The 55,450-nt window shown below is 71.4% G+C and carries 53 protein-coding genes (2 of these 53 running past the window's edge); 35 read left to right on the plus strand and 18 right to left on the minus strand.

The features are described from left to right. The 9 genes from ACT80S_RS04455 to ACT80S_RS04495 form a co-directional block, all read left to right on the plus strand. A protein-coding gene (locus ACT80S_RS04455) for an acyl-CoA dehydrogenase (RefSeq protein ID WP_377413147.1) crosses the window boundary here: on the plus strand, nt 1-1,357 show its 3' portion. The gene continues 437 nt to the left of window position 1, outside the view; 1,357 of the gene's 1,794 nt are visible here — the last part of the coding sequence; the start codon falls outside the window, past its left edge; it ends in the stop codon at nt 1,355-1,357. Between the two features lie 76 nt (nt 1,358-1,433). Then, a complete protein-coding gene (gene bktB, locus ACT80S_RS04460; RefSeq protein ID WP_377413149.1) occupies nt 1,434-2,618 on the plus strand; it encodes a beta-ketothiolase BktB in 1,185 nt (394 codons plus the stop codon). A gap of 5 nt (nt 2,619-2,623) precedes the next feature. Next, nucleotides 2,624-3,550 carry an SDR family oxidoreductase gene (locus tag ACT80S_RS04465; RefSeq protein ID WP_377413151.1) on the plus strand — a complete coding sequence of 309 codons (927 nt, stop codon included), beginning with the start codon at nt 2,624-2,626 and terminating at the stop codon, nt 3,548-3,550. A gap of 18 nt (nt 3,551-3,568) precedes the next feature. Continuing rightward, the gene (locus tag ACT80S_RS04470; protein ID WP_377413153.1) at nt 3,569-4,780 is read left to right on the plus strand and encodes an acyl-CoA dehydrogenase family protein; all 1,212 of its coding nucleotides are present in this window, start codon (nt 3,569-3,571) and stop codon (nt 4,778-4,780) included. A 20-nt stretch (nt 4,781-4,800) separates the two neighbouring features. Then, complete coding sequence (locus ACT80S_RS04475) at nt 4,801-5,829, plus strand: phosphotransferase (protein WP_377413155.1); 1,029 nt, start codon at nt 4,801-4,803, stop codon at nt 5,827-5,829. 29 nt (nt 5,830-5,858) lie between these two features. Next, nucleotides 5,859-6,653 (plus strand): SDR family NAD(P)-dependent oxidoreductase, encoded by a 795-nt coding sequence (locus ACT80S_RS04480; protein WP_377413157.1) that lies wholly within the window; start codon nt 5,859-5,861, stop codon nt 6,651-6,653. A 27-nt stretch (nt 6,654-6,680) separates the two neighbouring features. After that, complete coding sequence (locus ACT80S_RS04485) at nt 6,681-8,801, plus strand: 3-hydroxyacyl-CoA dehydrogenase NAD-binding domain-containing protein (RefSeq protein WP_377413159.1); 2,121 nt, start codon at nt 6,681-6,683, stop codon at nt 8,799-8,801. A gap of 171 nt (nt 8,802-8,972) precedes the next feature. Then, on the plus strand, nt 8,973-10,760 hold the full coding sequence (locus ACT80S_RS04490; RefSeq protein ID WP_377413163.1) for a DUF1302 domain-containing protein: 1,788 nt from the start codon (nt 8,973-8,975) through the stop codon (nt 10,758-10,760). A gap of 31 nt (nt 10,761-10,791) precedes the next feature. Continuing rightward, on the plus strand, nt 10,792-11,772 hold the full coding sequence (locus tag ACT80S_RS04495; protein ID WP_377413165.1) for a Bug family tripartite tricarboxylate transporter substrate binding protein: 981 nt from the start codon (nt 10,792-10,794) through the stop codon (nt 11,770-11,772). 25 nt (nt 11,773-11,797) lie between these two features. Here ACT80S_RS04495 and ACT80S_RS04500 read toward each other — a convergent pair whose 3' ends face one another. Beyond that, nucleotides 11,798-12,904 (minus strand): AraC family transcriptional regulator, encoded by a 1,107-nt coding sequence (locus ACT80S_RS04500; RefSeq protein ID WP_377413167.1) that lies wholly within the window; start codon nt 12,902-12,904, stop codon nt 11,798-11,800. Nucleotides 12,905-13,022: 118 nt separating this feature from the next. Here ACT80S_RS04500 and ACT80S_RS04505 point away from each other — a divergent pair, with 118 nt between their 5' ends. The 15 genes from ACT80S_RS04505 to ACT80S_RS04575 all read left to right on the plus strand — a co-directional run bounded on the left by ACT80S_RS04505 (nt 13,023) and on the right by ACT80S_RS04575 (nt 28,009). Beyond that, the gene (locus ACT80S_RS04505; protein WP_377413169.1) at nt 13,023-14,003 is read left to right on the plus strand and encodes a quinone oxidoreductase family protein; all 981 of its coding nucleotides are present in this window, start codon (nt 13,023-13,025) and stop codon (nt 14,001-14,003) included. A 36-nt stretch (nt 14,004-14,039) separates the two neighbouring features. Then, nucleotides 14,040-14,888: a TauD/TfdA dioxygenase family protein gene (locus ACT80S_RS04510; protein ID WP_377413171.1), complete on the plus strand. Its 849-nt coding sequence runs from the start codon at nt 14,040-14,042 to the stop codon at nt 14,886-14,888. Nucleotides 14,889-14,918: 30 nt separating this feature from the next. Continuing rightward, entirely contained in the window at nt 14,919-15,989 is a 1,071-nt protein-coding gene (locus tag ACT80S_RS04515; RefSeq protein ID WP_377413173.1) for a BKACE family enzyme, read from the plus strand. Nucleotides 15,990-16,147: 158 nt separating this feature from the next. After that, a complete protein-coding gene (locus ACT80S_RS04520; protein ID WP_377413175.1) occupies nt 16,148-16,951 on the plus strand; it encodes a GntR family transcriptional regulator in 804 nt (267 codons plus the stop codon). 10 nt (nt 16,952-16,961) lie between these two features. Further along, entirely contained in the window at nt 16,962-18,164 is a 1,203-nt protein-coding gene (locus ACT80S_RS04525) for an ABC transporter substrate-binding protein (RefSeq protein WP_377413178.1), read from the plus strand. A 22-nt stretch (nt 18,165-18,186) separates the two neighbouring features. Next, a complete protein-coding gene (locus ACT80S_RS04530; RefSeq protein WP_377413180.1) occupies nt 18,187-19,059 on the plus strand; it encodes a branched-chain amino acid ABC transporter permease in 873 nt (290 codons plus the stop codon). Next, nucleotides 19,056-20,030 (plus strand): branched-chain amino acid ABC transporter permease, encoded by a 975-nt coding sequence (locus tag ACT80S_RS04535; protein ID WP_377413182.1) that lies wholly within the window; start codon nt 19,056-19,058, stop codon nt 20,028-20,030. Before ACT80S_RS04530 ends, ACT80S_RS04535 begins: the two co-directional genes overlap by 4 nt. Next, nucleotides 20,027-20,782: an ABC transporter ATP-binding protein gene (locus ACT80S_RS04540; protein ID WP_377413184.1), complete on the plus strand. Its 756-nt coding sequence runs from the start codon at nt 20,027-20,029 to the stop codon at nt 20,780-20,782. The genes ACT80S_RS04535 and ACT80S_RS04540 overlap by 4 nt, the downstream gene beginning before the upstream one ends. Continuing rightward, on the plus strand, nt 20,779-21,489 hold the full coding sequence (locus ACT80S_RS04545; RefSeq protein ID WP_377413186.1) for an ABC transporter ATP-binding protein: 711 nt from the start codon (nt 20,779-20,781) through the stop codon (nt 21,487-21,489). The genes ACT80S_RS04540 and ACT80S_RS04545 overlap by 4 nt, the downstream gene beginning before the upstream one ends. A gap of 16 nt (nt 21,490-21,505) precedes the next feature. Further along, on the plus strand, nt 21,506-22,480 hold the full coding sequence (locus ACT80S_RS04550; RefSeq protein WP_377413188.1) for a tripartite tricarboxylate transporter substrate binding protein: 975 nt from the start codon (nt 21,506-21,508) through the stop codon (nt 22,478-22,480). A 34-nt stretch (nt 22,481-22,514) separates the two neighbouring features. Next, the gene (locus tag ACT80S_RS04555) at nt 22,515-23,807 is read left to right on the plus strand and encodes a 3-isopropylmalate dehydratase large subunit (protein WP_377413191.1); all 1,293 of its coding nucleotides are present in this window, start codon (nt 22,515-22,517) and stop codon (nt 23,805-23,807) included. Further along, a complete protein-coding gene (locus ACT80S_RS04560; RefSeq protein WP_377413193.1) occupies nt 23,804-24,310 on the plus strand; it encodes a LeuD/DmdB family oxidoreductase small subunit in 507 nt (168 codons plus the stop codon). The genes ACT80S_RS04555 and ACT80S_RS04560 overlap by 4 nt, the downstream gene beginning before the upstream one ends. Further along, nucleotides 24,307-25,779, plus strand: coding sequence for a dihydroorotase (locus ACT80S_RS04565; protein WP_377413195.1), 1,473 nt, complete (start codon nt 24,307-24,309; stop codon nt 25,777-25,779). The genes ACT80S_RS04560 and ACT80S_RS04565 overlap by 4 nt, the downstream gene beginning before the upstream one ends. Before the next feature lie 5 nt (nt 25,780-25,784). After that, nucleotides 25,785-27,137 (plus strand): FAD-dependent oxidoreductase, encoded by a 1,353-nt coding sequence (locus tag ACT80S_RS04570; protein WP_377413891.1) that lies wholly within the window; start codon nt 25,785-25,787, stop codon nt 27,135-27,137. Continuing rightward, the gene (locus ACT80S_RS04575; RefSeq protein ID WP_377413197.1) at nt 27,134-28,009 is read left to right on the plus strand and encodes an isocitrate lyase/PEP mutase family protein; all 876 of its coding nucleotides are present in this window, start codon (nt 27,134-27,136) and stop codon (nt 28,007-28,009) included. The genes ACT80S_RS04570 and ACT80S_RS04575 overlap by 4 nt, the downstream gene beginning before the upstream one ends. A 21-nt stretch (nt 28,010-28,030) precedes the next feature. Here ACT80S_RS04575 and ACT80S_RS04580 read toward each other — a convergent pair whose 3' ends face one another. From ACT80S_RS04580 to ACT80S_RS04600, 5 genes are all read right to left on the minus strand, one after another. Then, nucleotides 28,031-28,615, minus strand: a complete 585-nt coding sequence (locus ACT80S_RS04580; RefSeq protein ID WP_377413200.1) for a hemerythrin domain-containing protein — start codon at nt 28,613-28,615, stop codon at nt 28,031-28,033. Between the two features lie 80 nt (nt 28,616-28,695). Next, a complete protein-coding gene (locus tag ACT80S_RS04585; protein ID WP_377413202.1) occupies nt 28,696-29,505 on the minus strand; it encodes a sugar phosphate isomerase/epimerase family protein in 810 nt (269 codons plus the stop codon). A 10-nt stretch (nt 29,506-29,515) separates the two neighbouring features. After that, nucleotides 29,516-30,142: an NIPSNAP family protein gene (locus ACT80S_RS04590; protein WP_377413204.1), complete on the minus strand. Its 627-nt coding sequence runs from the start codon at nt 30,140-30,142 to the stop codon at nt 29,516-29,518. A 34-nt stretch (nt 30,143-30,176) separates the two neighbouring features. Further along, complete coding sequence (locus ACT80S_RS04595) at nt 30,177-31,916, minus strand: FAD-dependent oxidoreductase (protein WP_377413206.1); 1,740 nt, start codon at nt 31,914-31,916, stop codon at nt 30,177-30,179. Continuing rightward, nucleotides 31,916-32,746, minus strand: a complete 831-nt coding sequence (locus tag ACT80S_RS04600) for an IclR family transcriptional regulator (RefSeq protein ID WP_377413208.1) — start codon at nt 32,744-32,746, stop codon at nt 31,916-31,918. The genes ACT80S_RS04595 and ACT80S_RS04600 overlap by 1 nt, the downstream gene beginning before the upstream one ends. A 120-nt stretch (nt 32,747-32,866) precedes the next feature. Between ACT80S_RS04600 and ACT80S_RS04605 the strand changes: the two genes are divergently transcribed. The 7 genes from ACT80S_RS04605 (at nt 32,867) to ACT80S_RS04635 (ending at nt 40,178) form a co-directional block, all read left to right on the plus strand. Next, nucleotides 32,867-33,682: a shikimate dehydrogenase family protein gene (locus tag ACT80S_RS04605; RefSeq protein WP_377413210.1), complete on the plus strand. Its 816-nt coding sequence runs from the start codon at nt 32,867-32,869 to the stop codon at nt 33,680-33,682. Between the two features lie 2 nt (nt 33,683-33,684). Beyond that, complete coding sequence (locus tag ACT80S_RS04610; RefSeq protein ID WP_377413213.1) at nt 33,685-35,508, plus strand: FAD-dependent oxidoreductase; 1,824 nt, start codon at nt 33,685-33,687, stop codon at nt 35,506-35,508. A gap of 66 nt (nt 35,509-35,574) precedes the next feature. Next, the gene (locus ACT80S_RS04615) at nt 35,575-36,705 is read left to right on the plus strand and encodes an ABC transporter substrate-binding protein (RefSeq protein ID WP_377413216.1); all 1,131 of its coding nucleotides are present in this window, start codon (nt 35,575-35,577) and stop codon (nt 36,703-36,705) included. A gap of 81 nt (nt 36,706-36,786) precedes the next feature. Beyond that, nucleotides 36,787-37,662: a branched-chain amino acid ABC transporter permease gene (locus ACT80S_RS04620; protein WP_377413219.1), complete on the plus strand. Its 876-nt coding sequence runs from the start codon at nt 36,787-36,789 to the stop codon at nt 37,660-37,662. Next, nucleotides 37,659-38,651, plus strand: a complete 993-nt coding sequence (locus ACT80S_RS04625; RefSeq protein WP_377413223.1) for a branched-chain amino acid ABC transporter permease — start codon at nt 37,659-37,661, stop codon at nt 38,649-38,651. The genes ACT80S_RS04620 and ACT80S_RS04625 overlap by 4 nt, the downstream gene beginning before the upstream one ends. Beyond that, nucleotides 38,648-39,424: an ABC transporter ATP-binding protein gene (locus ACT80S_RS04630; RefSeq protein ID WP_377413226.1), complete on the plus strand. Its 777-nt coding sequence runs from the start codon at nt 38,648-38,650 to the stop codon at nt 39,422-39,424. Before ACT80S_RS04625 ends, ACT80S_RS04630 begins: the two co-directional genes overlap by 4 nt. Before the next feature lies 1 nt (nt 39,425). Further along, complete coding sequence (locus ACT80S_RS04635) at nt 39,426-40,178, plus strand: ABC transporter ATP-binding protein (RefSeq protein WP_377413229.1); 753 nt, start codon at nt 39,426-39,428, stop codon at nt 40,176-40,178. A 48-nt stretch (nt 40,179-40,226) separates the two neighbouring features. Here the strand turns inward: ACT80S_RS04635 and ACT80S_RS04640 are convergent, their stop codons facing one another. Next, nucleotides 40,227-40,985 (minus strand): IclR family transcriptional regulator domain-containing protein, encoded by a 759-nt coding sequence (locus ACT80S_RS04640; RefSeq protein ID WP_377413232.1) that lies wholly within the window; start codon nt 40,983-40,985, stop codon nt 40,227-40,229. A gap of 13 nt (nt 40,986-40,998) precedes the next feature. Then, nucleotides 40,999-41,424, minus strand: coding sequence for a DUF1345 domain-containing protein (locus tag ACT80S_RS04645; RefSeq protein ID WP_377413234.1), 426 nt, complete (start codon nt 41,422-41,424; stop codon nt 40,999-41,001). A 157-nt stretch (nt 41,425-41,581) separates the two neighbouring features. On the opposite strand from ACT80S_RS04645, the gene ACT80S_RS04650 reads away from it, so the two are divergent. Next, a complete protein-coding gene (locus tag ACT80S_RS04650) occupies nt 41,582-41,902 on the plus strand; it encodes an XRE family transcriptional regulator (RefSeq protein WP_377413236.1) in 321 nt (106 codons plus the stop codon). Continuing rightward, nucleotides 41,895-43,112, plus strand: coding sequence for a type II toxin-antitoxin system HipA family toxin (locus ACT80S_RS04655; RefSeq protein WP_377413239.1), 1,218 nt, complete (start codon nt 41,895-41,897; stop codon nt 43,110-43,112). The genes ACT80S_RS04650 and ACT80S_RS04655 overlap by 8 nt, the downstream gene beginning before the upstream one ends. 10 nt (nt 43,113-43,122) lie before the next feature. On the opposite strand, the gene ACT80S_RS04660 is transcribed toward ACT80S_RS04655, so the two are convergent. The 4 genes from ACT80S_RS04660 to ACT80S_RS04675 all read right to left on the minus strand — a co-directional run bounded on the left by ACT80S_RS04660 (nt 43,123) and on the right by ACT80S_RS04675 (nt 47,754). Continuing rightward, the gene (locus ACT80S_RS04660; RefSeq protein ID WP_377413242.1) at nt 43,123-44,346 is read right to left on the minus strand and encodes an MFS transporter; all 1,224 of its coding nucleotides are present in this window, start codon (nt 44,344-44,346) and stop codon (nt 43,123-43,125) included. Between the two features lie 68 nt (nt 44,347-44,414). Further along, the gene (locus ACT80S_RS04665; RefSeq protein WP_377413245.1) at nt 44,415-45,302 is read right to left on the minus strand and encodes a polysaccharide deacetylase family protein; all 888 of its coding nucleotides are present in this window, start codon (nt 45,300-45,302) and stop codon (nt 44,415-44,417) included. Beyond that, the gene (locus ACT80S_RS04670; RefSeq protein ID WP_377413247.1) at nt 45,303-46,328 is read right to left on the minus strand and encodes a tripartite tricarboxylate transporter substrate binding protein; all 1,026 of its coding nucleotides are present in this window, start codon (nt 46,326-46,328) and stop codon (nt 45,303-45,305) included. A gap of 64 nt (nt 46,329-46,392) precedes the next feature. After that, nucleotides 46,393-47,754, minus strand: coding sequence for an amidohydrolase family protein (locus ACT80S_RS04675; RefSeq protein ID WP_377413250.1), 1,362 nt, complete (start codon nt 47,752-47,754; stop codon nt 46,393-46,395). Nucleotides 47,755-47,885: 131 nt separating this feature from the next. Here ACT80S_RS04675 and ACT80S_RS04680 point away from each other — a divergent pair, with 131 nt between their 5' ends. Beyond that, entirely contained in the window at nt 47,886-48,668 is a 783-nt protein-coding gene (locus tag ACT80S_RS04680) for a GntR family transcriptional regulator (protein WP_377413252.1), read from the plus strand. 21 nt (nt 48,669-48,689) lie between these two features. After that, a complete protein-coding gene (locus ACT80S_RS04685) occupies nt 48,690-49,340 on the plus strand; it encodes an aspartate/glutamate racemase family protein (protein WP_377413254.1) in 651 nt (216 codons plus the stop codon). A 10-nt stretch (nt 49,341-49,350) separates the two neighbouring features. Here ACT80S_RS04685 and ACT80S_RS04690 read toward each other — a convergent pair whose 3' ends face one another. The 6 genes from ACT80S_RS04690 to hydA all read right to left on the minus strand — a co-directional run. Further along, nucleotides 49,351-50,184, minus strand: a complete 834-nt coding sequence (locus ACT80S_RS04690) for an ABC transporter ATP-binding protein (RefSeq protein ID WP_377413256.1) — start codon at nt 50,182-50,184, stop codon at nt 49,351-49,353. A gap of 4 nt (nt 50,185-50,188) precedes the next feature. Continuing rightward, nucleotides 50,189-51,004, minus strand: a complete 816-nt coding sequence (locus ACT80S_RS04695) for an ABC transporter permease (RefSeq protein ID WP_377413259.1) — start codon at nt 51,002-51,004, stop codon at nt 50,189-50,191. A gap of 4 nt (nt 51,005-51,008) precedes the next feature. Then, nucleotides 51,009-52,004 (minus strand): ABC transporter substrate-binding protein, encoded by a 996-nt coding sequence (locus ACT80S_RS04700; protein WP_377413262.1) that lies wholly within the window; start codon nt 52,002-52,004, stop codon nt 51,009-51,011. A gap of 129 nt (nt 52,005-52,133) precedes the next feature. Continuing rightward, complete coding sequence (locus ACT80S_RS04705; protein WP_377413265.1) at nt 52,134-52,901, minus strand: aspartate/glutamate racemase family protein; 768 nt, start codon at nt 52,899-52,901, stop codon at nt 52,134-52,136. A 40-nt stretch (nt 52,902-52,941) separates the two neighbouring features. Next, the gene (locus ACT80S_RS04710; RefSeq protein ID WP_377413267.1) at nt 52,942-54,357 is read right to left on the minus strand and encodes an amidase; all 1,416 of its coding nucleotides are present in this window, start codon (nt 54,355-54,357) and stop codon (nt 52,942-52,944) included. A gap of 13 nt (nt 54,358-54,370) precedes the next feature. Further along, nucleotides 54,371-55,450, minus strand: partial view of a dihydropyrimidinase gene (hydA, locus tag ACT80S_RS04715; RefSeq protein WP_377413269.1) — the 3' portion only. The gene runs 372 nt beyond the window's last position; only the last 1,080 of its 1,452 coding nucleotides appear in the window; its start codon lies beyond the right edge, outside the window; its stop codon occupies nt 54,371-54,373.

Here is a 55,450-nt window from a genome sequence, read left to right on the forward strand (position 1 = left end):
GGCGCGCTACCTGCCGCGCATGGTGCGCGGCGAGTGGGTCGGCACCATGAACCTCACCGAGCCCCAGGCCGGCTCCGACCTGGCCCTGGTGCGCACCCGCGCCGAGCCCGCCGGCGACGGTACCTACCGGATCTTCGGCACCAAGATCTTCATCACCTTCGGCGACCACGACATGGCGGACAACATCGTCCACCTGGTGCTGGCCCGGGTGAAGGGCGCGCCCGAGGGCGTCAAGGGCATCAGCCTGTTCGTGGTGCCCAAGGTGCTGGTCAACGAGGACGGCAGCCTGGGCGCGCGCAATGACGTGCGCTGCGTCGGCCTGGAGCACAAGCTCGGCATGCATGGCAGCCCCACCGCGGTACTGCAGTACGGCGACGAGGGCGGCGCGGTCGGCTACCTGGTGGGCGAGGAGAACCGCGGCCTCGAGTACATGTTCGTGATGATGAATGCCGCGCGCTACCAGTGCGGCATGCAGGGCATCGCCCTGGGCGAGCGGGCCTACCAGAAGGCGGTGCAGCATGCGCGCGACCGCGTCCAGTCCCGCCCGGTCGACGGCTCCTCGGCGAATGCCGTGGCCATCATCCAGCACCCCGACGTGCGCCGCATGCTGATGACGATGCGCGCCCTGGTCGAGGGCTGCCGCGCCATGGCCAGCGTGGCCGCCGCGGCCTGCGACGCCGCCCGCCACCACCCGGACCCCGAGGTGCGCCGCGAGCAGCAGGCCTTCTACGAATTCCTGGTGCCGCTGGTGAAGGGCTACAGCTCCGAGACCGGCCTGGAGGTCACCTCGCTGGGCGTGCAGGTGCATGGCGGCATGGGCTTCATCGAGGAGACCGGCGCCGCGCAGTACTACCGCGACGCCCGCATCGTGCCGATCTACGAGGGCACGACCGCGATCCAGGCCAATGACCTGGTGGGCCGCAAGACCCAGCGCGATGGCGGCGCCTTCGCGAAGTCGGTGGCGCGCCGCATCGCGCAGACCGAGCAGGCGCTGCGCGAGTCCGGCGACGCCCAGGCCCTGGCCGTGGCCGCCCGGCTCACCGAGGCCCGGGGGCTGTTCGAGCGCGCCGTGGACCATGTGGCCGAACACGCCAAGGCCCGGCCCAACGAGGTCTACGCCGGCAGCGTTCCGTACCTGATGCTGGCGGGCAACCTGGTCGCTGGCTGGCAGCTGGCGCGCGCCCTGCTCGCGGCCCAGGCCGCCGCCGCGCGTGGCGAGGACACCGCCTTCATGCAGGCCAAGGTCCACACCGCCCGCGCCTATGCGGACCAGATCCTGCCCCGCACCCATGCCCTGCATGTGGCCCTGGTGGGCGGTCACGCGGGCGTGCTGGGCATGGCGCTCGACGCCTTCTGAGGCCTGCCCGCAACCGATTCGAGAGCGGCGCCCACGCCGCCACCCCTTTCTTCCCTCCCACACAGGAACCCTTCCCATGACCCGTGAAGTCGTCGTCGTCAGCGGTGTGCGCACCGCCATCGGAACCTTTGGCGGCAGCCTCAAGGACACGCCCCCCGCCGAGCTCGCCGCTCGGGTGGTGCGCGAGTCGCTGGCCCGCGCCGGCGTCGCCGGCGCCGATGTCGGCCATGTGGTGTTCGGCCACGTGATCAACACCGTGCCGCAGGACGCCTACCTCTCGCGCGTGGCCGCCCTCAACGCCGGCTGCCCCGAGGGCACGCCCGCCTACAACGTGAACCGCCTGTGCGGCTCGGGCCTGCAGGCCATCGTCTCGGCCAGCCAGTCCATCCTGCTGGGGGACTGCGATGTCGCCGTCGGCGGCGGCGCCGAGAACATGAGCCGCGCGCCCTACCTGAGCGTGAACACCCGCTGGGGCGCCCGCATGGGCGACACCACGCTGGTGGACATGATGATCGGCGCGCTGCACGACCCGTTCCACAGCATCCACATGGGCGTGACCGCCGAGAACGTGGCGCGCGAGTACGGCATCAGCCGCGAGGACCAGGACGCCCTGGCCCTGGAGAGTCACCGCCGCGCCGAGCGCGCCTGGGCCGAGGACCGCTTCCACGGCCAGATCGCCCCGGTGACGCTCAAGACCCGCAAGGGCGAGGTCGCCTTCGACAAGGACGAACACTTCCGCCCCGGCGCGAAGCTGGAGGACTTCCAGAAGATGAAGCCGGTCTTCGTCAAGGAGAACGGCACCGTCACCGCCGCCAACGCCTCCGGCATCAACGACGCCGCCGCCGCCGTGGTGCTGATGGAAGCCGGCGCGGCCCGCGCCCGCGGCGCCCAGCCGCTGGCCCGCCTGGTCGGCTATGCCCACACCGGGCTGGACCCCAAGCTCATGGGCGTGGGCCCGATCTCCGCCACCCGCGCGGTGCTGAAGAAGACCGGCCTCACGGTCAACGACCTCGACGTGATCGAGGCCAACGAGGCCTTCGCCGCCCAGGCCTGCGCGGTCACCCGCGGCCTGGAGCTGGACCCGGCCAAGGTCAACCCCAACGGCTCGGGCATCTCCCTGGGCCACCCGGTGGGCGCCACCGGCGCGCTGATCACGGTGAAGGCGCTGCACGAGCTGCAGCGCGTCCAGGGCCGCTACGCCCTGGTCACCATGTGCATCGGCGGCGGCCAGGGCATCGCCGCGATCTTCGAGCGGTGCTGAGCGCCGTGGCGGCGACGCTCGAGGCGGCCGGGCCCCTGCGGGCCGGCAACACCGCCGTCATCACCGGCGCGGGCTCGGGCCTCGGGCTCGAGCTGGCCCGCCTTGCCGCGCGCCATGGCCTGCGCCTGGTGCTGGCCGACGTCCAGCAGGACGCGCTGGACCGCTGCGCCGAGGCGATGCGCGCCGCGGGCTGCGAGGTGCTGGCGCGCCGGGTCGACGTCTCCGACGCGGCCGACATGCAGGCGCTGGCCGATGCCGCCTTCGAACGCTTCGGCGCGCCGAACCTGGTGTTCAACAACGCCGGCGTGGCCTTCAGCGGCCTGGTCTGGGAAGCCTCTGCGGCCGACTGGGAGTGGGTGCTGGGCGTCAACCTCCGGGGCGTGGTCCATGGCGTGCGCCTGTTCACGCCGATGATGCTGGCGGCCGCGCGGCGCGACCCGGCCTGGCGCGGGCGCATCGTCAACACCGCCAGCATGGCCGGCCTCGTGACACCGCCCAACCTGGGCCTGTACAACGTGAGCAAGCACGCGGTCGTGGCCCTGAGCGAGACGCTGCACCACGACCTGTCCCTGGTCACCGACCAGGTGCGCGCCAGCGTGCTGTGCCCCTACTTCTTCCCCACCGGCATCCACCAGAGCCAGCGCAATCGCGCTGACGCGCCCGCCGCGCCGCCCACGGCCAGCCAGCGCGTGGGCCAGGCCATGTTCGACAGCGCGGTCCAGGGCGGCCAGGTCTCGGCCGCCGAGGTGGCGCAGCGGGCCTTCGAGGCCGTGGCGCAGGACCGCTTCCACGTCTTCAGCCACCCCGGGCTGCTGCAGCCGGTAGCCGACCGCGCCGAGGCCCTGGTGGCCGGGCGCAACCCGCCCGACCCGTTCGCCGCGCGCCCCGAGGTCGGTGCGCGCCTGCGCGCCGCCCTGCGCGGCGCCGAGTAACCCCTTCACGGACGATCCATGGACTTCCAGCACTCCCCGCGCGTGCAGGCGCTGCAGCAGCAGCTCACCGCCTTCATGCAGGACCACGTCTACCCGAACGAGCACCTGTTCGCCGAGCAGCTCCAGCAGGAACGCTGGAAGACGCCGCCGATCATGGAGCGCCTCAAGGCCCTGGCCCGCGAGCAGGGCCTGTGGAACCTCTTCATGCCGGGCCGCGAGCATGGCGGCGCGGGCCTGAGCAACCTCGAGTACGCGCCCCTGGCCGAGATCATGGGCCGCGTGTTCTGGGCGCCCGAGGTGTTCAACTGCAGCGCCCCCGACACCGGCAACATGGAAGTCTTCGCCCGCTACGGCACGCCGGCGCAGCAGGAGCGCTGGCTGAAGCCGCTGCTGGCGGGCCGCATCCGCTCCGCCTACGTGATGACCGAGCCGGCCGTGGCCTCCAGCGACGCGACCAACGTGGAACTCTCCATCCGCGCCGAGGGCGACGAGTACGTCATCGACGGCCGCAAGTGGTTCGCCACCGGCTCCATGCGCGAGACCTGCGAGGTCTTCATCGTCATGGGCAAGACCGACCCGGACAACCCGAACCGCCACCTGCAGCAGTCGCAGGTGCTGGTGCCGCGCGGCACGCCCGGCCTGAGCATCGTGCGGCCCCTCAGCACCTTCGGCTACTGGGAGGAGCCGGGCGGCCACGCCGAGCTGGTGTTCGACCAGGTGCGCGTGCCGCGCGCCAACATCCTCCTGGGCGAGGGCCGGGGCTTCGAGATCGCCCAGGGCCGCCTCGGCCCGGGCCGCATCCACCACTGCATGCGCGTGGTCGGCGCGGCGCAGCGGGCGCTGGAACTGGCCTGCAAGCGGGTGGAGGGCCGGGTCGCCTTCGGCAGGAAGCTCAGCGAGCAGGGCTCGGTGCGCGAGAGCATCGCCGTCATGGCCTCGAAGGTGGAGATGTGCCGCCTGCTCACGCTGCGCGCCGCCGACAAGATGGACCGCGTCGGCAACAAGGCCGCCATGGACCTGATCGGCATGGCCAAGATCATGGTGCCGCAACTGGGCTCGGAAGTGCTCGACATGGCGATCCAGATGCATGGCGCGGGCGGCCTCACCGGCGACTACTTCATGGCCGAGGCCTTCAACTACGCCCGCTGGTGCCGCCTCGCCGACGGCCCGGACCAGGTCCACATGATGGCCCTGGGCAAGCAGGTGATCCGCGAGCTGTCGGCCGCGTGAGCCCGGGGCCCGAGACCCGCATGGCCCACGCACCGAGCGACCCCCACGCCCTGGACCTGCCGCGCCTGCAGGCCTGGCTGCAGGCGACGCTCCCGGGCTTCGGGGACATCCAGTCCTGCGAGAAGTTCGCGGGCGGGCAGTCCAACCCCACGTACCGGCTCCAGACCCGCGAGGCGCAGTACGTGCTGCGCCGCAAGCCGCCGGGGCAGCTGCTGAAGTCCGCCCACGCGGTGGACCGCGAGTACCGCGTGATGCAGGCCCTGGCCGGCAGCGGCGTGCCGGTGCCGCGCGTCCACGCGCTGTGCGAGGACGAAGCCGTCATCGGCTCCCCGTTCTTCCTGATGGCGTTCGTCGATGGCCGCATCTTCTGGGACGGCGCACTGCCCGGGCAGGACCCCGCCTTCCGGGCCCGGGCCTACGAGGCGATGGTGGAGGTGCTCGCCGCCCTGCACCGGGTGAATGTGGACGCCGCCGGCCTCGCCGACTACGGCCGCCCCGGCAACTACTTTGCGCGCCAGGTGGCCCGCTGGAGCGAGCAGTACCGCGCCAGCGAGACCGGCCCCAACCCCGCGATGGAGGCGCTGATCGACTGGCTGCCGCGCCACCTGCCCGCGGACGACGGACGCGTGGCCCTGATCCACGGCGACTACCGCATCGACAACCTGGTGTTCCACCCCGCCGAGCCTCGCGTCCTCGCGCTGCTCGATTGGGAGCTGTCCACCCTCGGTCACCCCTGGGCCGACCTGGCCTACCAGTGCATGCAGCTGCGCCTGCCGCACGACGCGGCGATCCCCGGCCTGGGCGGCCTGGACCGCGCGGCGCTGGGCATTCCTTCCGAGGAGGCCCATGTGCGCCGCTACTGCGAACTCACCGGGGTGGACGCCATCCCCGACTGGAATTTCTACCTCGTGTTCAGCTTCTTCCGGCTGGCCGCCATCCTGCAAGGCGTGAGGAAGCGGGCCCTCGCGGGCAACGCCTCCAGCCGCCAGGCGACCGCGTACGGCGAGCTGGCGCGCCCGGTCAGCGAGATGGCGCTGCCGCTGCTCTGAGCCCCCACTGCCTTTCCTGGAGCCATGCCATGACGACGAACGAATCCCCCGTGCCGCCCCTGGCGGCCTTCTCCCTCCACGGCCGCCGTGCCCTGGTCACCGGCGCCTCCAGCGGCCTGGGCGAGCACATGGCCCGCACCCTGGCCGCGGCCGGCGCCACGGTGGTCCTGGCGGCGCGCAGCACCGAGCGCCTGCAGCTGGTGCTGCGCCAGGTGCGCGAGGCCGGCGGCCAGGCCGAGGCCCTGGCCCTGGACGTGCGCGACGCCGACCAGGTGCAGGCCGCGATGGCCGACCTGCACGATCGCGTGGGCGCGCTGGACATCGTGATCAACAACGCCGGCGTCGCCCGTTACCGCCCGATGCTGGACCAGTCCCCGGACGACTGGGACAGCGTGCTCGACACCAACCTGCGCGGCGCCTGGCTGGTGGCCTGCGCCGCGGCCCGCGCCATGGTCGCCGCCGGCCGGGGCGGGGCGGTGGTGAACATCGCCTCCATCCTGGGCGAGCGCGTGGCCGCCGGCGTCGGCCCGTACGCGGCCTCCAAGGCCGGCCTGATCCAGCTCACGCGCGCCATGGCGCTGGAGTGGGCCCGCCACGGCATCCGCTGCAACGCCATCCTCCCGGGCTACTTCGCCACCGACATGAACCGCGACTTCCTGGCCGGCGAGGCCGGCGAGCGCATGCGCCTGCGCGTGCCTTCGCGCCGTTTCGGCGCGCCCCAGGACCTGGACGGCCCGCTGCTACTCCTGTGCTCCGACGCCGGCCGCCACATCAATGGCGCGGCGCTGCCCGTCGACGGCGGCCACCTGGCCAGCACCCTCTGACAACCCCCACCCGCACGGAAGAACGACATGACCGCACGCTATGAACTGAAACACGACGTGGCCGTGATCCACCTCGACAACCCGCCCATGAACGGCCTAGGCCTGGCCACGCGCCAGGGCGTCATGGCGGGCCTGCGCCGCGCGCTGGAAGACCCGGCGGTGCGCGCCCTCGTGCTGGCCGGGGACCACGGCGTCTTCTCCAGCGGCGCCGACATCAAGGAGTTCGGCTCGCCCAAGGCCTTCGAGGAGCCGTTCCTGGGCAGCGTGATCGCGGCGCTCGATGCCTCGCCCAAGCTGGTCGTCGCGGCGATGCAGGGCGTGGCCATGGGCGGCGGCCTGGAGCTGGCCCTGGGCTGCCACTACCGCCTGGCCGCCCCCGGCCTGCGCGTGGCCCTGCCCGAGGTGAAGCTGGGCCTGATCCCCGGCGCCGGCGGCACCCAGGCCCTGCCGCGCGTGATCGGCGTCGAGCGCGCGCTGGACATGATCCTGGACGGCGAGCCGGTCACCGCCGAGGCCCTGGCCGCCATCCCCGGCCAGCAGCTGTTCGAGCGCATCGCCTCCGCGCCGCAGTTCCTGCTGGAGGAAGCCATCGCCTTCGCCCGCGAGCGCGCCGCCCGCCATGCCGCCGACGGCAGCGCCTTCCCCCGTGTGCGCAACCTGACGTGCCCCTCGCCCGGCGAGGCCTTCTTCCAGCAGGCCCGCGAGCGCGCCGCCGCCGCCGGCCGGGGCCGGCCGCTGCCCGCGCCGCGCCAGTGCGTGGAGGCGGTGGAGCGCGCCACCACCCGGGCCTTCGACGACGGCGTGGCGCGAGAGCGCGCGGCCTTCGTCGGCCTCATGGACACGCCCGAGTGCCAGGCCCTGCGCCATGTCTTCATGGCCGAGCGCGCGGCCTCGCGCATCCCCGACGTGCCGGCCGGCACGCCGCGGCGCGAGGTGCGCGCGGTGGCCGTGGTCGGCGCCGGCACCATGGGCGGCGGCATCGCCATGAACTTCCTCAACGTCGGCCTGCCGGTGAAGCTGCTGGAGATGAAGCAGGAGGCGCTGGACCGCGGCCTGGCCACCATCCGCAGGAACTACGAGGCCCAGGTGAAGAAGGGCAAGCTCGCGCAGGAGGCCTGCGAGCGCCGCATGGCCCTGCTGTCCACCACCCTGGCCTACGAGGACCTGGGCGAGGCCGACCTCGTCATCGAGGCCGTGTTCGAGGACCTGGGCGTCAAGCAGCAGGTGTTCGAGGCGCTGGACGCGGTGATGAAGCCCGGCGCCATCCTGGCCACCAACACCTCCACGCTCGACGTGGACCGCATCGCCGCCTTCACGAAGCGACCGCAGGACGTGGTGGGCCTGCACTTCTTCAGCCCCGCCAACGTGATGAAGCTGCTGGAGGTAGTGCGCGGCGCGCAGACCGCGAAGGACGTGCTGGCCACCGTCATGGCCCTGGCCCGCACCATCCGCAAGACGGCGGTGGTCTCCGGCGTGTGCGACGGCTTCATCGGCAACCGGATGGTCGAACAGTACCTGCGCCAGGCCTTCTTCCTGCTGGACGAAGGCTGCACCCCGGCCCAGGTGGACCGGGCCATCGAGTCCTTCGGCTTCGCCATGGGCCCGTTCCGAATGAGCGACCTGGCGGGCAACGACATCGGCTGGGCGATCCGCAAGCGCCGCTATGTCGACTACCCCGGCATGAAGTACAGCCGCATCGGCGACCTTCTCTGCGAGCAGGGCCGCTTCGGCCAGAAGACCGGCGCAGGCTGGTACGACTACCAGCCCGGCCAGCGCGAGGCGCTGCCCAGCGAGGCGGTGGCCACGCTGCTCGCGCAGCACCGCGCCGCGCTGGGCATCACGCCCCGCGCGGTGCCCGACGAGGAGATCGTGCAGCGCCTGCTGTTCGCCCTGGTCAACGAAGGCGCGCGCATCCTCGAGGAAGGCATCGCCGGCAAGGCCGGCGACATCGACGTGGTCTACCTCACCGGCTACGGCTTCCCCGCCTGGCGCGGCGGCCCCATGCACCACGCCGACAGCGTGGGCCTGGCCCGCGTGGCGGAGGCGATGGAGCGCTTCGCCCGCAACCCGCTGGACGACGCGGCCTTCTGGCAGCCCGCGCCGCTGCTGGCTCGCCTGGCCGCTGAGCACGGAAGTTTCAACGCCTGAACGCCGCCTCGGTGCGTGGCGCATAAAGGCAAATGAATGTCGTGAATGGATAAGTCGCGCCACGGCCATTTCAGAAGAATCGCGCTGGCCACGAAGGCGCACGGGCGTGCGCCGGTGCAAGTGCATCAAGTCCAACGAGTGAAGTCGGACCCATCCAACAGGAGACAACAGATGAAGTTCAACCAGAAGGCCTGGGCGCTGTCCGCGATCGCCGCGGCCTGCCTGCAGGCGCAGGCGTACGAGGTGAAGCTGGACAACGGCGTGCAGGTGAAGGTCAATGGCCTGGTCACCCTGGGCACCCAGATCCGCGCCAACGATCCCAGCCCCGACGGCTATTCCGCCGCCGTGTCCCCGTTCGTGGCCGGCGTGCCGCGCGGCAACCTGGCGGGCCAGAACGGCGGCCCCAACCTGAACTTCTCCAAGGGCGACCAGATCTCCACCGTCCTCAAGGGCGTCGTCGACGTGGACGTCAAGAAGGACAACATCGGCCTGTTCGTGCGCGCCGCCGCCTGGAAGGACTTCGCGCTGGGCGAGAAGAACGTCGCCTATGGCAACTACGTCAACGGCTTCACCCAGGGCGCGCCCCTGGGCGACACCGGCTTCGCCTCCAGCAACCAGTTCAGCAATGCCGAACTGCGCGATGCCTTCGTCTACGGCTCCACCACGCTCGAGGGCGGCAAGACCCTGTCAGGCCGCTTCGGCCGCCAGGTCCTGGCCTGGGGCGGCTCGCAGCTGTTCGCGGGCGGCATCGGCTCGGCCACGAACCCGGCGGACTTCGCCTCGCAGCTGCGCCCCGGCGCCCAGCCCATCGACGGCAGGCTGCCCCTGGGCATGCTCAGCGCCCGCCTGGCCGCCGGCACCGCCTGGAGCCTGGAGGGCTTCGCCGCCTACGAGCACCGCAACAACGTGTACCCGGGCTGCGGCACCTATTTCGACGTGGCCTCCTTCATCGCCGATGGCTGCAACATGATCTCGTTCGCCGGCGCTTCCGAGGCGCAGCGCCTGGCCACCGACCAGTACGTGCACCGCACGCCCGACATCGCCCCCGGCGTGCCCAAGCACTACGGCCTGGCCTTCGGCTTCAAGGCCGACCCGCTGGACGCCGACGTGAAGCTGTACGCGATGAACACCACCGCCTTCGCGCCGACCTACCGCATGACGGTCAATTCGACCACCCCGGGCGTCGCCTCCAACAGCAACTACGGGATGATCTACCCGGACAACGTGCAGGTCTTCGGCGCCTCGTTCACGAAGAAGGTGAACCCGCAGCTCACCACCTTCGGCGAGCTGGCCCTGCGCCACGGGCAGCCCCTGTCCTTCAACGCCTCGGACCTGCTGGGCGCGTTCTTCGGCCGCAGCCCCAATTCGCTGCTGGCCCTGCGCAAGAACATCACGGCCATTCCCGCGGGCGGCACCTTCGACGCCTACGACCGTTTCGACGTCGTCACCGGCAGCCTCGGCGGCACCCAGGTGTTCACCAAGGCCCTGGGCGCCGACCGCATCGCGCTGACCGGCGAGGTGGGCTTCAGCCACATCAACGGCCTGCCCAGCGCGGAGATGATCCGCTTCGGCCGCGGCACCGCCTACGGCGCCGCCGCCTACGTGGGCGCCAACGGCGCGCTGACCGCCTGCGTGGACCAGGTCACGGGCAAGACCTGCACCACCGACGGCTACACCACCAGCAACGCCTGGGGCGTGCGCATGGTGGCCTCGGCCACCTACTCGGGCCTGCCCACCGGCGCCACGATCACGCCCTCGCTGGCGGTGTTCAAGGACGTCAAGGGCTTCTCGTACGACGGCACCTTCTCCGAGGGCCGCACCATGGTCAGGCCTGCCGTGCGCGCCGAGTGGCGGCAGAAGTACTTCGCCGACCTGCAGTACAACCGCTTCTCCGGCGGCCGCTACAACCTGCTGGTCGACCGCAGCTACTGGGCCCTGACGGCCGGCCTGCGCTTCTGACGGCGGCTTCGCCCATCGTGGAGACAACGCCATGAACCCGATCCTGGACAAGCGCCAGTTTCGCAAGGCCCTGTGCGCGGCCCTCCTGGGGCTCGCGCTGCCGGCGGCCTTTGCCTGGACGGACAAGCCCGTCAAGCTCGTGGTGCCGGCGCCCGCCGGCGGCACCATGGACGTGATTGCCCGCCTGGTGGGCGAGCAGCTCGCCGCCGACATCGGCCAGCCGGTGATCGTCGAGAACCGCCCCGGCGCGGGTGGCGGCATTGGCGTGCAGGCGCTGCGCGCCGCGCCCGCCGACGGCCAGACGCTGCTGGTCACCGCCAGCAACGTGCTGACCGAGATCCCCCATGTGCTGAAGTCCGGGTTCGACCCGCTCAAGGACGTCAGGCCGCTGGGGGTGGTCGGCCGCTCGAACCTGGTGCTGGTGGCCGCGCCGAACGTGCCGGCCAAGGACCTCAAGGCCTTCGTGGCCCATGCGCGCAGCAACCCGGGCAAGCTCAGTTTCGCCTCGTACAGCGCGGGCTCCGCTTCGCACTACGCGGGCATGATCCTGAACCAGAAGGCGGGCCTGGACCTGCAGCACGTGCCGTTCCCCGGCTCGCCGCCGGCGCTGGCCCAGGTGCTGGGGGGGCAGATCCCGCTGATGTTCGATGGCTACGTCACCTCCCGCGCCATGATCAGCGCGGGCAAGCTGCAGGCCTATGCGGTCGCCGGCAAGAGCCGCCTGACCCAGTTGCCCGACGTGCCCACCATGACCGAGCTGGGCTACCCGGACGTGAGCTTCTCCAACTGGGTCGGCGTGGTGGCCTCCGCCGCCGTGCCGAACGAGGTGGCGGAGAAGATCCACGACGCGGTGGCGAAGGTCGCCCGCAACCCGAAATTCCGCGGGCGCATGTTCGCCGTGGGCTTCGAGGCGGGCGAGGAGCTGTCGCTCGACCAGTTCGCGCAGTCGGTGCGCACGGAGTACGAGCGCAATGCGGGGATCGTCAGGCAGTTCAACATCCAGTTGAACTGAGGCGGAGGCGGGGTCAGGTCTTGCATCAACGCGGCAGTCGCGCCGCCCGACCGGCCCCGGCCGGGACGGGTGCGCTCAGTGGCCGCCGCCGCGATGCAGCCTGGGCAGGTGGGTCCGGTCGCGTTGATGCAAGACCTGACCCCGTGCCCCGTGCCCGCCACCGCTGCGGCGGCTCGCCGAACTGCGTGGTGAACCAGCGCGTGAACGCGCTGGGCGAGCTGTACCCGAGCATCTGCGAGACCCGAACCAGGGAGTTGCGCGGGTTCTCGATGTAGCGCTGCGCCAGTTCGCGGCGCACTTCATTGAGCATGTCGGTGAAGCTGGCGCCGGCCTCGTCGAGCCGGCGCTGCATGGTGCGCACGCTCAGGCCCAGGCCCTGGGCGACATAGGCGCTGCTGGCATTGCCGCTGGCGAGCATCAGGTAGATGGCCTTGCGCACCTCCTGCACCAGCGAGGCGTCGCCGGCCTGGGGCAGGGTGTCCACGAAGCGCTGCGCGTGGCGGGCCAGGGCGGGCGCGGCCGCGGGGTTGGGCGCGTCGAGGTCGCCGGCACGGCACACCAGGCCGTTGAACTCGCTGCCGAACTCCAGCCGGCAGTCGAACACGCGCTTGTGCAGCGCCAGGTCCCTCGGCGCCGCATGGGTGAAGTTCACGCTGTAGGGCCGCCAGCCGGCCCCCAGCACCGCGGAACACAGGCGCATCACCACACCCAGGGCCAGCTCGATCGACTGGCGCGAGGCCAGCCCCCCCACCAGCTCCGCACGCACGGTCACGAAGGCGCCGGCCTCCTCCAGGTCCAGGGCCAGTGAATCGTTGATCAGGTGGCGGTAGGCGATGGTGGCGCGCAGCGCCTCGCGCAGCGTGGGCTGGTGCGAGATCAGCAGGCTCACCGCGCCGAAGTCCGAGACCTGCCGCGACTGCGCCAGCCGCAGGCCGAACTGCGGGTCCCCGCTGGCCTGCGCGGCCAGCTCCAGCAGGCGGATGGCCGCCTCCGCGGGAATGCGCTGGTCCGGGTCCTCCAGCAGCGCCCGGCTCAGGCCCACCTGCCGCAGCAGCGGCACCGGATTGAGCCCGCGCGTGCGCGCCACCTCGAAGAAGTTGGTCAGGGATGCCGCGCGGACCGAAATGCTCATGGCATGAAATGGTAAGGGCCTGGCGTCAACGGGAAAGCGGGGAAAACCCGTCCTGCCTACATTGCCCCATCGGCCGCCCGTACCGGCGCGGCCCCATTCCAGGACGAAGAGACAAGCCATGGCCACAGTGATTCGCATGCACCGCACCGGCGGACCGGAGGTGCTCCAGGTCGAGACGATGGAGGTCGGCGCGCCCGGCCCCGGCCAGGTGCTGCTGCGGCATGCCGCGGTGGGCCTGAACTACGCCGACACCTACTTCCGCAACGGCACCTACCCCGTGCCCCTGCCTGCCGGCATGGGCGTGGAAGGCGCCGGCACCGTGCTGGCGGTGGGCGAGGGCGTGGACAACGTGGCGCCCGGCGACCGCGTCACCTACACCGGCTTCCTCAACACCCTGGGCGCCTACAGCACGGAGCGCCTGGTGCCCGCCGCTCCCCTGATCAAGCTGCCCGACGCCATCGGCTTCGAGACCGCCGCCGCCATGACCATGCGCGGCCTGACCTCGGCCTACCTGATGCGCCGCATCCACCCGTTCAAGGCCGGCGACACCGTGCTGCTGCACGCGGCGGCCGGCGGCGTGGGCCTGATCGTCTCGCAGTGGGCGAAGCTGCTGGGGATCACCGTGATCGGCACCGTCTCCACCGAGGAGAAGGCCGCCGTCGCCCGCGCCCACGGCTGCGCCCACACCATCAACTACAGCCACGAGGACGTGGCCCAGCGGGTGCGCGAGATCACCGGGGGCCGCGGCGTGGACGTGGTCTTCGACAGCGTCGGCAAGAGCACCTTCATGGCCTCGCTGGACTCGCTGCGCCGGCGCGGCCTGATGGTCAGCGTGGGCACGGCCAGCGGCACCATCGACGGCTTCAACCCCAACCTGCTGGCGCAAAAGGGCTCGCTGTACCTCACGCGCCCCGCGCTGGCCGACTACATCGCCGACCCGGCGGAGAAGGCCGAACTCGCGGCCGAGGTCTTCGGCCATGTCGCCGCCGGCCGCATCCGCATCGAGATCAACCAGCGCTACGCGCTGGAGGACGCTGCCCAGGCGCACCGCGACCTGGAGTCGCGCAAGACCACCGGCTCGTCGATCTTCGTGATCTGACGCGCGCCCCCCGACGAGAGAACGAGGAGACACCCGATGAAGATCGAGCAACTGACCTGCGCCATCGGCGCCGAGCTGGTGGGCGTGAGCCTGGCCGACGCCGCCCGCGACGACGGCCTGTTCCAGGAGATCAAGGCCGCCCTGCTGAAGCACAAGGTGCTGTTCCTGCGTGACCAGGACATCAGCCGCGCCGACCACGTGGCCTTCGCCCACCGCTTCGGCCAGCTCGAGGACCACCCGGTCGCCGGCAGCGACCCGGACCACCCCGGCCTGGTGCGCATCTACAAGAACCCCGACCAGCCCAACGACCGCTACGAGAACTCCTGGCACACCGACGCCACCTGGCGCGAGTCGCCCCCCATGGGCTGCGTGCTGCGCTGCGTGGAGTGCCCGCCGGTGGGCGGCGACACCATGTGGGCCAACATGGCCCTGGCCTACGAGAAGCTGCCGGCCCAGGTGAAGGCCCAGATCGACGGCCTGCGCGCGCGCCACAGCATCGAGGCCACCTTCGGCGCGGCGATGCCGACCGAGAAGCGCCTGGCGCTGAAGGCCCAGTACCCGGATGCCGAGCACCCGGTGGTGCGCACCCATCCCGAGACCGGCGAGAAGGTGCTGTTCGTCAACGGCTTCACCACCCACTTCACCAACTTCCACACGCCCGAGAACGTGCGCTATGGCCAGGACTTCACGCAGGGCAGCGCGGCGCTGCTGCAGTACCTGATCAACCAGGCCATGGTGCCCGAGTACCAGGTGCGCTGGCGCTGGAAGCCCAACTCCGTGGCGATCTGGGACAACCGCGCCACGCAGCACTACGCCGTGATGGACTACCCGCCCTGCCACCGCAAGATGGAGCGCGCGGGAATCATCGGCGACAAGCCCTTCTGAAACCGAACGACCCCGAACCCGAAGCAAGCGATGAACTTCCTCGACGGCCACCTGTTCCCCGAGAACCAGCAACCCCTGATCATCACCGCGGCGCCCTACGCGCCCTCGTGGATGCCCTCCGACTTCCCGCAGGACATTCCGGTCACGATGGAGCAGCAGATCCAGAAGGCGGTGGACTGCTACAACGCCGGCGCCACCGTGCTGCACCTGCACGTGCGCGAGCTCGACGGCCGCGGCTCCAAGCGCCTGTCCAAGTTCAACGAGCTGATCGCCGGCGTGCGTGCCCGCGTGCCGGCGATGATCATCCAGGTCGGCGGCTCGATCAGCTTCGCCCCCGAGACCGACGGCGCCAAGGCCAAGTGGCTGTCCGACGACACCCGCCACATGCTCGCCGAGCTGGACCCCAAGCCGGACCAGGTCACGGTGACCATCAACACCTCGCAGATGAACATCCTGGAGCACATGGAGGACGGCGACCTCCAGGGCACCTCGATGGAGGACCCGGCGGTGTTCCAGGCCTACAAGGAGATGACGGTGCCGGCCCAGCCCGGGTGGGCCGAGGAGCACATTCGCCGACTCAGCGAGGCCGGCATCCAGAGCGCCTTCCAGTGCTACAACATCAACAGCTTCGAGTCGGTGGAGCGCCTGATGCGCCGCGGCGTCTACAAGGGCCCGCTGGTGATGAACTGGGTCGCCATCAGCGGTGGCATGGACGCCCCCAACCTGTACAACCTCTCCAACTTCGTGCGCGCCACGCCCGACGGCGCGGTGCTCACGGTGGAAAGCTCCATGCGCAACGTGCTGCCGATCAACATGATGGGCCTGGCCCTGGGCCTGCACGTGCGCTGCGGCATCGAGGACAACCTGTGGAACCAGGCCCGCGACGCCAAGATGTCCACGGTGGAACAGGTCGAGCAGCTGGTGCGCATGTCGCGCGAGTTCGGCCGCCCCATCGCCACCGCGAAGCAGGCGCGCGAGATCTGCAAGATCGGCGTGTTCTACGACACCGTCGAAGAGACCCTGGCCGCCAACGGCTTCGCCCCCAACCGCCCGGGCGCCAACCAGGGCTTCCTGCGCCGCACCGACAAGTCCATGGCCTGAGGCCCCCGAGGCGCGCCGCCGCCCGCGCACCCGCGTGAGGCGGCGCGCACCGGATCCGGGATTACCCGCACCCTATCCGGGCCGATTCCCGACAGGACATTCACGATTTCAAATGTCCTATTGACAGTACATTAAGACCGCGCCCATCATCCGCGGCCATGAAGTCCGCTCGCGCCGGGTTGCCGCTGCCGAAGTACCACCGGGTCTACCTGGTGCTGCGCCAGCACCTGGAGGAAGGCCGTTTCGCCGACGGCCTTCCGGGCGAGCACGCGCTGGTCGAGGAGTTCGGCGTGGCCCGCGTCACCGTGCGCCGCGCCCTGGAGCAGCTGGCGGCCGAGGGCCGCATCACCCGCCACCCGGGCCGCGCCACGCAGCCCACGCGGCCGACGGCGGCCGAGGCCGGGGCCGAGCCCCAGGCGGCTGCCCGCACCTCGCTGGGCGGCCTGTTCGAGAACCTCGTGAGCATGGGCCTGCGCACCTCGGTGCAGGTGGTGTCGCTGGCCACCCTGGCCGCGCCCGCGCCGGTGGCCGAGGCCCTGCGCCTGGCGCCCGGCGACAAGGTGCAGAAGGCGGTGCGCGTGCGCAGCACCGGCGAGGGGCCGCTCTCGTGCATCACCACCTGGGTGCCGACCGCGCTGGCCGGCCCCTTCACCAAGAAGGACCTGGCGAAGAAGCCGATCCTGGTGCTGCTCGAGGAGGCCGGGGTGAAGGTGGGCCGCGCCGAGCAGACCCTCACCGCGGTCCTGGCCGACGCCGAAGTCGCCGCCCGCCTGGACGTGCCGGTGGGCGCCGCGCTGCTCGCGGTGCGCCGCCTGATCCTCGACGCCGACGACCGCCCCGTGCAGTGGCTGCACGGCCTCTACCGGCCCGACCGCTATGAATACCAGATGCAGCTCTCGCGCGTGGGCGGCATCGACGCCAAGGTGTGGGTCAACAAGGAATTGTCCGCTCAGTTTCACTAAGGAGAACGCCATGAGCACTCGTCGCCACTTCATCTCCCAGACGGCCGCGGCCGCTTCCGCGATGGCCTTCCCGCTGGTGGGCGGGGCGCAGCCCAAGCCGATCAAGGTCGGTGTGCTGCACCCGGTCACCGGCGCGCTGGCGTACTCGGGCCAGCAGTGCCGCGAGGGCGCGCTGATGGCGATCGAGGACATCAACAAGGCCGGCGGCATCAAGTCGCTGGGCGGCGCCAAGATCGAGGCCCTGCTGGCCGACGCGCAGTCCACGCCGCAGGCCGGCGCCGCCGAGATCGAGAAGATCAACGAAGCCGGCGCCAGCGCCGTGGTGGGCGCCTTCGCCTCCGCCATCTGCCTGGCCACCACGCAGGCCGCCGCCAAGTACAACCTGCCGCACGTGGTGGACGTGGGCGTGGCCGACCAGATCGTCGAGCGCGGCCTGAAGAACACCTTCCGCTTCGGCCCCGGCTACCGCAAGTGCGCCGAGGTCGCGGTGGCCAACCTGCACGTGCTGAACACCGCCGCCGGCAAGCCCGCCAAGAGCGTGATGATCATCCACGAGGAGTCCCTCTTCGGCACCGGCACCGCCAACCTGCTCTCGCGCGAGCTGCCCGGGTACGGCTACGAGGTGAAGGAGGTGATCAAGCACGCCAACCCCACGCGCGACTTCAACAACATCGTGCTGCGCATGAAGTCCGTGAACCCGGACATCGTGATCCCCGCCAACTACTACAACGAGTACGCGCTGCTGGTGCGCACCATGCAGCAGCAGAAGGTGGTTCCCAAGGCGATCTACTCGGTGCTGGGCGGCGCGGCCTCCAGCTACAAGTTCGTCAAGGAGTTCCCGGACGCGGCCAACGGCATCATCGACTGCAACCACTGGTTCAACCCGAAGGACAAGCGAAGCGCCGAGCTGAAGAAGCGGGCCGAGGCCAAGGGCCTGTTCTTCTCATACGAGCTGTTCATGACGTACACCGCGATGCGCCTGCTGGCCGACGCGATCGAGCGCGCCAAGTCGTCCGACCGCGCCGCGATCATCGCGGCCCTCGAGTCGAGCACCTTCGCCGACCACATCATGCCGTACGGCCCCACCAAGTTCGTGAACGGCCAGAACACCGGCGCGCAGCCGCTGATGACGCAGGTGCACAAGAACGACATCAAGGTCATCATCCCGCGCGACTACCGCGAGGTCGACCCGATCTTCCCGCTGAAGGCCTGAGCGCCGGAGGACCGACCGCGCGATGTTCGACCTGTCCATCCTGTTCCCCGCCGTCCTGAACGGGCTGACCACGGGCGCGGTCTACGCGCTCGTGGCCCTGGGGCTCACCCTGATCTACGGGGTGCTCCACATCATCAACTTCGCGCACGGCGCGTGCCTGATGATGGCCCTGTACGGCGTCTACTTCCTCAAGCAGTCCCTGGGGGTGGACCCGTACCTGGCCCTGCCGGTCATGGTGCCCGCCATGTTCGCGGCGGGCTATGCGCTGCAGCGCGGCGTGGTGGAGCGCGCCAGCCATGGGAAGGACGAGAACATCCTGCTGGTCACCCTGGGCATCTCGATCGTCCTGGAGAACGTGGCGCTGCTCGCGTTCCGCTCCGACACCCGCACCATCGACACCGCCTACACCCTGGCCACGGTGGCGATCGGCCCGGCCATGATCTCGCTGCCCAAGGTGGTGGCCTTCTTCGGCGCCCTGGCCACCTCGGCGGCCCTGCTGTGGATCATGAAGCGCACCGACCTGGGCCGTGCGATCCGCGCGGTGGCCAAGGAGAAGCAGGGCGCCCGCCTCATGGGCATCAACGTCGAGCATGTCTACGCCATGAGCTTCGGCATTGGCCTGGCCTGCCTGGGCGCGGCGGCCTGCTTCCTGCTGCCGGCGTACTACGTGAACCCGCAGGTGGGCGGCGGCTTCGTGCTGGTGGCCTTCACCATCGTCGTCCTCGGCGGCATGGGCAGCTTCCCCGGTGCGCTGGTGGGCGGCCTCCTGATCGGGGTGGTCGAGTCGCTGGGCGGCCTGTGGTTCGGCGAGTCGCTGGGCCAGATCGGCATCTTCCTGATCTTCATCGCGGTGCTGCTGCTGCGGCCCCAGGGCCTGTTTGGAGCCAAGGCATGACGCTCGGCAAGGACCTCCTGTCGATCGCGGTGTTCGCGCTGGTGGTGGCGTGCATCCCGCTGGCCACGGCCTCCGGCGTGGCCCTCAACTTCGTGATGATGGTGCTGTTCGGCGCCCTCATGGCCCAGGCCTGGAACCTGCTGGGCGGCTTCGGCGGCCAGTTCTCCTTCGGCCACGCGCTGTTCTTCGGCACCGGCGCCTACGTGCAGGCCATCGCCCAGATGCGGTGGGGCCTGAACCCCTGGCCCGCCCTGGCCCTGGCGATGGCCGTGGCGGCGGGCGCCGGCCTGTTCTTCGGCGCGCTCTCCTTCCGCTACGGCCTCAAGGGCTCCTACTTCGCGCTGGTCACGCTGGCCTTCGCCGAGGTGCTGCGGGTGCTGGCGCTGTCGGTGGACTTCACCGGCGCCGGCGTCGGGCTGATGCTGCCGCTGCGCGAGGGCGCGGGCAACATGCAGTTCCCCACCCGCGCCGGCTACCTCTGGCTGGCCCTGGGCCTGCTGGTGGCGGCGCAGCTCGTGGCGGCCTGGCTGCGGCACTCGCGCTTCGGCGCCTGGCTGCAGGCCGTGCGTGACAACGAGGACGCGGCCCGCGCCATCGGCGTGGACCCGTTCCGGGTGAAGCTCGGCGCGATCGCCGTCTCGGGCGCGCTGATGGGCGCCGCCGGCGCGTTCTACGTGCAGGTGTTCCAGTACATCGACCCGGCCATCGCCTATGGCCCGCATGCCTCGGTGGAGGCCCTGGTGGCGGCCATCGTCGGCGGCCTGGGCACGCTGTGGGGGCCGCTGCTCGGCGCGGCCACGCTGCATCTGCTGTCCGACCTGACCCGCAACCTGTTCGGCAGCCTGCCGGGCATCAACATGATCATCTATGGCTGCGTGCTGGTGCTGATCGTCATGTTTGCGCCGCGCGGCGTGGCGGGCGTGGGGCGCTCCGTGATCTCGCTGTGGCGCTCGCAAGGAGAACGCAAATGACGACGGAGATGCTTCGCCTCGAAGGCGTCTCCAAGGCCTTCGGCGGCCTGCGCGCGGTGCAGGACGTGAGCCTGTCGCTGCCCGCCGGCCAGTTGAGCGCCCTCATCGGCCCCAACGGCGCGGGCAAGACCACGCTGTTCGCGCTGATGTCCGGCTTCCTGCGCCCCGACACCGGCCGCGTGTTCCTGGAGGGCGCCGACATCACCGGCCAGCCGCCGCACGCCAACGCGCGCCGCGGCATGACCCGCACCTTCCAGATCGTCCAGCCCTTCGCCGCGCAGACCGTGCGCGAGAACATCGCGGTGGGCGCGCACCTGCACTGCGCCAGCCGCTCCGAGGCGCTGGCGCAGGCCGAGGCGGTGGCGCAGCGCGTGGGCCTGGGGCCCCAGCTGGACAAGCCCGCCGGCGACCTCACCGTGGCCGGGCGCAAGCGCCTGGAGCTGGCGCGCGCGCTGGCCACCCGGCCGCGCCTGCTGCTGCTCGACGAGGTGCTGGCCGGACTGAACCCGCAGGAGGTGGCCGAGATGATTCCCGTGGTGCGCGGCATCGCCGGCGAGGGCGTGACCGTGCTGATGATCGAGCACGTGATGCAGGCGGTGATGAACCTGGCCTCGCACGTGTGGGTGCTGGCCCAGGGCCAGCTGATCGCCGAGGGCAGCCCGCAGCAGGTCACGCGCGATGCGCGGGTGATCGAGGCCTACCTGGGGCACGGCACCGCGAAGCGGCTGGCGGGGCAGGGGGCCGGGGCATGACGCAATTGCTGAAAGTCACTGGCCTGCGCAGCGGCTATGGCAGCGTGGAGATCCTGCGCGGCGTGGACCTCACGGTGAATGCCGGCGAGATCGTCGCCCTGCTCGGAAGCAACGGCGCCGGCAAGTCCACCTTCAACAACACGCTGTGCGGCATCGTCCCCGCGCGGGCCGGCGAGATCGGCTTCGACGGCCAGGCCATCGCGCACCGCCACTACCGCGACATCGTCGCCGCCGGCCTGGTCCAGGTGCCCGAGGGCCGGCGCATCTTCCCCAACCTCTCGGTGCTGGAGAACCTGGAGCTGGGCAGCTTCACCCGCGCGCGCGAGCGCCGGGCGCAGAACCTGGAGCGGGTGTTCGGCATCTTCCCGCGCCTGAAGGAGCGGCTGTCGCAGCTGGCCGGCACCATGAGCGGCGGCGAGCAGCAGATGCTGGCGATCGGCCGCGGGCTGATGGCCGAGCCGCGCCTCTTGATCCTCGACGAGCCTTCGCTGGGCCTGTCGCCCCTGCTGGTCGAGGAGATGTTCGGGCTGATCGGGCAGTTGAACCGGCAGGGCCTGTCCATCCTGCTGGTGGAACAGAACGTCGGGCAGTCGCTGGAGATCGCGCAGCGTGCCTACGTGATGGAGAACGGCGCGATCGAGTTCTCCGGCACCCCCGGCGAGCTGCTGGCGAGCGACCGCCTGCGCCGCGCCTACCTGGGCCTGTGAGGAAGGTCGTGACGCCATGAGCATCCGTTCCCCCTCCTTCTCGCGGCGAGATGCGGTGGTGCGCACCGCGCTCCTGGTGGCCGCGGCCCGGGCCCACGCGCAGGCCCAGCCGCCGGTGCGCATCCTGGTGGGCGCCCCCGCCGGCGGCACCAGCGACACGCTCGCCCGCATCCTCGCCACGGAGATGGCCAAGGCCCTAGGCCGCACCGTGGTGGTGGAGAACCGCCCGGGCGCCGGCGGGAACCTCGCCGCCGAGGCGGTGGCCCGCGCCGCGCCCGATGGCAACACGCTCCTCATGAGCTTCACCAGCCACGCGATCAACGCGTCGCTGTACCCCTCGCTGCCCTTCGACCCCGCGCGTGACTTCACCCCGCTCACGCTGGTGGCCACCTCGCCCGCGGTGCTGGTGGCGCACCCCTCGGTGCCGGTGGCCCATGCGGGCGACCTGATCCGGCTGGCCAAGGCGCAACCGGGCCGGCTGAACTTCGCCATCGGCGCCCTGGGCTCGTCGATCCACCTCGCCGGCGAGGCCTTCAAGATGATGGCGGGCGCCTACATCGTGAACATCCCCTACCGCGGTACCGCGCCGGCGGTGCAGGACGTGCTGGCCGGCCAGGTGGAGCTGATGTTCGCCAACATCGGCAACGTGCAGGCCCACATCCGCGCCGGCAAGCTCAAGGCGCTGGGCGTGACCAGCCCGAGGCGCCTGCCCGCCTTCCCGGAGGTGCCGGCGATCGCCGAGTTCCTCCCGGGCTATGAATCCAGCGCGTGGTTCGGCCTTTTCGGGCCGGCGCGCATGCCGCCCGAGCTGGCGCGCCGCGTCGCCGACGCCGCGCGCCAGGCGATCGCCACGCCCGAGGTGCGCCGGCGCATCGAGCTGGAGGGCGCCACGCCGGTGGGCAATGCGCCGCAGGAGTTCGCCCCCTTCGTCAGCGCCGAGATCGCGCGCTGGGCGAAGGTCGTCAAGTACTCGGGGGCGAAGCCGGAATGAGCCGGCCGCCCGCAATGACCTGGAGGGGCCGCACATGGCATCCGCACGCATGGCGATGACACTGGCGCAGAAGCTCGTGGCCCGCGCCGCCGGCCGCGACTTCGTGACCCCCGGCGAGGTGGTGACCTGCGAGGTCGACCTCGCCATGTTCCACGACTCCTCCGGCCCGCGCCGGCTCAAGCCGATGCTGGACCAGCTCGGCGCGAAGATCTGGGACCCGCAGAAGGTGGTGCTGGTGATGGACCACTACGTGCCCGAGCGCGACGACGAGGCGCGCCGCATCGTGCGCATCGCCCGCGACTGGGCGCGCGACGAGCGCCTGCCCCATGTCTACGACAGCCAGGGCATCTGCCACGTGGTGGTGCCGCAGCACGGGCACATCCGCCCCGGCATGTTCTGCGTGGGCGGCGACTCGCACTCGCCCACTGGCGGCGCCTTCGGCGCCTACATGTTCGGCGTCGGCAGCACCGAGATGCTGGGCGTGGTGGTCACCGGCGAGATCTGGCTGCAGGTGCCGCGCACCATCTCCATGGAGTGGTCGGGCCGGCTGCAGCCGGGCGTGACCGCCAAGGACATGATGCTGCACATGATCGGCCGCGTCGGCATGAATGGCGGCGCCTACCAGGCGGTGGAGTTTTCCGGCGATGCGGTGCGCGCGCTGTCGATGAACGAGCGCATGACCCTGTCCAACATGAGCGCCGAGATGGGGGCGCAGGCCGGCCTGGTGGCGCCCGACCAGGTCACCGTCGACTGGCTGCGCGCCGCCGGGGTGGACCCCGCGACGCTGGGCGACCTCTCGCACTGGCGCACCGACTCGGGCGCGCCGATCGAGCGCCATGCCTTTCACGCGCCGCTGCTGGCGCCGCAGGTGGCGGCGCCGCACAGCCCGGCCAACGCCGGCCCGGTGTCGAAGCACGAGGGCACGCCGGTGGACGTGGCCTACATCGGCGCCTGCACCGGCGCCAAGATCGACGACCTGCGCGCCGCCGCCTCGGTGCTGCGGGGGCGCCACGCGGCGCGGGGCGTGCGGCTGATCGTCGCTCCGGCCAGCATGCGCGACCAGCAGCAGGCCGAGCGCGAGGGCCTGATGCAGGTGCTGCGCGACGCCGGCGCCGAGGTGGCCGCCACCAGCTGCGGCGCCTGCGCCGGCTACGGCGACGCGCTGACCCACGCGAAGAACGTGATCTCCAGCACCGCCCGCAACTTCCGCGGCCGCATGGGCGCGGCCACGACCGATGTCTACCTGGCCTCGCCCTACACGGTGGCGGCCTCGGCGGTGACGGGCCGCATCCATGACCCGCGCGACATGCTCAAGGAGGTCGCATGACCACGACCCACCGCGTCTGGAAACTGGGCAAGGAGATCGACACCGATGCCCTGGCCCCCGGCGCCTACATGAAGCTGGGCCTCGAGGGCATCGCCCCGCACTGCCTGGAATCGGTGCGCCCGGGGTTCGCCGCGCAGGTGCGCCCGGGCGACGTGATCGCCGCCGGCCCCGGCTTCGGCATCGGCTCCTCGCGCGAGCAGGCCGCCGGCGTGCTCCGCCACCTGGGCGTGGCCGCGGTGATCGCGCCCTCGTACAGCGGCCTGTTCTTCCGCAACGCCTTCAACCTCGGCCTGCTGCTCCTGACCTGCCCCCTGGCCGACCGCCTCGCCGAGGGCGACACGGTCACCCTCGACCTGGAGCACCTGACCGTGGTCACCGCCAGCGGCCAGCGCCTGCCCTGCGAGCCCGTGCCCCATTTCCTGCTGGAGATGGTGCGCGCGGGCGGCCTCTTCCAGCTGCTCAAGCAGCGATTCGCACCCGACAAGACACCGGAGGACTCATGACCAAACCCATCTACGACCTGTTGATCAAGAACGTGCGCGTGGTGCGCCCGCACGGGAACACCGTGCATGAGGGCGACATCGCCATCCAGGGCGAGCGCATCGCCAAGGTGGCGCCCGGCATCGACGCGACGCTCGCCAGGAAGGTCTACGACGGCAAGGGCCGCCTGGCCTTCCCCGGCGTGGTCGACGCCCACATGCACTCCGGCATCTACTCGCCGCTGGCCGAGGACGCGGTGACCGAATCGAAGGCCGCGGCCATGGGCGGCGTGACCTCCAGCCTCAACTACTTCCGCACCGGCCAGTACTACCTGAACAAGGGCGGCCCGTATGCCAAGTTCTTCCCCGAGGTGCTGAAGATCTCGAAGAACCGCTTCCATGTGGACTACGGCTACCACCTGGCGCCGATGGACCGCAAGCACATCGAGGAGATCCCGATGCTGATCGAGAAGCATGGCGTGTCCAGCTTCAAGATCTTCATGTTCTACGGCTCGCACGGCCTGCACGGCGCCTCGAACACGCAGAAGGACTTCCTGATGATCGGGGAGGACGAGCGCTACGACCTGGCCCACTTCGAGTTCATCATGCGCGGCGTGCAGGCGGCGCGCGAGCGGTTCCCCGAGAAGGCCGACCAGATCTCGCTGTCGCTGCACTGCGAGACCGCCGAGATCATGACGGCCTACACGAAGATCGTGGAGAAGGACAAGTCGCTCAAGGGCCTGGCCGCCTACAGCGCCTCGCGCCCGCAGCACTCCGAGGGCCTGGCGGTGTTCATCGCCAGCTACCTGGCCAACGAGACCGCGCTGCCGAACATCAACCTGCTGCACCTCAGCTCGCGCAAGGCGGTGCAGGCCGCGATGATGATGGCCGACGTCTTCCCCCACATCAACTTCAAGCGCGAGGTGACCATCGGCCACCTGATGCTGGACATCACCTCCAAGGCCGCCGAGCAGGCCAAGGTGAACCCGCCGATCCGCCCGCGCGAGGACGTCGAGTTCCTGTGGGAGGCGCTGCTCGCCGGCGAGCTCGACTGGGTGGTGTCCGACCACGCCTGCTGCCGCCAGGAGCTGAAGATCCCCAAGCGCTACTTCGGCAACATCTGGATGGCCAAGAGCGGCTTCGGCGGCACCGAGTACCTGCTGCCCTCGCTGGTCTCCGAGGGCACGCGCCGCGGCATGAGCTACAACCACATGGCCCAGGTGCTGGCCTGGAACCCGGCGCAGCGCTACGGCCTGAACCACAAGGGCGACCTGGCCGAGGGCTTCGACGCCGACGTGGTGCTGGTCGACCCGAACCACACCTGGACCATCGCCGCCAAGGACTCGCCGTCGACCCAGGGCTACACCCCCTTCGAGGGCCTGGAGCTGTCGGCCCATGTGGACGCCACCTTCCTGCGCGGCGGCCTGATCTACGAAGACGGCAACCTGATCGGCAAGCCGCGCGGCCAGTACCTGCACCGTCCCACGGCGTGACCCACCTGAACGAGCCCGTCGTCCTGCCGGCCGAGCGGCTGGGGGCCGACGCGCCCGAAGTCCCGGTGGCCATCGTCGGCGGCGGCGCCTGCGGCCTGGTGGCGGCGATCGCGCTGCGCGACGCCGGCATCGACTGCGTGGTGCTCGAGCGCGACGAGCGCCCGAGCGGCTCCACCGCGCTGTCCTCGGGCTTCGTGCCCGCGGCCGGCACGCGGGCGCAGCGCGCCGCCGGCGTCACCGACGACTCGCCCGAGCGCTTCGCCGCCGACATCCAGGCCAAGGCCCGGGGCCGCGCCGCGCCGCACCTGGTACAGGCCTACACCGAGGCCATCGCCCCGGCGCTGGACCACCTCTCGGGCCACCACGGCATCACGCTGCAGGTACTGGAGGGCTTCCTGTACCCGGGCCACAGCGCGCTGCGCATGCACGCGGTGCCGGAGAAGACCGGCGCCGCCCTGATCTCGCAGCTGGAACGCGCGGCCGACGCGGCCGGCGTGATGCTGCTCACGCAGGCCACGGTGCGCGAGCTCTATGTGGACGAGGCGCGGCGCGTGCACGGCATCGGCTACCGCCGCCCCGACGGCCGCCTGGAGCAGCTTCGCTGCGGCGTGCTGGTGCTGGCGTGCAACGGCTTCGGCGGCAACCCGTCGATGGTGGAGGACCTGATTCCCGAGATGCGCGGCGCCACCTTCGGCGGCCACGTGGGCAACGACGGCAGCGCCATCCGCTGGGGCCGCCAGCTCGGCGCGCGCCTGGCCGACCTCACCGGCTACCAGGGCCACGGCTCCTGGGTGGTGCCGCAGGGCATCCTCATGACCTGGGCCGTCATGGCCGAGGGCGGCATCCAGCTGAACGCGCAGGGCCGGCGTTTCCATGACGAGACCGGCGGCTACTCCGAGGCCTCGGTGCACGTGCTGCAGCAGCCCGGGCAGGTCGCCTGGAACGTCTTCGACGACCGCCTGCTGGCGCTGGCCCGCACCTTCCCCGACTTCCGCGAGGCCGAGGCCGCGGGCGCGCTGCGCACCGCCGCCGACCGTGCCGGCCTGGCCCGGATCATCGGCTGCGACGAGGCCGGCCTCGACCCCGCGCTCGATCGCTTCACCGCGCCGTACCACGCGGTCAAGGTGACCGGCGCGCTGTTCCACACCCAGGGCGGCCTGGACATCGACGCGCGCTGCCGCGTGCTCGATGCCCAGGGCCGCCCCTTCCCCAACCTGCTCGCCGCCGGCGGCGCCGCGCGCGGCGTCTCGGGCGATGCGGTGTGGGGCTACCTCTCCGGCAACGGCCTGCTCAGTGCGGTGGCCGGCGGCTGGATCGCGGCGAAGACCGCAGCTTCCCTGGAGACAAGCCCCCCATGACCCCCGAGATCCCCGAGACCCTCCAGCAGCGGCTGGCCCGGCCCCAGGTGCTGCTGGCCCCCGGCGTGTACGACGCGCTCAGCGCCCTGGTCGCCGAGCAGGCCGGCTTCGAGGCGCTGTACCTCTCGGGCGCCTCGATCGCCTACACCCGCCTGGGCCGCAGCGACATCGGCCTGACCACCGCCAGCGAGGTGGCCGACACGCTGGCGCGCATCACCGAGCGGGTGGCCGTGCCGGTGATCGTCGATGCCGACACCGGCTTCGGCAACGCGCTGAACACGCAGCGCACGGTGCGCGAGTTCGAGCGCGCGGGCGCGGCCATGATCCAGCTCGAGGACCAGACCTTCCCCAAGCGTTGCGGCCACCTCGATGGCAAGGGCGTGGTGCCGGTGGCGGAGATGTGCGGCAAGCTGCGCGCGGCGCTGGATGCGCGCCGCAGCGAGCAGACCCTGGTCCTCGCCCGCACCGACGCGGTGGCGGTGGAGGGCTTCGACGCGGCCCTGGAGCGCGCCGAGCGTTACCTGGAGTGCGGGGTCGATGCGCTGTTCATCGAGGCGGTGCGCACGCCCGAGCAGATGGACGCCGCCTGCGGCCGCTTCGCCCACCGCATCCCGATGCTGGCCAACATGGTGGAGGGCGGCAAGACGCCGGTGCAGTCGGCCGGCGAGCTGGGTGCGCGGGGCTACCGCATCGTGATCTTCCCGGGCGGCACCGCGCGCGCGGTGGCCCACACCCTGCAGCAGTACTACGGCCGCCTGCAGGCCGACGGCACGACGGCGGCCCTGAAGGACCGGATGCTGGACTTCGACGGCCTCAATGCCGTCATCGGCACGCCGGAGCTGATCGCCCGGGGCAGGCGCTACGAGGGCTGAGGCCCTCGGCGCGTCACACGCTCACTCGGCGCCCAGCCCGATCGGCGCCGGGGCGGTGTTGGCGATGTGGGTCAGGAGCCTGTCCCACTCCGGCTTGCGGGCGCCGCCGGCCAGGGGGTCGAGGTCGTCGCGCAGGCGCGCGCCGATGCGGGACCAGTCGCTGGCGGTGAGGTGTTCCACCGCGGCGGGGAAGACCTGGGTTTCCTCGGTGTGCATGTGGTCCAGGTAGTGGCGCACATAGGTCTTGACCGCCTCGAGGAAGGCCTCGCGCCGGGACTCGCCCATGAACTCCCACGACATCAGCTGGTGCTGCAGCTGGTGCACCTTGCGCTCGCCGTAGCCATGCTCGCGCTCCAGCCGCTCGATCACCGGCCCCAGCGCCGGGGCGCGCTCGGCCACCAGCGGGAACAGCAGCTCGGACTCGTTGGGGTGGTGGCGCTTCTCCGGGAACTCGCCGATGTAGTAAAGCATCGCGCGCATCACATGGAAGAAGCGGTCCTCGTCGCCCTTGGGGCCGCGCTCGGCCAGGGCCACGACGGAGTGGAGCACGGCGCCCAGCGCCGAGTGCTCGTCGCGGATGTACTGGAGGGTGGGGTGGTTCTTCATGGCTTGGCTCCTGGGCCGCAGGATGGCCGAGCCCGGCGGCGCCGGCGTTGACATTCGTCAAGGCCCGGCGCACCCCCGCCTCAGACCCCGCACACCGCCCGGCTCGCCTCCAGGCAGCGCCGCGCCCATTCCACCGGCGAGGCCGTCTTCTCCCGCTCCAGGTGGATGATCTCCACGCTCACCGGCAGGTCCGCCGGCAGGGCCTGGAACAGGCCGGCCACGTCGATCGTGCCCTCGCCGGGCATCAGGCGCTCGCAGCGCGCGGTGTGGATCAACTGCTCGTTCGTGAACTGCGTGCCGGCCACCGCGTCGCAGGCCTGGGCATAGTGCAGCCACTCGCGCGGGATGGCGCGGATGTCGTCCAGCGTGGTGTCCGAGCGGCCGAAGTGGAGGGCGTCGATCAGGAGGCCGGCGTTGGCCGGCCGGCCCGCCTTCTCGATCACGCGCATCGCCGCCCGGGCGTCGCGCACCTCGGTCCAGGGCATGAACTCCAGGTCGGCCGTCAGGCCGAAGGGGCGCATCACCTCGCACAGGCGGGCGTAGCTGTCGGCCAGGCGCGACTCGTCCGGGTCGTCGGCCGCCACCAGCACCGAGCGGGCCTTCAGCGCGGCGCCGGCCTCGAACATCGCGTCCCAGGCATGCGGGTCGAACGCCGCGCCGATGCGCACGATCTCCAGGTCGAACACGCCCACGCCGGTGTCGCGCACCGCGGCCTGCGTCTCGCGCAGGGCCTGCGGGTCATCGACCAGCGCCTGCTTCGCGGCGCCCGCGCCATTGGGCCAGGGCCGCAGGCCGACGAACTCGTAGCCGGTCTCGGCCGCCAGCTGGATCGCCTCGGCGGCGGTGCAGCGGTGCGAGGTCAGGTAGGCCAGGGAGAAGGGACGAGCCATGGTCGCGACCTCATTTCATCGGGGAGACGGCGGTGGGCAGGGCGATGGTGGAGACCATGCGCGTGGTCAGGTTGGCCGGGCCGCCCTTGGGCGGCCAGATGCCCTGGGCCACCGCGTCGGCGCGGGCCTTGCTCCGGGCATTCAGGTCGGGGTAGGCCCAGATGTTGGTGAAGCGCGGCGCGCCGTCCAGGGCCACCATGGCCACCACGCAGGGCGAGAGCTTGTCGCGCGGGGGCAGGTACTCGGCCCACAGGTCGATGGTGGGCTGCACGCCGCCTGGCTTGATGCCGTAGGTGCGCACCTCGTACACCGGGCCGGTGACGCCGCTCTCGGCGCTCGGGCGGGCCGGCTTCATCCACGGGAAGCCCTGGTAGCTGTCGATCGTCAGGTCCTGGTACAGCTCGCCGCAGCCGTAGGGGCTGGCGCTGGCCTGGGTGCGGGCGCGCTCGGCCTGCAGCTGCTCCAGGGTCGCAAAGCCGCGCAGTACCAGCAGCTGGTTCAGCACGCCGATGTCGGTGAACCAGCAGGCCAGGAGTTCACCCTGGGCGCCCGGCTGCCTGCAGAAGGCGTCGACGTTCGTGGCGGCCTGCCCGGCGGTGCCGAAGGGCAGGGTCATGGTGGCGAGTTCGTAGTACATGCGTTCTTTCTTTCGGGGAGGGGTCAGTCGAGGTTCAGTCGGTGGCCAGGGCCCGGCCCGCCGCGTGGTGGGCCGCCAGGTAGCCGAAGGTCATGGCGGGGCCGAGGGTGATGCCGCCGCTGGGGTAATTGCCGCCCATCATGCTGCTCATGTCGTTGCCCGCGGCGTAGAGGCCGGCGATGGGTTCGCCCCGCGCATCGAGCACCTCGCCGTGCACGCCCACGCGCAGGCCGGCGAAGCTGCCCAGGCTGCCCATGACGAGCTTCACGGCGTAGAAGGGGCCGCGCTCCAGGGGCGCCATGCAGGGGTTGGGGTGGCGCGGCTCGGGCTCGCCCTGCACGCGGTTGTAGGGCGTGTCGCCCTTGCCGAAGTCGGCGTCGCGGCCCTCGCGGGCCATGGCGTTGTAGCGGTCCACCGTGGCCGCCAGCGCGCCGGCGTCGATGCCGCAGGCGGCGGCGAGCGCGGCCAGCGTGTCGGCGCGCTTCAGGTAGCCGCTGGCGAGCCACGGGCCCAGGGGCATCGGCGCGGGCTTCACCGCGCCCAGGCCGTAGCGGCGGATGAAGGCGTGGTCGCACACCAGCCAGGCCTCGGGCTTTTCGCCCGGCGGGGTGGCGCGCAGCAGGGCCTGCATGACGTCGTGGTACGAGTCGGCCTCGTTGCAGTAGCGCCTGCCGTCGCGGCGCACCGCGATCACGCCGGGCTTGGCGCGCTCGATCAGGTGCGGGAAGTGGCCGGTGCTGCCGTCGGCGCGCGGCACGAGCGAGACCGGCGCCAGGGCCATGGCCTGCACCAGGTCCTGCGCCACCTGGCCGCCGGCGGCCTCGCCCAGGCGCAGGCCGTCGCCGGTGTTGCCCCGGTTGGCGGCGGACCAGTGGCCGTGGCCCTCGCGCACATGCGGCACCAGCTGGCGCTGGCGGGTGGCGTCGTGCGGGAAGCCGCCGGTGGCCAGCACCACGCCGCGGCGCGCGCGCACCGTCACCTCGCCCTGCGGCGTGGACAGCACCGCGCCCTCGATGCGCTGACCGTGCCGCAGCAGGCGCTGCGCCGGGCTGGCGGTGAGGATCCGCACGCCGCGCTCCAGCGCCGAGGCGGCCAGGGCCGCGACCAGCGCGTTGCCGTTGACGACGCGGCTGGCGCGCCGGTGCGTCGCGTAGTCCCAGGCGTAGCGCATCACGCGCCGGGCCACGTACCAGAACGAGGCGGGCTTGCGCAGCGCGTTGAGGTAGTGCCGCAGCTCCGCGCCCGAGGCGATGCCCAGGCCCCACAGCGTGGTCTCGCGCAGCGGCGGCTTGAGGTCGTGCATGCGCGCGCCGAGGCGGCGGGCGTCGAACGGGGCGGCGCAGACCGAGCGTCCGCCCAGGGCAGCGCCGGGGCTGCGGCCATGGAAGTCGGGGATGGCGTTGCCGTCGATGAACTGCAGCGCGGTGTGGCGGCGGAAGAAGTCCACCATGCGCGGGCCGTGGGCCAGGAAGGCGTTGACGCGGGCCTCGTCGAACTGCGCGCCCAGCTCGTGGCGCAGGTAGGCGAGGGGGCCTTCGAGGTCCTCCTCGATGCCGGCCTCGCGCGCCAGGGGGTTGCGGGGGATCCACATCCAGCCGCCGGACCAGGCGGTGGTGCCGCCGAACTGCGGGTCCTTCTCGGCGACGATGACCTTCAGCCCGAGGTGGGCCGCGGTGGCGGCGGTGGCAAGGCCGCCGGCGCCGGAGCCGATGACCAGCAGGTCGCAATGGATCTCGTTCTTGCCCGCGGCGGTGGGGGAGGGCGTGGCCGTCATCAGTCTGCGTAGATGGGCTTGCGCTCGCCGGCGGCTTCGCCGGCGGCGTGCTGGCCCTGGTTGAAGAAGGGGGAGGAGCCGCTGGCCGCGGCGAGCTGCGCGGCGAAGTCCACCAGCTCAGGGCCCAGGGCCTCCATGCGCTCGCGGGTGAAGCGAACCGTGGGGCCGGCGATGGTCAGCACGCCCATGGCCGGCTGGCCGGCCAGGCGCACCGGCGCGGAGATCGCGCTCAGGCCGGCGGTGTAGGTGTCGACCGAGACGGAGAAGCCGCGCCGGCGGGTGTCCTGCAGGGCGGCCAGCACCTCGGCCAGGGTCTCGGGCGCGGCGGGGCCGAATTCGGCGCGCGGCCCCAGCCCCTGGCGGGCGACCAGGGCCAGCGCCTCGTCGTCGCCCAGGGTGCTGAGCCAGGCCCAGCCGGAAGAGGAGCAGGACAGGCGCGCGTCGCTGCCCATGTCCGGGTCGTAGCGCAGGCCCTGGCGGGCGCCCTGGGCGCGCGCGACCCAGGTGAGGCGCTCGCCGTCGACCACCGACAGCCGCACCAGCTCGCCCGAGCGCTCGGCCAGGCGGTTGAGCAGCGGCTGGGCGATGTCCACGATGCCGCTCTTGCTCAGGAACATCAGGCCGATCGAGACCAGCTTGGTGGTGAGGGTGTAGGCGCCATGGTCGCGCAACTGGCGCACGTAGCCGGCGGCGACGAGATCGGTCAGCAGCCGGTGCACCCCGCTGCGCGGGATGTTCAGGCGCTGCGCGATCTCGCCCAGCTCCAGGCCCTCGCCGTGCTGGGCGAGCAACTCGAGGATGCCGAGGGTGCGTTCCATCACGCCGCTCATGGGGTTCTTCTTTCCGGCTCGCGCCTGTGTTGGGGTCGGGATGACGGGGCAAGTATAGGGAAATATGGAACAACATTCAAAAGTTGAATGACATTCCACTTGTAGGTATCATCCGCCGCCATGCAAACGAACCCTGCCGCCGCCCTCGATGGCTCCACCCGCCTGCACTTCATCGTCGGCGACCCGATCGCCCAGGTGAAGTCGCCCGCCGGCGTGAGCCAGTCCTTCGCCGCCGCCGGCCTGAACGCCCTGTGCGTGCCGGCCCATGTGAGCCCCGCCCACCTCACGCAGTGGCTGCAGGGCGTCTCGCTGGCGCAGAACGTGGACGGGATCATCGTCACCGTTCCCCACAAGATCGACTGCCTGGCCCTGTGCGGCACCGCCACCGAGCGGGCCCGCTTCGTGGGCGCGGTCAACACCATGCGCCGCAACCCCGACGGCTCCTGGCACGGCGACATGTTCGACGGCGAGGGCTTCGTCCAGGCCCTGCGCGCCAAGGGCGGCGAGCTCCAGGGCCGCAGCGCCCTGCTGGTCGGCGCCGGCGGCGCGGGCTCGGCCATCGCCCATTCCTTCGTGCTGGCCGGCGTGAGCCGCCTGGCCATCCACGACCCCGACACCGCCCGCCGCGACGGGCTGATCGCGCGCCTCTCGGCCATGGGCCGGGGCCAGGTGGGGGTGGGCAGCCCCGACCCCACCGGATTCGACGTGGTGATCAACGCCACGCCCATGGGCATGCGCCCCACCGACCCCTTCCCGATCGAGGTGGACAAGCTGGCGGGCTCGCAGTTCGCCGGCTGCGTGATCACCGCGCCGCCGGTCTCGCCCTGGGTCGAGGCGGCCCGCGCCAAGGGCTGCAACAGCATGGTGGGCGCCGACATGTTCGCCCGCGTCCGCGACCTGATGGTCGATTTCCTCGTGGGCTCGCAGGAGCATTGAACATGGCACATCGCATGCAAATCCTCGCCAAGGGCGCCGTCCCGCAGGCCGAAGGCCGCAACTTCGACGTGGTGGTGGTCGGCGCCGGCGGCGCCGGCCTCGCCGCCGCCCTCTATGCCGCCCTCGACGGCGCCAGCGTGCTGCTGGTCGAGCGCACCGGCCTGGTCGGCGGCACCACCGCCTGGTCGGCCGCGACCACCTGGGTGCCCGGCACGCACCATGCCCAGGAGGTCAACCCCGGCGACACGCTGGCCGAGACCGCCCGGTACCTGGACCATGCGGTGGGCGAGCGCTCGCCGCGCGAGGTGCGCGACGCCTTCCTGCGCCATGGCGCCGCCGCGGTGAAGCACATCGAGTCCCGCAGCGAGGTGCAGTTCCGCCCCTACGCCAAGCACCCCGACTACATCAGCGACCTGCCCGGCTCCACGCTGTGCGGCCGCGCCCTCGAGCCGCTGCCGTTCGACGGCCGCCTGCTCGGCCCGCTGCTGCCCCTGGTGCGCCCGCCGATCCCGGAGTTCACCGTGCTGGGCGGCATGATGATCGACCGCTACGACATCCCCCACCTGCTGGCGATCACCCGCTCGTGGACCTCGTTCAAGCACTCGTTCAAGCTGATCGCCCGCTACGCGATGGACCGCCTCACGCACCCGCGCGGCACCCGCCTCGTCATGGGCAATGCGCTGGTGGGCCGCCTGCTGCACTCGCTCGCGCAGCAGCCCCACGTGACCCTGGCGCTGAACACCTCGCTGGCCTCGATCGAGCGCGACGACGGCGGCCGCGTGATCGGCGCGGTGCTGAAGTCGGACGCCGGCGAGGCCCGCGTCTCGGTGGGCAAGGCCCTGATGCTCGCCTCCGGCGGCTTCAACCGCGACCCGAAGCTGCGCGCCGAGCGCCTGCCCGGCATCTCCGAAGCCTGGTGCCCGGCGGCCCCCGGCCACACCGGCGAGGCCCAGGCCGCCGCGCGCCGCGCCGGCGCCACCGACGGCGAGGGCGCGATGAGCCCGGCCTTCTGGGCCCCGGTCTCGCTGCGCAAGCGCGCCGACGGCAGCGACGCCGTCTTCCCGCACTTCGTGCTCGATCGCGCCAAGCCCGGCATGCTCACCGTCAACCAGGCCGGCGAGCGCTTCGTCAACGAGAGCACCTCCTACCACCTGTTCGGCATCGCCATGCAGAAGGCCCACCAGGCCTCGCCCTCGATCCCGGCCTACCTCATCGCCGACGCCGCCGCCCTGCGCCGCTACGGCATGGGCATGGTGCGCCCGGGCGGCAAGGGCCTGGCGCCCTTCCTGGCCGACGGCTACCTCACCGAGGGCCGCACGCTCGACGAACTCGCCGGCAAGCTGGGCATCGATGCCGAGGGCCTCAAGCGCTCGGTGGCCCAGATCAACCAGTACGCCGCGACCGGGATCGACCCCGACTTCCACCGCGGCGAGACCGCCTACCAGCAGAACATCGGCGATGCCACGCTGGGCGGGCGCAACCCCAACCTCGGCGCGCTCACCGAGGCGCCGTTCTACGCGGTGCGCCTGTACCCCGGCGACATCGGCGCCTCCCAGGGCCTGCGCACCGACGAACACGCCAATGTGCTGGACGCCCGGGGCCAGCCGATCCCCGGCCTCTATGCGCTGGGCAACGACATGCATTCGATGATGGGCGGCACCTACCCGGCCCCGGGCATCACCGTGGGCCCCGGCCTGGTGTTCGCCTATGTCGCGACCCGGCACGCCCTCCAGCCGCAGGACCTGGTGCCCGCCTCCGGACAAACCCGGTATGCGTCTGATAATCGAACGAACCTGGGCGATCATCGAACTCAGGTCGCCGCCTGATTGGCGGCCCCGGCCCCACCCACCCCTACAGTCCGAAACCTTTCTTCCCCTCCCGAGGAACCCCCCATGAAGCACACCCTGAAGTCGATCGCCCTGGTCGCCGCCCTGGCCACCGCTGGTCTCGCCCAGGCCCAGGACATCAAGATCGCCAACATCGTCGAACTGTCCGGTCCCGGCACCACCGCCGGCACGCTGTTCAAGAACGGCGTGGAGCTGGCCATCAAGGAGATCAACGCCGCCGGCGGCATCCTGGGCCGCAAGGTCGCCTACACCACCGAGGACACGCAGACCAACCCGGGCGTGGCCAAGGGCCTGACCCAGAAGGCCGTGGACGCCGACGTCTTCGCCATCTTCGGCCCGGTGTATTCCGGCTCCATCATGGTCTCCATGGCCGAATCCAAGCGCGGCGAGGTGCCCAACTTCACCGGCGGCGAGGCCGCCGCCATCACCCAGCAGGGCAACCCCTACGTGTTCCGCACGGCCTTCGGCCAGAGCGTGTCCTTCCCCAAGCTGGCGCGCTTCATCAACTCGAAGGCCAAGACCCTGGCGGTGATCTACGTGAACAACGACTTCGGCAAGGGCGGCCGTGACACGCTGCAGAAGCTGCTGGAGGGCTCGCCCACCAAGATCGTGGCCGACATCTCCACCGACGCCGGCCAGGTGGACTTCTCCGCCGCCGTGCTGAAGGCCAAGCAGGCCAACGCGGACGCCATCTTCGTCTACACCAACGAGGAGGAGTCCGCCCGAGCCCTGCGCGAGCTGCGCAAGCAGGGTTGGACCAAGCCCGTGATCGGCGAGACCACGCTGACCGGCCAGAAGGTCATCGAGCTGGCCGGCGCGGCCGCCAACGGGGCCCAGGCCCACGTCGGCCTGACCGTCGACGCGCCCCAGCTCAAGGCCTTCGGCGCCAAGTACAAGGCCGAATACAAGGCCGACTCGGACCACAACGGCATCAAGGGCTACACCGGCGTCTACGTGCTGAAGGCCGCCATCGAGAAGGCCGGCAAGGTCGACCGCAAGGCCGCCGCCGCCGCCATCCGCAACAGCTGCTTCAGCGCCAAGCAGCACCCCGGCATCCTGCTGGACGTGTGCTTCGACGACAAGGGCGACCTGGACCGCGAAAGCTTCCTGGTGGAAGTGAAGAACGGCCGCCCCGAGGTGGTGGCGACGCTGCCCCCGGCCAACGCCAAGAAGTGACCCGAAGCCTGGCCGGCGCCAGGCGGCTGACCCCCGCCGCGCGCCGGCCGCGCAGCCCGCACCGGAAATGACCGCATCCCCATGACCGACTTCCTACAACTCCTCTTCAGTGGCATGGCCACGGGCAGCATCTATGCCCTGGCGGCCCTGGGCTTCACCCTGTTGTGGCAGGCCTCGGGCACCATCAACTTCGCCCAGGGCGAGTTCGTGATGCTGCCGGCCTTCATGATGGTGATCCTGCTCGCCTCGGGCATGCCGCTGATGCTGGCGTTCACCGCCAGCTGCCTGCTGTCGGTGCTCGTCCTGGGCTGGCTGTTCAAGCGCGGGCTGGTGGACCCCCTGTTCAAGTACGGCCTGATGCCGATCGTGGTGGCCACCATCGGCCTGTCGATCGCCATGCGCAACGGCGTGCGCGCCGGCTACAGCGCCGAGCCGCATCCGTTCCCGCAGGTCTTCCCCGACGAGGTCTACAACCTCATGGGCGTGACCGTCTCGGCCAGCGACATCGGCACCTTCGTCTTCGCGATGCTGCTGGTGCTGGGCGTGCAGTCGTTCCTGAACCGCACGGTCACCGGCCGCGCGATGCAGGCCGTGGCGCAGAACACCGAGAGCGCCTCGGTGCTGGGCATCAACGTGCCGCGCATGATCTTCTACACCTTCGCCATCAACGCCGTGCTGGCCGTGGCCGCCGCGCTGCTGGTGACGCCCACCTACCTCGCCAAGTTCGACATGGGCGAGTCCCTGGGCACCAAGGCCTTCTTCGCCGCGATCATCGGCGGCTTCAACAACTCCCGCGGCGCGCTCGTGGGCGGCCTGATCGTGGGCGTGTGCGAGAACCTCGCCGCCGCCTACATCTCGCCCGCCTACAAGGATGCCGTGGCCCTCCTGATCTTCATGATCGTGATCCTGTTCAAGCCCCAGGGCCTCCTGGGACGCAAGGAGGAGCGCAAGGTATGACGAAATCCAAGCTGCTCATGGGCGTGCTGCTGCTCGCGGCGCTCGCCGCGGTGCCCCCGTTCCTCAAGAACTACGGCATCCACATCTTCACCACCTGGCTGGTGTTCATCATCGCCACCATGGGCCTGAACCTCACCGTGGGCTACGCCGGCCAGAAGTCCCTGGGCCATGCGGCCTTCTTCGGCATCGGCGCCTACACCGTGGCGATCCTGCTCAAGGCCGGCATCAGCTTCTGGATCGGCCTGCCGGTCGCGGCGATCCTGTGCTTCGTCACCGGCCTGGTGCTGGGCTTCCCGGCGCTGCGCGTGCAGACCATCTACCTGGCCTTCGCCACCCTGGGCTTCAACACCGCCCTGTGGCTGGTGATGCGCAACGAGGAGTGGCTCACCGGCGGCACCTTCGGCATCAACAACATCGCCCGCCCCAGCGCCTTCGGCATCAGCTTCGACGGCAACCTGGCCTACTACTACCTGGTCTTCGGCTTCACCCTGGTGCTGGCCGCGCTGCTCTGGTACCTGCTGCGCTCTCCCTGGGGCAAGGCCTTCACCGCGCTGCGTGACAACCCGATCCGCGCCGAGAGCCTGGGCATCGACACCCGCAACTACACCCTCTTCAGCTTCGCCATCGGCGCGGTCTACGCGGGCATCGCCGGCGGCCTCTACGCCTCGCAGGTGCAGTTCATCGACCCCGCCCTGTTCACCGTGGGCCAGTCGATCATGATGTACCTGATGGTCGTCATGGGCGGCCCGGGCTACTTCCTCGGCCCGGTGCTCGGCTCCGCCGTCGGCGTGGTGCTGCCCGAGTGGCTGCGCTTCGCCCAGGCCTGGTACCTGTTCGTTTTCGGCACGGCGGTGGTGCTGCTCATGATCTGGCTGCCCGACGGCCTCCTGAGCCTGCCTGATCGCCTGAAGGCCCGCCGCCAGGCCCGCGAGGCCTCGGCCGCCCGCGCCGCGGCCGCCCAGGCCGCCCCCCAGAAAGGCATGGCATGACCCACGCGCATCACCACGACCGGCCCGCGGGCAGGCCCGTCCTCAAGGTCACCGACATCCGCAAGGCCTACGGCGCGATCCAGGCCGTCGGCGGCGTCTCCTTCGAGGTGCGCCCCGGCGAGATCTTTGGCGTGATCGGCCCCAACGGCTCGGGCAAGACCACCCTGTTCAACAGCATGCTGGGGCAGATCACGCCGGACAGCGGCAGCATCGAGCTCAATGGCGAGGACGTCACCCAGCTCGGCCCGCTGGAGCTCAATCGCCGCGGCGTCGGCCGCACCTTCCAGACCCTGCAGGTGTTCGGCAAGATGACCGTGCGCGACAACCTGATCGTCGCCGCGCAGGAACACCACGGCTCGATGTTCAGCCGCATGTTCGCGCCGTCCGACTCGGGCCTGGGCGCCAAGGCCGACGCGCTGATCGACCAGTTCCACATCCGCCACGTGGCCGACAAGAAGGCCGGCGAATTGAGCTACGGCCAGCAGAAGCTGGTGGACATCGCCATGGCCTTCATGAGCGACCCCGACCTGGTGCTGCTCGACGAGCCCTGCGCCGGCGTGAACCCCTCGCTGGTGGGCGGCATCAGCCGCCTGCTCAAGGAGTTGAACCAGTCGCGCCAGGGCAGCTTCGTGGTCATCGAGCACAACATGGAGTTCGTGATGGACCTGTGCCACCGCATCATGGTGATGGTGGAGGGCCAGGTGCTGGCCATCGGCACGCCCGACGAGATCCGCCGCAACAAGCAGGTGCTGGACGCCTACCTGGGGAACTGACATGACCGCCACGCCTTGCATCGAGTTCGACGACGTCGTCGCCGGCTACAAGGACTTCATGATCCTGAACAACCTGTCGTTCAGTGTCCGCCCCGGTTCCATCACGCTCCTGATTGGCCCCAACGGCGCGGGCAAGTCCACGGTCCTCAAGACCTTGTTCGGCCTGCTCAAGCCGCGCCAGGGGCGCGTGCGCCTGAATGGCGAGGACATCACCGGCGCCAGCCAGAAGGCGCTGCTGGCGCAGGGCATCGCCTTCGTGCCGCAGGGCCGCAACCTGTTCGGCCAGCTCTCGGTCTACGAGAACCTGGAGCTGGGCGGCATCACCCTGGGCATGAAGACCACGCACGAGCGTATTCCCGAGGTGCTGGAGTTCTTCCCGCGGGTGAAGGAGCGCATCCACTCGCGCGCCGCCTCGCTCTCGGGCGGCGAGCAGAAGCAGCTGGAGATCGGCCGCGCGCTGCTGCTGCGCCCGAAGGTGCTGCTGATCGACGAGCCCTCGATCGGCCTGTCGCCGATCGTGGTGCAGGACGTGTTCAAGCTGCTTCGCAAGCTGGCCGACCAGGGCACCACGGTGCTGATGGTCGAACAGAACGTCAAGAGCGCGCTGCGCTACTCGGACGACGCGATCGCGCTGGAGTCCGGCCGCCTGGTGCTGCACAAGCCGGCGGCGGAAATCCTGGCCGACCCGACGATGGAGCGTCTGTTCCTCGGCGGCGCGCACACCACCGGAGCCGCCGCGCCCGCCGCGGCCTGAGTCCCCGGCCTCGGCGCGTCTGCGTCGCGGGGACGCGCCCCGCGCCCCTCACAGCAGCGGGCGCAGGCTCTTGGCCGCCTCCTGGATCACCGGCAGCACGCGCCGCAGCGCGTGGTCGGTCTCCTCCTGGTTGATCGGCATGGTGATGCTGATGGCGGCATGCACCTGGTTGTGGCGATCCAGCAGCGGCACGCCGATGCCGCGGAAATTCAGCTCCAGCTGCTGCTCCGACAGCGAATACCCCACATGCCGGAAGCGCTCCAGCGCGGCGCGCAGCTCGGCCCGGGTGGCCAGCGTGTAGGAGGTGAAGGCGCGCGGCTCGCAGCCCGCGATCCAGGCGTCGGCCTCGGCCTCGGGCCGGCTGGCGAGGATGGCCAGGCCCACCGCCGTCACCTGCGCCGGCAGGCGCGTGCCCAGGGCGTAGCCGTGCGTGGGCTGGCGGGTGGCGCCGCTGCGGCCGATGAACACGGTGTCGGGGCCGTCCATCACGCCCAGGTAGGCGATCTCGCCCGTGCCCTCGTGAATCCGCTGCAGGAACGGCTGCACCAGCCGCGGCAGGCGGGCCGACTCCAGGTAGGCATGGCCCAGGCGCAGGATGCGGGGCATCAGCCAATAGAGCTTGCCGTCGGTGCCCACGTACCCCAGGTGGGCCAGGGTCTTGAGGTAGCGGCGCGCGGCGGTGCGCGTCATGCCGCAGCGCTCGCCGGCCTCGGTGGCGGTCAGGCGCGGGTGCTGGGCGTCGAAGGCCTCGATCACGGCGAGGCCCTTTTCGAGGCCGGCGATCCAGTCCTGGGGGGAGAGGGTCATGGGCGGTCGGTCGTCAGAGCAGGGTCCCGGCCACGACATTCACGGCCAGCGCGAGCAGGCTCGCGTTGAAGAAGAAGGCCACCACGCAGTGCAGCGTGCCGACGGGCCGCAGGGCGGGCCCCTGGAAGGCGATGTCGGCGGTCTGGGCGGAGGCGCCGTTCACGAAGGCGAAGTGGAAGAGGTCGGCGTAGGTCGGCTCCGGCGTGCCGGGGAATTCCAGCGGGTCGGGCTCGCCGCGGGTGCGGGCCGGGTAGAAGTCGTGCGCGTAGTGCAGGCCGAACACCACGTGCGTGAACAGCCACGAGGTCAGCACCGCGAGCGCCGCCAGCACCACCACCGTGAGGATGGCCGCGCGGTCCTCGTCCTGGCTCACCGCGTAGCGGCGGATCGCCTCGGCGCTGGTGGCGCGGGCCATGTGCCAGGTGAGGCCGAGCTTCACCAGCGCGCCCAGGTTCCAGGCGAGCAGGGTGGCGGCGGGCGCGGGGCGGGGGATACATGGGTGGGGCAGTCAGGGCGGACGGCAGTGGGATCATCCTACCTTCGCACAAAGACAACATGAATATTTATTTTCTTCGGTTTTAGATAACATATATGTTGTGTCTAAAGCCTCGCCTGTCATCGAAGCCCTCCCGTCTGCCGCCGCTGCCGCCCTGCGGCGGCTGGGGGGCGACCTGGGTACGGCGCGCAAGCGGCGCAAGCAATCGTTGAAGGACTGGGCCCTGCGCCTGGGGGTCTCCGTGCCCACCCTCTCGCGCATGGAAAAAGGGGACCCCTCGGTCTCGGCGGGCCTGTATGCCACCGCGCTGTGGATGATGGGACGGCACGAGGCATTGGGCGGCCTGGCTGACCCGGCGCAGGACCTCGCGGCCCTCGAGCATGAAGTGAACGAGGCGCGCGCGCGTTACCGCCGTGGCTAAGACCGAACCCGAGGCCTATGTCCCGCGCGAGGCGCTCCACCTGTGGTGGCTCGGCGATCCCGGGCAGCCGCGGCCGGTGGGCGAGATCCGGCTGGTGCAGGGCGGGCGCGGGGTGGGGCTGCGCTACGCGCCGGCCTGGCTGGCCGCGGGCTTTGCGTTGAGCGAAGACCTGCCCCTGGTCGACCAGTTGTTCCTCCCGGCCGAGCGCGACACCGCGGCCGGCTCGGTCGACGACGCACGCCCGGACCGCTGGGGCGAGCGCGTGATCCGGAAATTCGAGCGCACGCCTCGCCTGTCACTGCTGGAGTACTTGCTGTTTGCGGGCGGCGACCGCTATGGCGCGCTGGGCGTGAGCCTGGAGCCCGACGCCTGGGTGCCTTGGCGCAACCAGCCCACGCCGGAGTTCGAGCAATTGGGCGAAATGGCCGAGGCCGTGCGCAAGGTGCTGGCCAATGAGCCCGTGCCCGAGATGCAGCGGCGGCTGGTGAACCCGGGCGCTTCGTTGGGCGGGGCGCGGCCGAAGTCCCTGCTGCGGATGGAGGGGCGCCAGTGGCTGGTGAAGTTCAACGAGGACGACGAGTTCGACATGCCGCTGGTGGAGCATGCCTGCATGACGCTGGCCCGCGCCTGCGGCATCGAGACCGCAGCCACGCGCGCGCTGCGGCTGCCCCGTGGCCATGCCGTCGCCATCGAACGCTTCGACCGGATTGAGGGCGCCCGCCTGCACACGGTCTCGGCCCATGTGGCCCTGCGCGCGGCCGGTGAGTCCCTGGGCTACCCGGAGTTCGCGCAGTTGCTGCGCCGGTTTCTGCCAGCGCGCGAGATCGCTCGCCAGCAGGCGCAGTTGTTCCGCCGCATGGTGTTCAACATCCTCGTCGACAACACCGACGACCACGAAAAGAACCACGCCCTGCTGCGCCACCCCGACGGCAGCTACCACCTCGCCCCGGCATTCGACGTCCTGCCCACCGCGCAGGGCCTGGGCTACCAGCAGATGCGGGTGGGCGAGCAGGGCAGCGAGTCCACGCTGGGCAATGCCCTGTCCGCGAGCGCCCAGTTCGGCCTCAAGCCGAAGGCGGCCCGGGAGATCGTGTCCGAGGTCCGCACGGGGGTGGGGCAATGGGCCGCGCATTTCCGCGCCCACGGCGTGCGCCGACGCGACATCGACTACCTGGCGCGGTTCGTCGACCGCGATGCGCTGAAGGCGTAGGGGGCCCGCTTCAGGCGTGGAAGGCGTCGCGCCGTGCCAGCGAGGGAAACAGCTTCCACCAGGCCGCCACCACCAGCAGCGTGCCCACGCCGCCAGCGACGACCGAGCCCACCGGCCCGATCCACGCGGCCACCGCGCCGGACTCGAACTCGCCCAGCTGGTTGCTCGCGCCGATGAAGATCGAGTTGACCGCGCCCACCCGGCCGCGGATGTCGTCGGGCGTGTCCAGCAGCGCCAGGGTCTGGCGCACCACCACGCTGACCATGTCCAACGCCCCGGAGACCGCCAGCACGGCCAGCGACAGCACGAAGCTGGTCGACAGGCCGAACACCACCATGCACACGCCATAGGCGGCCACGCACCCGAACAGCCAGCGCCCCACGTGGCGCCGCAGCGGCTGGTGCGACAGCGCGATCGAGCAGGCCAGCGCGCCCACCGCCGGCGCGGCGCGCAGCGCGCCCAGGCCGGCCGGGCCCACGTGCAGGATGTCCTTGGCGAAGATCGGCAGCAGCGCGGTCGCACCCCCGAGCAGCACCGCCATCAGGTCCAGCGAGACGGCGCCGAGCAGCGTCTTGCTTTGCCAGACGAAGCGCACGCCCGCGAGCAGGGAGTGCAGCGTCACCGGCTCCTTCGAGGGCGGGATGCGCGGCGCGTGCATGCGCAGTGCCAGCGTGATCGAGACCAGCAGCAGGCCCAGGCAGGTGGCGTACACCGTGACGCCGCTGCCCATGTACAGCAGGCCGGCGAGGGCGGGGCCGCCGATCACCGCGACCTGGTTGCCGGCGGAACTCATGGCCGTGCCCCGCGAGAGCAGCCCGTGCGGCAGCAGCGCGCCGACCAGGGATTGCTGCGCGGGCATCTGGAAGGCGCGCGCCGCGCCCAGGGCCACCGAGACGCCGAAGATCAGTTCACGCGAGAGCGCCCCTTGCACGGTGGCGGCCAGCAGCAGGGCCGCGGCGAGCCATTGCAAGGCCATCGAGCCCGCGATGATGCGGCTGCGCGCATGGCGGTCGGCCACATGGCCCGCCAGCAGCGTGAACACCAGCACCGGCGCGAACTGGTACAGGCCCACCAGGCCCAGGTCCCAGGCGCTGCCGGTCAGGTCGTACATCTGCCAGGCAGCGGCCACCATCAGCATCTGGGTGGCCGAGCCGCCCATCACGCGCGCGCCGAGCAGGCGCAGGAAGTCGGGGTAGGGCGCGAAGGCGCGCAGGGCGGGGGGCAGGGAGGACATGCAGGAAATCGGCGGGCGTCCCGGGACGGCCGGGGCGCCCGATTGTCGCCGCTCGCAGGCCGGGCCGCTCAGGCCCCGGCGATCCCGAGCCAGTGCCGCGCGATCTCGTCGCGCCGCGCGAACCACACCTGCCCGCGTGCCTGCATGTGCGCCAGCATCTGCTCCAGCGCCCACATGCGCGCCGGCCGCCCCAGCATGCGCAGGTGCAGGCCCACCGACATCATGCGCGGCGCCGCCTCGCCCTCGCGCCAGAGCCAGTCGAAGGCGTCGTTCACGTAGCCGGAGAAGTCCTGCGCGCGCACGAAGCGGTGCGTGTGCTGGAACTGCATGTCGTTGGTGTCGAATGCGTAGGGCAGCACCACGTGGCGGCCGCCGCCCGGCGCGGGCAGCACATGGGGCAGGTCGTCGCCGTAGAAGTCGCTGTCGTAGAGGAAGCCGCCGTGCTCCATCAGCAGGCGGCGGGTGTTGAGCGTGCTGGCCGAGCGGGTGTGCCAGCCCACGGGCGCGATGCCGGTGGCCGCTTCGATGGCCCGCGCCGTGCGCGCGATGGCCTCGCGCTCCTCGGCCTCCCCCATGCGCGCATGGCTCTCCCAGCGCCAGCCGTGGGCCGAGACCTCGTGGCCGCGCGCCACCGCGTCCAGCGCCAGCTTCGGCGAGCGCTCCACGGCCAGGCCGCAGGCGCTCACGGTGCAGGGAACGCCGAAGCGCCCGAACACCTCCATGATCCGCCACCAGCCGGCGCGGGTGCCGTAGTCGAAGTGCGACTGCAGGCAGGGGTCGGGGATGCCCTCGAGCCGGTCGATCACCTCATAGACGGCCTCGTTGCGGTCGTCGCCCTCGGCGATGGCGAACTCCGCGCCCTCCTCGAAATTGAGCACGAAGGACACCGCTACCCGCGCCCCGCCGGGCCAGCGGGCATGGGGCGGGCGACCTGCATAACCGGCGAGGTCGCGCATTCAGTCCGCCTTCATGCCCGAGGCGCGGGCGACTTCGCCGAACCGGCGGATTTCGGAGGACACGAAGGCCTGCAGCTCCTGCGGCGTGCCATGGCCCGGCTCGGCGCCCATGGCGTGGTACTTGTCGCGCGTTTCGGGCAGGGCCATCACGCGCTGCACCTCGTCGTTCAGCTTCTTCAGAATCGGCGCCGGCAGGCCGCTGGGGGACAGCAGCAGGAACCAGGCGGAGAAGTCGTAGCCCGGCACGCCGGCCTCGGCCATCGTCGGCAGGTCCGGCGCGAGCGGCGAGCGCCTCGCGGTGCTGATCGCCAGCGCGCGCAGCTTGCCCGCCTTGATGTGCTGGGCAGAGGAGACCAGCGGGTCGATGATCATGTCGACCTGGCCGCCGATCAGGTCTGTGATGGCGGGTGCCGAACCCTTGTATGGCACGTGCACGAGGTTCAGCTTGCCCTGGCTCGCCAGCATCGCGCCGGCCACGTGGCTGGTGGTGGCGTTGCCGGAGGAGGCGTAGGTCAGCTTGCCGGGCTGGGCCTTGGCCAGCGCCAGCAGCTCGCCCACGTTGCGCGCCGGCACGTTCGGGTTGACCACCAGCACGCTGGGCAGGGTGGCGAGGCGGGCCACCGCCTGCAGGTCCTTCTCGGTGTCATACGGGAGCCTGGCGTGCAGGTGCGGGTTGACCGCGTGGCCCACCGTCACCACCAGCAGCGTGTATCCGTCGGCCGGCGCCTTGGCGGCGGCCTGGGTGGCCACGATGCCGCCGCCGCCCGGGCGGTTGTCGACCACCACGCTCTGGCTCCACGACTGCGAGAGCTTGTCGGCGACGAAGCGCGCGAAGGTGTCCGCAGCGCCGCCGGGCGGGAACGGCACGAGCAGGCGGATCGGCTTGCTCGGGTAGGCGGCGGCGGGCTCCTGCGCCTGCGCCGCGGGCGCCAGCGCGCCGAGTGCGAGCACCGTGGCCAGGGAGGCGGCGACGGCGATCCTGCGGCGCAGGCGCTGCGGGGAACGGGCGGGGGGCAACGGCTTCATCGGATCTCCTCGTGGGTGTGTCGGAGCCAGTCCTCTTGCAATCTCGATGCCAGGGCGGGTGGGGTCAGTAGGGCTTGCCCTCGGCCGCCCACAGCTCGCGCGCGGCCGCCTCGCCCTCGCGGCAGACGGCCTCCAGGTTCACCCGCGTGGGCAGGCCGCCCTCGACCAGCACCTCGCCGTCGACCAGCACCATCTCCACGTCGCGGCCCTGGCCGCAGTGCACCAGCGAACCCAGCGGGCTCACGTGCGGGCGCAGGTGCGGCCGGCGCGCGTCGAACACCACCAGGTCGGCCTTCTTGCCCAGGGCCAGGCTGCCGATCTCGGCGTCCTGCCCCAGCGCCATCGCGCCGCCCAGGGTGGCCATGTGGAACACGTGGTGCGGCTGCCAGTCGTCGGCGACGCCGCCTTCCTGCACCCGCGCGGTGGCCAGCGCCCAACGCATCAGCTCCACCATGTCGCCATGCTGGGTGTCGGTGGCCAGGGCGATGTTGACGCCGGCGCGCTTGAGGGCCGGCGTGGGCGCGAGCCGGCCCGAGGCGGCGTTGCACTTGGGGATGTGGACGGCATGCGCGCCGGCGCGCGCCAGCCGCTCGATGTCCGAGGGCGTGACGTAGATGCAGTGCCCGCCCATGAGGCGGTGATTGAGCAGGCCGGTCTCCTCCAGCACCTCGGTGGAGGTGCGGCCGGTGCGAGCCTTCACCCGCTCGACCTCGACCACGCTCTGGCCCAGGTGGGTGGAGACCACCAGGTCGTGCCGCGCCGCGGCCTGGGCCACCTCGCGCAGGAAGCCTTCGGAGCAGGTGTCGACCGCGTGCGCGGCGAGGTTCACCCGCACCCGGGGGTGGTCCTTCCAGCGTTCGAGAAGTTCCAGGCCGGCCTGCAGCGTGCGCGCGCCGATGGCGGGGTCGTGGTGCCAGTCGCCGTGGGCCACGCGGGCGAAGTCGACGTCGTGAATGCGCCAGCTCGGGCACAGGCGCACGCCGAGGTCCGCCATCGCCTCGGCGGTGATGTCGGCATGGACGAAGTTGTCGCCGATCACAGTGCTGCCGGCGAGCAGGGCCTCCAGCGCGCCGAGGCGGGCGAGGGCGCGGGCCTGCTCGGGGTTCACCTGGGTGCCCTTGGGGATGCCGGGCGTGTACGAAGGCGCGAAGCCCAGGTCGGCGGCGACGCCGCGCACCATGACCAGGATCGCGTGCAGGTGCGTGTTGACGAAGCCGGGGGTGACGATGCGGTCCTGCAGCGAGAGCGTGCGCCGGGCCTCGAAGCGCTCCGGCGGTTCGGCGGCCAGCCAGGTGATGCGGCCGCCCTGGATGCCGATGCAGCCGCCGCGCAGCAGGGGCTGGGCCGGGTCGGCGGTGAGGACCAGGGCGTCCCGCAGCAGCAGGTCGAACACCGGCAGGTCGGCGGGCAGGGGCGAGGCGGTCATGCGGATCCCGTTCATGGTGCTGGCGCACCACCCCGGGGCGAGTGGTGCACCAAATTGGATGACAAAGAAAACAATATTTGGTTAACCATTATTGCGACGGGATCGGCACAATGCAAACGACAATCGACGCCATGAGTCCCGCCACCCCTGCCCGCAAGACCCCCGCCGCCCGGGCGCGCCGGTCGACCGCCCCGGCCCCCGCGCCCGAAGCCGCCGCGCCGGCGCCGACCCGCGCCGCCGAGGAGGCCCTGCATGCCGCCATCACCCGCGCCCTGCTCGCCGGCCAGCTGCGTCCCGGCACGCCGCTGCGCGAGCGCTACCTGGCCGAGGAGTTCGGCGTGACCCGTGGGTTGGTGCGCAAGGTGCTGCTGCGCCTGGGCCAGGAGGGCAAGCTGGAGATGCATGCGAACCGCGGCGCCTTCGTGCCGCAGCCCACGCCGGAGCAGGTGCGCCAGGCCTATGGCGCGCGCCAGGCCGTGGAGGCCGGCCTGCTGGCGCTGCTGGGTCAGGACCTGAAGGCCGACCAGCTCGCCCGCCTGAAAGCCCACCTGAAGGCCGAGCGCGCCGCCAGCCGCCAGGCCCGGCGCGACGAATCCGTGCGCCTGGCCGGCGACTTCCACCTGCTGCTGGCGGACGTGGTGGGCAACCCCGAGCTGCGCGCCATCCTCGAGCGGCTGGTCGCCCGCACCCAGATGTTCGTGGCGCTGTTCGAGCCGGCGCAGTCCTCCGACTGCGCGCCCGAGGAGCATGCGCCCGTCGTCGAGGCGCTGGAGCGCGGCGACGCGCCCGGCGCGGTGGCGGCAATGCTGCGCCACCTGCGCCAGGTGGAGCACCGGGTGCTGGCCGCCATGCGCGCGCCCGAGGAGCCAGCGGTGGCCGAGATCCTGCGCGCCGCGCTCACCGGCGCGCGCTGACGACCTGTCGAAGGCCCTGGCATGAAGCTGCTGCTGGTCAATCCGAACACCTCCACCTTCGTCACCGAGCGCATGGCCGCCGCCGCGCGCGCCAGCCTCGGCGCGGCGGCCGAGGTGGTGGGCGTGACCGCCACCGAGGGCCCTTCCATCGTGGCGGACCGTGCAGGCAATGCCCGGGCCGCCCAATCCACCCTGGCGCTGGGCCTGGCCCAGGCCGAGGGCTTTGACGCTGTGATCGTGGGCATCTCCACCGACGCCGGCCTCGACGCGCTGCGTCCCGCGCTGCGGGTGCCGGTGGTGGGCATGCTGGAGGCCGCGCTGATCACCGCCTGCCAGCGCGGCGAGCGGGTCGGCCTGATGACGCTGGGGCCGCAGATGCTGCCCCTGTACCAGGAGCGAGCCGCCGCCCTGGGCTTCGGCGCGCGCATGGCGGGCTGGGCCGCGCCGGTGCTGCCGGCGGCCTATGGGCCGGCGCCGGACGACTCCGTCTACGAGGCCCTGGCGGACCATGCCGCCGCCCTGGTCGCCGAGTCCCGGCTCGACGTGCTGGTGCTGTGCGGGGCGGTGCTGGCTGGCAGCCGGCCCCGCATCGCGCGCCACCTGCGGGTGCCGGTGGTCGACGCGCTGGAGGCGGCCGCCTGGCAGGCCGTGGCGCTGGCGCGCCAGGCCTGAGGCGCCGACGTCAGGCCGTCTCGGTCGCCGGCGCCGGCGAGGCGGCCGGCGCGGCGTGCGGAGCCTGCGAGGCCGAGGCGGCGCCCAGCGCATCCTGCGGCCGCAGCAGCTGCAGGATGTGGCGCTTGTAGTCGTTGAAGCGCGGCGAGGTCGGGTCGCGCGGGCGCTCCAGGTCGATCGGCAGCAGCTCGCGGATGCGGCCCGGTCGGGCCGACATCACCGCCACGTGCGTGCCCAGGGCCAGCGCCTCGTCGATGCCATGGGTGACGAAGACGATGGTGCTCTGGCTCTCGCGCCAGATGCGTACCAGCTCGGCGTGCATGTCCATCTTGGTCTGCTCGTCGAGCGCGCCGAAGGGTTCGTCCATCAGGATCACCTCCGGGTTCATCAGCAGCGCCCGGGCGATGCCCACGCGCTGGTTCATGCCGCCCGAGAGCTCGCCGGGGAAGTGGTTCTCGAAGCCGCGCAGGCCCACCATGTCGATGAAGCGCTGCGCCCGCTCGCGGCGCTCGGCCTGCGGCGCGCCCACCATGGTCAGGTGGAAGGCCACGTTCTCCCACACCGGCAGCCAGGGCATCAGCGTGGGCTGCTGGAACACCACGCCGCGGTCGGCGCCGGGCGCGGTGACGACCTGCCCGCCCACGCTCACCGTGCCCGAGGTCGGGTGGTCGAAGCCGGCGATCATGTTCAGGAGGGTGGACTTGCCGCAGCCGCTGGGCCCGAGCAGGCACAGGAACTCGTTGCGGCCCACGCTGAGGCTCACGTCCTGCAGCGCGGTGACGGCCTGGCCCCGCTTGGGGTCCTGGTACAGGCGGGAGACGCGGTCGATCGTGATCAGGGTCATGGGGTCAGCCCTCCTGGGCCTGCAGGGTGGAGCCGCGCTGCCAGCGAAGCAGGTGGCTGGCGAGGGACTTGATGCCGTAGTCGCTGAGGAAGCCGAGCAGGCCGATGCTGGCCATGGCGGCGATCACCAGGTCGTAGCGCAGGAAGTAGTAGGAGTCCCACAGCACGTAGCCCACGCCGCTCTTGACGGCCACCATCTCGGCGGTGACGGTCACCATCCAGGCCGAGCCGATGGCGATGCGCAGGCCCGAGAAGATCGAGGGCAGGGCGGCGGGGAAGACGATGCGGCGCACCAGCGTGCCCGGCTTGCCGCCGGCCATGGCGCCGGCGCGCAGCAGGTTGCGGTCGCAGGTCTTCACGCCGTGGATGGTGGACAGCAGCACCGGGAAGAAGGAGCCGACGAACACCAGGAAGATCGCCGGCTTGTTGGCGATGCCGAACCAGATGATGGCCAGCGGGATCCACGACACCGGCGGCACCGGCCGCAGGATCTGCAGCGTGGGCTCGACCAGCTTCTCGAAGCGCCGGGACCAGCCGATGGCCATGCCCAGCGCGATGCCCAGCGTGGTGGACAGGGCGAAGCCCGCCGCCACCCGGCTGGCGCTGGCGGCGACGTCGAACACCCAGTGGGCGGTGTAGGTCTGGGTGTTGCCGTCGGTGCCGAAGATCCAGTCGGCCCAGGCCACCATCACCTGCGAGGGCGCGGGCAGCAGCGCGGCGGGCAGCACGCCCGACCGCGAGAACAGTTCCCAGCCGGCCAGCACCAGCACCGGCACGAGGGCGCGGTCGATGCGGGCGAGGAGCGTGCGCAGTGCCTGCATGGCGTCAGTACCCGAGCTGGGCCTTGGGCTTGCCGGTGGCGGCCTCGAGGAAGCGGTAGTCCATGTTCTGCTGGATCTTGGCCGCCACGTCGCCGTTGATGTACTTCAGGTCGCGCATCATGTTGCCGATGGCCACGGCCTCGGCGCGGTGCATGGCGATGTCCGGGTACAGGTTCTCGATCGCGCCGGTGGCGATGGCCTTGTCCAGGCCGGTCACCTTGGAGATGGTGTCGACCCACAGCGGCTTGTTGGCGGCCACGGTGGCATTCACCTTGGCGATGGCGCGCACCACGCCTTCCAGGCCCTTGGGGTTGGAGGCGATCACGTCGGGGCGGGTGACGACCAGGTTGGTCAGCTTGCCGGCGGCCTGGTCGTACGGGAAGGCGAAGGGCTTGGCGGCCTTGGTCTGGCGGATCTGGGTGGCGAAGGGCTCCACCGTGCACACCAGCTCGATCTCGCCGCGGCGCAGGGCCTGCAGGTGGTCGGAGGGGTTGGGTATGTTGACGAACTGCACGTCCTTGTTCACGTCGATGCCGTGCTTCAGGAAGGCGCCGCGCATGTGGATGTCCTGCGCGTTGCCGCGGGAGGCGGCGACGCGGAACGGCTTGCCCTGGGCCTTGTAGTCGGCGATCAGCTTCTTCAGGCCGGCCCAGTCGTTCTCGGCCAGGGGCAGGTCATTGCCCACCACGATCTGCGAGCCGCCATTGATCTGGCCGGAGATGGCCACCATCTCGAAGCCCTTGTCCAGGGCGGTGGCGTAGTGCAGGTAGGTGACCTGGGCCACGTCCACGCTCTTGGACAGCAGCGCGGTCATGGCGTCGTTGCCGGTGTTGAAGGGGATGGCCTCCACCTTCACGCCCTGGGCGTACTCGGGCACCAGGGACAGGGGCACGCAGTGCGCGCACTTGGGAAACGCGAGCTTCACCGGTTCCTGGGCCGAGGTGGCCAGGGGCATCAGCGCCGCCGAGGCGAGCGCCAGCAGGGCAACGAGTTTCTTCATGGGTTCTCTCCGTCTAGTGATAGGCCACGGGGTGTGGCTCCGGGGAGAACGTCGCAACAAGCGTGCCTGATCCTGTATCCAATTTCAGCCGGTCTTGGAGCCAGGATGCACGGGGATCGCGCACCGGCCTCAGCCGCCTGCGCCGCGCTGGTGCCGTGCCTGGGCGAGCAGCGCCACGATCTCGGGCGTGAGGCCCTGGTGGGCCTTGGCCGGGGGCGGGGCGAAGCTGCCGGTGCGCGCCAGGCCGGCGTTCATCCTGACCAGGGTCTCGGCATGGCGCACCGCGCTGGACACGCCGTCCACCGCCGGCACCGGGATGCGGCCCTGGATGCTGCGCGCCAGGCCCGCCAGCGGCGCGCCGGCCAGCACGATCACGTCGGCGCCGTCCTCGCGCACGCAGCGCTCGGCTAGCTGCACCAGGCGCTCGCCCTGGTCGCCCTGCACGTTGCCGATGTCGGCCAGTGGCTCGTCCAGCCCGCGGATGCTGGCCAGGCGGGAGGCGAGGCCGTAGGCCTGCACCGTCTCGGCGTACCAGGCCCGAATGCGCTGCGAGATCGCGACGATCGAGAAGCGCTGCCCCAGCAGGCAGGCGCTGGCGAGCGCCGCCTCGGTCAGGCCGGTGACGGGGCAGGGCAGCACCTCGCGCAGCGCCATCAGGCCGGGGTCGCCGAAGGCGGCGACGATGACCGCGTCGGCCTGCGCATGGTGCTGGGCGGCGAGCTGGGCGGCGGCGTGCGCGCCCAGCATGGCCTCGAAGCGGGTTTCGATGTAGGCCACGCCGGCGGCGGCGGTGACCACCTGCACCTCGGTGCCGGGGGAGGCGCTGCGCTGCGCCTCCTCGCGAATCAGCTGCGAGACGCTGTCGGAGATGTTGGGGTTGATCAGGAGCAGTTTCATTGGGCGTGACGGTGGCGGGCGGGTGGCGGGCAGTTGGCGCTCAGGCCTCGGTCCAGAGGGCGGGGCGGGATTGCGGGCCGGCCAGGCGCTCGAGGTGGGCGGCCATGGCCAGCACGCCGGCGTCGTCGTAGCGGCGGCCCACCACCTGCAGGCCCACCGGCAGGCTGCGCGCGAGGCCGGCCGGCACCGAGCAGGCCGGGGCCTGGGCGTAGTTGAACAAGGGCGTGTACACCGCATGCCCGCGCGGGCCGGCGGGCTGGCCGCCGATCTCGGCGGGGCCGAGCTGGTCCACCGGCCACGACACGGTGGGCGTGGTGGGGCACAGCAGCAGGTCGTAGCGGGTGAAGAAATCGGCGTAGGCGGCGTAGATGTGCTCGCGCAGGGTCAGGACCTGGGCGATGTCCACCGCGCTGTGCTGGCGGCCCAGGCGCACCTGGGCGGCGATGTCGGGGTCGAGGAGGTCCGGGTCGGCGTCCAGCGCCGCGCCGTGCAGGGCGGCGAGGCCGGCCTGCTGCAGCTTCAGCAGCGGGTACTCGCGCACGCCGGCGGGCCAGGCGGGTGCGGCCTCGTCGATGGCGTAGCCGTCGGCCTCGAGGCGGCGCACCAGCGCCTCCAGGGTGGCGTGCACGTCGGCGTCGATGGCGAAGCCGCAGCCCAGGTCGGGGCTCCAGGCGATGCGCAGGGTGCGCGGGGGCGGGGCCTCCAGGGCGGGGCGCGCGGCGCGCGCCGCCTGCGAGCCCCAGTCGCCGTGCGAGTAGCCCTGGAGCTGCTCCCACATCAGCGCGACGTCGGCGACGTCGCGGCCGATCTGGCCCATGACCGAGAGGCCGAAGTTCGGCTCGTCGAAACCCGGGCCGCAGGGGATCAGGCCGAAGCTGGGCTTCATGCCCACCAGCCCGGTGTGGGCGGCGGGGCGCCGGGTGGAGCCGCCGGCATCGGTGGCCAGGGCCAGCGCGCCGATGCCGGCAGCCGTGGCGCTGACCGCTCCGCCGGAGGAGCCGCCAGGGGTGAGCCGCAGGTCCCAGGGCGAGCGGGTGATGCCGTGGACCTTGTTGTTGGAGACGCCCTTGCAGGCGAACTCCGAGCAGTTGGTGATGCCGACGATGACCGCGCCCAGCGAGGCCAGGCGCTCCACCGACCAGGCGTCGCGCGGGGCGATGAAGTCCTTGAAGGCGAGCGAGCCCTGGGTGATGCGGCGCCCGCCGACCCAGATGTTGTCCTTCACCGTGACCGGCACGCCGGCCAGGGGCAGCATCTCGCCGGCGGCGAGGCGGCGGTCCACGGCCTGCGCCTGGGCCAGGGTCCAGGCGGCGTCATGGCCGATGACGGCGTTGAGCCGGGGGTTCACCGCGTCCAGCCGCTGCAGCACGCTGCGCGCGACCTCCTCGGCGCCCAGCTCGCGCCGGGACACGGCCCGCGCGATCGCGCGGGCGGGCAGCTGCCAGGGTTGCGTCATCGCCTCGCTCCCGTCACGTGGGTTGCCACAGCGGGCCGCGGTGGCCGCGCCCGCGCACCTGCGCGGGGGCCGGGCGGTCGCAGGCCAGGAACTGGCCATGGCCCTCGCGGCCCAGGTACTGGCCGTCCTTCCAGACCACGGCGCCGCGCGACATCGTCAGCGCCGGCCAGGCCTTGACCTCGATGCCCTCGTAGGGCGTGTAGTCGACCGCGTGGTGCAGCTGCTCGTTGCGGATTTCACGCGGGCTGTCCATGTCCCAGATCACCAGGTCGGCGTCCGAGCCGACGGCGATCGTGCCCTTGCGCGGGAACAGGCCGTAGATCTTGGCGGCGTTGGTGGCGGTGAGGGCGACGAAGCTGTGGATGTCGATGCGGCCGTCGATCACGCCGTGCGACATCAGCAGCGGCATGCGCGTCTCCAGCCCGGGGATGCCATTGGGCACCTCGCTGAAGGGGGCGTCCTTGCCGTGGACCTGCTTGCCGTTCGGGCCGGCGAAGGCGAAGGGCGCGTGGTCGGAGGAGAACACCTGGAAGGTGCCGTTCTCCAGGCCGCGCCAGATCACTTCCTGGTTGGCCTTGTCGCGGGGCGGCGGGCTGCAGATGCACTTGGCGCCCTCGAAGCCTTCGAGGTCGAGGTTCTCCGCGGTGAGGAACAGGTACTGCGGGCAGGTCTCGCCGTAGACCTTGAGGCCCAGGCCCTGCGCGGCGCGGATCTGCTCCACCGCCTCGCGGCCGGAGACGTGGACGATCAGCACCGGCACATCGGCCAGTTCGGCCAGGGCGATGGCGCGGTGCGTGGCCTCGCGTTCCACCAGCATCGGGCGGGCATGGGCGTGGTAGCGCGGCGCGGTGAGGCCGGCGTCCAGCATCTGCTCGGTGAGCCAGGCGATGCAGTCGCTGTTCTCGGCGTGGATCATGACCATCGCGCCCTCGCGCCGGGCCACCGCCAGCAGGTTCAGGATCTGGCGGTCGCCGAGCTTCATGTCGTCATAGGTCATGTAGACCTTGAACGAGGTGTAGCCCTCGCCCACGAGCCGCGGCAGTTCCTCCTTCAGCACCGCGGGCGTGGGGTCGCTCACGATCAGGTGGAAGGC

The sequence above is a fragment of the Ramlibacter sp. MAHUQ-53 genome (genome assembly GCF_052600055.1).

What these genes read in the sequence shown, in the direction of transcription:
- bktB (WP_377413149.1), top strand. Translation starts at nt 1,434, where the DNA reads ATGACCCGTGAAGTCGTCGTCGTCAGCGGTGTGCGCACCGCCATCGGA.
- ACT80S_RS04470 (WP_377413153.1), top strand. Translation starts at nt 3,569, where the DNA reads ATGGACTTCCAGCACTCCCCGCGCGTGCAGGCGCTGCAGCAGCAGCTC.
- ACT80S_RS04475 (WP_377413155.1), top strand. Translation starts at nt 4,801, where the DNA reads ATGGCCCACGCACCGAGCGACCCCCACGCCCTGGACCTGCCGCGCCTG.
- ACT80S_RS04480 (WP_377413157.1), top strand. Translation starts at nt 5,859, where the DNA reads ATGACGACGAACGAATCCCCCGTGCCGCCCCTGGCGGCCTTCTCCCTC.
- ACT80S_RS04485 (WP_377413159.1), top strand. Translation starts at nt 6,681, where the DNA reads ATGACCGCACGCTATGAACTGAAACACGACGTGGCCGTGATCCACCTC.
- ACT80S_RS04490 (WP_377413163.1), top strand. Translation starts at nt 8,973, where the DNA reads ATGAAGTTCAACCAGAAGGCCTGGGCGCTGTCCGCGATCGCCGCGGCC.
- ACT80S_RS04495 (WP_377413165.1), top strand. Translation starts at nt 10,792, where the DNA reads ATGAACCCGATCCTGGACAAGCGCCAGTTTCGCAAGGCCCTGTGCGCG.
- ACT80S_RS04500 (WP_377413167.1), bottom strand. Translation starts at nt 12,904, where the DNA reads ATGAGCATTTCGGTCCGCGCGGCATCCCTGACCAACTTCTTCGAGGTG.
- ACT80S_RS04505 (WP_377413169.1), top strand. Translation starts at nt 13,023, where the DNA reads ATGGCCACAGTGATTCGCATGCACCGCACCGGCGGACCGGAGGTGCTC.
- ACT80S_RS04510 (WP_377413171.1), top strand. Translation starts at nt 14,040, where the DNA reads ATGAAGATCGAGCAACTGACCTGCGCCATCGGCGCCGAGCTGGTGGGC.
- ACT80S_RS04515 (WP_377413173.1), top strand. Translation starts at nt 14,919, where the DNA reads ATGAACTTCCTCGACGGCCACCTGTTCCCCGAGAACCAGCAACCCCTG.
- ACT80S_RS04520 (WP_377413175.1), top strand. Translation starts at nt 16,148, where the DNA reads ATGAAGTCCGCTCGCGCCGGGTTGCCGCTGCCGAAGTACCACCGGGTC.
- ACT80S_RS04525 (WP_377413178.1), top strand. Translation starts at nt 16,962, where the DNA reads ATGAGCACTCGTCGCCACTTCATCTCCCAGACGGCCGCGGCCGCTTCC.
- ACT80S_RS04530 (WP_377413180.1), top strand. Translation starts at nt 18,187, where the DNA reads ATGTTCGACCTGTCCATCCTGTTCCCCGCCGTCCTGAACGGGCTGACC.
- ACT80S_RS04535 (WP_377413182.1), top strand. Translation starts at nt 19,056, where the DNA reads ATGACGCTCGGCAAGGACCTCCTGTCGATCGCGGTGTTCGCGCTGGTG.
- ACT80S_RS04540 (WP_377413184.1), top strand. Translation starts at nt 20,027, where the DNA reads ATGACGACGGAGATGCTTCGCCTCGAAGGCGTCTCCAAGGCCTTCGGC.
- ACT80S_RS04545 (WP_377413186.1), top strand. Translation starts at nt 20,779, where the DNA reads ATGACGCAATTGCTGAAAGTCACTGGCCTGCGCAGCGGCTATGGCAGC.
- ACT80S_RS04550 (WP_377413188.1), top strand. Translation starts at nt 21,506, where the DNA reads ATGAGCATCCGTTCCCCCTCCTTCTCGCGGCGAGATGCGGTGGTGCGC.
- ACT80S_RS04555 (WP_377413191.1), top strand. Translation starts at nt 22,515, where the DNA reads ATGGCATCCGCACGCATGGCGATGACACTGGCGCAGAAGCTCGTGGCC.
- ACT80S_RS04560 (WP_377413193.1), top strand. Translation starts at nt 23,804, where the DNA reads ATGACCACGACCCACCGCGTCTGGAAACTGGGCAAGGAGATCGACACC.
- ACT80S_RS04565 (WP_377413195.1), top strand. Translation starts at nt 24,307, where the DNA reads ATGACCAAACCCATCTACGACCTGTTGATCAAGAACGTGCGCGTGGTG.
- ACT80S_RS04575 (WP_377413197.1), top strand. Translation starts at nt 27,134, where the DNA reads ATGACCCCCGAGATCCCCGAGACCCTCCAGCAGCGGCTGGCCCGGCCC.
- ACT80S_RS04580 (WP_377413200.1), bottom strand. Translation starts at nt 28,615, where the DNA reads ATGAAGAACCACCCCACCCTCCAGTACATCCGCGACGAGCACTCGGCG.
- ACT80S_RS04585 (WP_377413202.1), bottom strand. Translation starts at nt 29,505, where the DNA reads ATGGCTCGTCCCTTCTCCCTGGCCTACCTGACCTCGCACCGCTGCACC.
- ACT80S_RS04590 (WP_377413204.1), bottom strand. Translation starts at nt 30,142, where the DNA reads ATGTACTACGAACTCGCCACCATGACCCTGCCCTTCGGCACCGCCGGG.
- ACT80S_RS04595 (WP_377413206.1), bottom strand. Translation starts at nt 31,916, where the DNA reads ATGACGGCCACGCCCTCCCCCACCGCCGCGGGCAAGAACGAGATCCAT.
- ACT80S_RS04600 (WP_377413208.1), bottom strand. Translation starts at nt 32,746, where the DNA reads ATGAGCGGCGTGATGGAACGCACCCTCGGCATCCTCGAGTTGCTCGCC.
- ACT80S_RS04605 (WP_377413210.1), top strand. Translation starts at nt 32,867, where the DNA reads ATGCAAACGAACCCTGCCGCCGCCCTCGATGGCTCCACCCGCCTGCAC.
- ACT80S_RS04610 (WP_377413213.1), top strand. Translation starts at nt 33,685, where the DNA reads ATGGCACATCGCATGCAAATCCTCGCCAAGGGCGCCGTCCCGCAGGCC.
- ACT80S_RS04615 (WP_377413216.1), top strand. Translation starts at nt 35,575, where the DNA reads ATGAAGCACACCCTGAAGTCGATCGCCCTGGTCGCCGCCCTGGCCACC.
- ACT80S_RS04620 (WP_377413219.1), top strand. Translation starts at nt 36,787, where the DNA reads ATGACCGACTTCCTACAACTCCTCTTCAGTGGCATGGCCACGGGCAGC.
- ACT80S_RS04625 (WP_377413223.1), top strand. Translation starts at nt 37,659, where the DNA reads ATGACGAAATCCAAGCTGCTCATGGGCGTGCTGCTGCTCGCGGCGCTC.
- ACT80S_RS04630 (WP_377413226.1), top strand. Translation starts at nt 38,648, where the DNA reads ATGACCCACGCGCATCACCACGACCGGCCCGCGGGCAGGCCCGTCCTC.
- ACT80S_RS04635 (WP_377413229.1), top strand. Translation starts at nt 39,426, where the DNA reads ATGACCGCCACGCCTTGCATCGAGTTCGACGACGTCGTCGCCGGCTAC.
- ACT80S_RS04640 (WP_377413232.1), bottom strand. Translation starts at nt 40,985, where the DNA reads ATGACCCTCTCCCCCCAGGACTGGATCGCCGGCCTCGAAAAGGGCCTC.
- ACT80S_RS04660 (WP_377413242.1), bottom strand. Translation starts at nt 44,346, where the DNA reads ATGTCCTCCCTGCCCCCCGCCCTGCGCGCCTTCGCGCCCTACCCCGAC.
- ACT80S_RS04665 (WP_377413245.1), bottom strand. Translation starts at nt 45,302, where the DNA reads ATGCGCGACCTCGCCGGTTATGCAGGTCGCCCGCCCCATGCCCGCTGG.
- ACT80S_RS04670 (WP_377413247.1), bottom strand. Translation starts at nt 46,328, where the DNA reads ATGAAGCCGTTGCCCCCCGCCCGTTCCCCGCAGCGCCTGCGCCGCAGG.
- ACT80S_RS04675 (WP_377413250.1), bottom strand. Translation starts at nt 47,754, where the DNA reads ATGACCGCCTCGCCCCTGCCCGCCGACCTGCCGGTGTTCGACCTGCTG.
- ACT80S_RS04680 (WP_377413252.1), top strand. Translation starts at nt 47,886, where the DNA reads ATGAGTCCCGCCACCCCTGCCCGCAAGACCCCCGCCGCCCGGGCGCGC.
- ACT80S_RS04685 (WP_377413254.1), top strand. Translation starts at nt 48,690, where the DNA reads ATGAAGCTGCTGCTGGTCAATCCGAACACCTCCACCTTCGTCACCGAG.
- ACT80S_RS04690 (WP_377413256.1), bottom strand. Translation starts at nt 50,184, where the DNA reads ATGACCCTGATCACGATCGACCGCGTCTCCCGCCTGTACCAGGACCCC.
- ACT80S_RS04695 (WP_377413259.1), bottom strand. Translation starts at nt 51,004, where the DNA reads ATGCAGGCACTGCGCACGCTCCTCGCCCGCATCGACCGCGCCCTCGTG.
- ACT80S_RS04700 (WP_377413262.1), bottom strand. Translation starts at nt 52,004, where the DNA reads ATGAAGAAACTCGTTGCCCTGCTGGCGCTCGCCTCGGCGGCGCTGATG.
- ACT80S_RS04705 (WP_377413265.1), bottom strand. Translation starts at nt 52,901, where the DNA reads ATGAAACTGCTCCTGATCAACCCCAACATCTCCGACAGCGTCTCGCAG.
- ACT80S_RS04710 (WP_377413267.1), bottom strand. Translation starts at nt 54,357, where the DNA reads ATGACGCAACCCTGGCAGCTGCCCGCCCGCGCGATCGCGCGGGCCGTG.